Source organism: Allobosea sp. FG18, from assembly GCF_057809495.1.
The window spans coordinates 1-57,531 of record NZ_JBMDKB010000005.1 but is presented as its reverse complement, the minus strand read 5'-3'; the positions used below and the strand labels follow the sequence as shown (position 1 = coordinate 57,531).

Annotated in this window: 47 protein-coding genes and 1 riboswitch (1 of these 48 only partly in view); of the genes, 21 read left to right on the top strand and 26 right to left on the bottom strand. The window is 66.9% G+C overall.

Annotation, left to right across the window (positions count from 1 at the left end):
• The 3 genes from ACODTJ_RS07370 to ACODTJ_RS07360 all read right to left on the bottom strand — a co-directional run.
• Window positions 1-841 carry the 5' portion of a dihydrodipicolinate synthase family protein gene (locus tag ACODTJ_RS07370; RefSeq protein ID WP_454654871.1) on the bottom strand. Its footprint begins 119 nt before the window's first position, so 841 of the gene's 960 nt are visible here — the first part of the coding sequence; the start codon lies at window positions 839-841; the stop codon falls past the left edge of the window.
• Between the two features lie 115 nt (window positions 842-956).
• Window positions 957-1,667, bottom strand: a complete 711-nt coding sequence (locus tag ACODTJ_RS07365; protein WP_454654873.1) for a GntR family transcriptional regulator — start codon at window positions 1,665-1,667, stop codon at window positions 957-959.
• 130 nt (window positions 1,668-1,797) lie between these two features.
• Window positions 1,798-2,580, bottom strand: a complete 783-nt coding sequence (locus ACODTJ_RS07360; protein WP_454654875.1) for a transporter substrate-binding domain-containing protein — start codon at window positions 2,578-2,580, stop codon at window positions 1,798-1,800.
• Window positions 2,581-2,784: 204 nt separating this feature from the next.
• Here ACODTJ_RS07360 and ACODTJ_RS07355 point away from each other — a divergent pair, with 204 nt between their 5' ends.
• Complete coding sequence (locus ACODTJ_RS07355; RefSeq protein ID WP_454654876.1) at window positions 2,785-3,699, top strand: GntR family transcriptional regulator; 915 nt, start codon at window positions 2,785-2,787, stop codon at window positions 3,697-3,699.
• Here ACODTJ_RS07355 and ACODTJ_RS07350 read toward each other — a convergent pair.
• Window positions 3,687-3,941 (bottom strand): hypothetical protein, encoded by a 255-nt coding sequence (locus ACODTJ_RS07350; RefSeq protein WP_488848029.1) that lies wholly within the window; start codon window positions 3,939-3,941, stop codon window positions 3,687-3,689. The two genes, ACODTJ_RS07355 and ACODTJ_RS07350, sit on opposite strands and share 13 nt — an antisense overlap.
• Here ACODTJ_RS07350 and acnA point away from each other — a divergent pair.
• Window positions 3,925-6,543: an aconitate hydratase AcnA gene (gene acnA / locus ACODTJ_RS07345; protein ID WP_488848026.1), complete on the top strand. Its 2,619-nt coding sequence runs from the start codon at window positions 3,925-3,927 to the stop codon at window positions 6,541-6,543. The two genes, ACODTJ_RS07350 and acnA, sit on opposite strands and share 17 nt — an antisense overlap.
• Here acnA and ACODTJ_RS07340 read toward each other — a convergent pair.
• A complete protein-coding gene (locus tag ACODTJ_RS07340; RefSeq protein WP_454654879.1) occupies window positions 6,524-7,705 on the bottom strand; it encodes an OmpA family protein in 1,182 nt (393 codons plus the stop codon). The two genes, acnA and ACODTJ_RS07340, sit on opposite strands and share 20 nt — an antisense overlap.
• Before the next feature lie 49 nt (window positions 7,706-7,754).
• A complete protein-coding gene (locus ACODTJ_RS07335) occupies window positions 7,755-9,212 on the bottom strand; it encodes a caspase family protein (RefSeq protein ID WP_454654880.1) in 1,458 nt (485 codons plus the stop codon).
• A gap of 169 nt (window positions 9,213-9,381) precedes the next feature.
• Between ACODTJ_RS07335 and ACODTJ_RS07330 the strand changes: the two genes are divergently transcribed.
• The 4 genes from ACODTJ_RS07330 to ACODTJ_RS07315 all read left to right on the top strand — a co-directional run bounded on the left by ACODTJ_RS07330 (window position 9,382) and on the right by ACODTJ_RS07315 (window position 13,668).
• Window positions 9,382-10,641: a DUF4399 domain-containing protein gene (locus ACODTJ_RS07330; RefSeq protein ID WP_454654881.1), complete on the top strand. Its 1,260-nt coding sequence runs from the start codon at window positions 9,382-9,384 to the stop codon at window positions 10,639-10,641.
• Window positions 10,641-11,084 carry a DUF4399 domain-containing protein gene (locus tag ACODTJ_RS07325; RefSeq protein ID WP_454654882.1) on the top strand — a complete coding sequence of 148 codons (444 nt, stop codon included), beginning with the start codon at window positions 10,641-10,643 and terminating at the stop codon, window positions 11,082-11,084. The genes ACODTJ_RS07330 and ACODTJ_RS07325 overlap by 1 nt, the downstream gene beginning before the upstream one ends.
• A 21-nt stretch (window positions 11,085-11,105) precedes the next feature.
• Window positions 11,106-12,806, top strand: a complete 1,701-nt coding sequence (locus ACODTJ_RS07320) for an SUMF1/EgtB/PvdO family nonheme iron enzyme (protein WP_488848023.1) — start codon at window positions 11,106-11,108, stop codon at window positions 12,804-12,806.
• A 112-nt stretch (window positions 12,807-12,918) separates the two neighbouring features.
• The gene (locus tag ACODTJ_RS07315; protein WP_454654885.1) at window positions 12,919-13,668 is read left to right on the top strand and encodes an SDR family NAD(P)-dependent oxidoreductase; all 750 of its coding nucleotides are present in this window, start codon (window positions 12,919-12,921) and stop codon (window positions 13,666-13,668) included.
• Between the two features lie 36 nt (window positions 13,669-13,704).
• Here the strand turns inward: ACODTJ_RS07315 and ACODTJ_RS07310 are convergent, their stop codons facing one another.
• Window positions 13,705-14,922 carry a pyridoxal-phosphate-dependent aminotransferase family protein gene (locus ACODTJ_RS07310; protein ID WP_488848020.1) on the bottom strand — a complete coding sequence of 406 codons (1,218 nt, stop codon included), beginning with the start codon at window positions 14,920-14,922 and terminating at the stop codon, window positions 13,705-13,707.
• Between the two features lie 222 nt (window positions 14,923-15,144).
• Here ACODTJ_RS07310 and ACODTJ_RS07305 point away from each other — a divergent pair, with 222 nt between their 5' ends.
• On the top strand, window positions 15,145-18,063 hold the full coding sequence (locus tag ACODTJ_RS07305; protein ID WP_454654887.1) for an FAD-binding and (Fe-S)-binding domain-containing protein: 2,919 nt from the start codon (window positions 15,145-15,147) through the stop codon (window positions 18,061-18,063).
• Here the strand turns inward: ACODTJ_RS07305 and ACODTJ_RS07300 are convergent.
• A complete protein-coding gene (locus tag ACODTJ_RS07300; RefSeq protein WP_454654889.1) occupies window positions 18,053-18,799 on the bottom strand; it encodes a sulfite exporter TauE/SafE family protein in 747 nt (248 codons plus the stop codon). The two genes, ACODTJ_RS07305 and ACODTJ_RS07300, sit on opposite strands and share 11 nt — an antisense overlap.
• A gap of 86 nt (window positions 18,800-18,885) precedes the next feature.
• On the opposite strand from ACODTJ_RS07300, the gene ACODTJ_RS07295 reads away from it, so the two are divergent.
• A complete protein-coding gene (locus ACODTJ_RS07295; protein ID WP_454654890.1) occupies window positions 18,886-19,572 on the top strand; it encodes a FadR/GntR family transcriptional regulator in 687 nt (228 codons plus the stop codon).
• 74 nt (window positions 19,573-19,646) lie between these two features.
• Complete coding sequence (locus ACODTJ_RS07290; protein WP_488848018.1) at window positions 19,647-20,033, top strand: DUF6455 family protein; 387 nt, start codon at window positions 19,647-19,649, stop codon at window positions 20,031-20,033.
• A 30-nt stretch (window positions 20,034-20,063) separates the two neighbouring features.
• Here ACODTJ_RS07290 and ACODTJ_RS07285 read toward each other — a convergent pair whose 3' ends face one another.
• The 3 genes from ACODTJ_RS07285 to ACODTJ_RS07275 form a co-directional block, all read right to left on the bottom strand.
• On the bottom strand, window positions 20,064-21,473 hold the full coding sequence (locus tag ACODTJ_RS07285; protein WP_454654894.1) for an amidohydrolase family protein: 1,410 nt from the start codon (window positions 21,471-21,473) through the stop codon (window positions 20,064-20,066).
• A 110-nt stretch (window positions 21,474-21,583) separates the two neighbouring features.
• Window positions 21,584-22,441: a LysR family transcriptional regulator gene (locus tag ACODTJ_RS07280; RefSeq protein ID WP_454654895.1), complete on the bottom strand. Its 858-nt coding sequence runs from the start codon at window positions 22,439-22,441 to the stop codon at window positions 21,584-21,586.
• 107 nt (window positions 22,442-22,548) lie between these two features.
• Window positions 22,549-23,160 (bottom strand): IMPACT family protein, encoded by a 612-nt coding sequence (locus tag ACODTJ_RS07275; RefSeq protein ID WP_454654896.1) that lies wholly within the window; start codon window positions 23,158-23,160, stop codon window positions 22,549-22,551.
• A gap of 146 nt (window positions 23,161-23,306) precedes the next feature.
• Here ACODTJ_RS07275 and ACODTJ_RS07270 point away from each other — a divergent pair, with 146 nt between their 5' ends.
• On the top strand, window positions 23,307-25,883 hold the full coding sequence (locus ACODTJ_RS07270) for a bifunctional acetate--CoA ligase family protein/GNAT family N-acetyltransferase (RefSeq protein ID WP_488848014.1): 2,577 nt from the start codon (window positions 23,307-23,309) through the stop codon (window positions 25,881-25,883).
• A gap of 64 nt (window positions 25,884-25,947) precedes the next feature.
• On the opposite strand, the gene ACODTJ_RS07265 is transcribed toward ACODTJ_RS07270, so the two are convergent.
• Together ACODTJ_RS07265 and ACODTJ_RS07260 are read right to left on the bottom strand one after the other, a co-directional pair.
• On the bottom strand, window positions 25,948-27,207 hold the full coding sequence (locus ACODTJ_RS07265; RefSeq protein WP_454654898.1) for a D-amino acid dehydrogenase: 1,260 nt from the start codon (window positions 27,205-27,207) through the stop codon (window positions 25,948-25,950).
• A gap of 134 nt (window positions 27,208-27,341) precedes the next feature.
• A riboswitch (glycine riboswitch) is annotated at window positions 27,342-27,438 on the bottom strand.
• 116 nt (window positions 27,439-27,554) lie between these two features.
• Window positions 27,555-28,535 carry an alpha/beta hydrolase family protein gene (locus ACODTJ_RS07260; protein ID WP_454654899.1) on the bottom strand — a complete coding sequence of 327 codons (981 nt, stop codon included), beginning with the start codon at window positions 28,533-28,535 and terminating at the stop codon, window positions 27,555-27,557.
• Between the two features lie 249 nt (window positions 28,536-28,784).
• Here ACODTJ_RS07260 and ACODTJ_RS07255 point away from each other — a divergent pair, with 249 nt between their 5' ends.
• From ACODTJ_RS07255 to ACODTJ_RS07230, 6 genes are all read left to right on the top strand, one after another.
• Window positions 28,785-30,380: an ABC transporter substrate-binding protein gene (locus ACODTJ_RS07255; protein ID WP_488848012.1), complete on the top strand. Its 1,596-nt coding sequence runs from the start codon at window positions 28,785-28,787 to the stop codon at window positions 30,378-30,380.
• A gap of 3 nt (window positions 30,381-30,383) precedes the next feature.
• A complete protein-coding gene (locus tag ACODTJ_RS07250; RefSeq protein ID WP_488848011.1) occupies window positions 30,384-31,445 on the top strand; it encodes an ABC transporter permease in 1,062 nt (353 codons plus the stop codon).
• Entirely contained in the window at window positions 31,442-32,359 is a 918-nt protein-coding gene (gene nikC / locus ACODTJ_RS07245) for a nickel transporter permease (protein WP_454654902.1), read from the top strand. The genes ACODTJ_RS07250 and nikC overlap by 4 nt, the downstream gene beginning before the upstream one ends.
• A gap of 11 nt (window positions 32,360-32,370) precedes the next feature.
• Window positions 32,371-33,234: an ABC transporter ATP-binding protein gene (locus ACODTJ_RS07240; RefSeq protein ID WP_454654903.1), complete on the top strand. Its 864-nt coding sequence runs from the start codon at window positions 32,371-32,373 to the stop codon at window positions 33,232-33,234.
• Window positions 33,231-34,001 (top strand): ABC transporter ATP-binding protein, encoded by a 771-nt coding sequence (locus ACODTJ_RS07235; protein WP_454654904.1) that lies wholly within the window; start codon window positions 33,231-33,233, stop codon window positions 33,999-34,001. The genes ACODTJ_RS07240 and ACODTJ_RS07235 overlap by 4 nt, the downstream gene beginning before the upstream one ends.
• Window positions 34,002-34,211: 210 nt before the next feature.
• Complete coding sequence (locus ACODTJ_RS07230; RefSeq protein WP_488848008.1) at window positions 34,212-35,135, top strand: LysR family transcriptional regulator; 924 nt, start codon at window positions 34,212-34,214, stop codon at window positions 35,133-35,135.
• A gap of 62 nt (window positions 35,136-35,197) precedes the next feature.
• Here the strand turns inward: ACODTJ_RS07230 and ACODTJ_RS07225 are convergent, their stop codons facing one another.
• From ACODTJ_RS07225 to ACODTJ_RS07210, 4 genes are read right to left on the bottom strand one after another with little or no spacing between them, the layout of a single operon-like run.
• Window positions 35,198-36,547, bottom strand: a complete 1,350-nt coding sequence (locus tag ACODTJ_RS07225) for a porin (RefSeq protein WP_488848006.1) — start codon at window positions 36,545-36,547, stop codon at window positions 35,198-35,200.
• A gap of 12 nt (window positions 36,548-36,559) precedes the next feature.
• The gene (locus tag ACODTJ_RS07220) at window positions 36,560-37,585 is read right to left on the bottom strand and encodes an amino acid ABC transporter substrate-binding protein (protein WP_454654907.1); all 1,026 of its coding nucleotides are present in this window, start codon (window positions 37,583-37,585) and stop codon (window positions 36,560-36,562) included.
• Window positions 37,586-37,629: 44 nt separating this feature from the next.
• Window positions 37,630-38,265 (bottom strand): L,D-transpeptidase, encoded by a 636-nt coding sequence (locus ACODTJ_RS07215; protein ID WP_454654908.1) that lies wholly within the window; start codon window positions 38,263-38,265, stop codon window positions 37,630-37,632.
• A gap of 16 nt (window positions 38,266-38,281) precedes the next feature.
• Window positions 38,282-38,788, bottom strand: coding sequence for a hypothetical protein (locus ACODTJ_RS07210; RefSeq protein ID WP_454654910.1), 507 nt, complete (start codon window positions 38,786-38,788; stop codon window positions 38,282-38,284).
• Between the two features lie 989 nt (window positions 38,789-39,777).
• On the opposite strand from ACODTJ_RS07210, the gene ACODTJ_RS07205 reads away from it, so the two are divergent.
• The 4 genes from ACODTJ_RS07205 (at window position 39,778) to ACODTJ_RS07190 (ending at window position 46,141) form a co-directional block, all read left to right on the top strand.
• A complete protein-coding gene (locus ACODTJ_RS07205) occupies window positions 39,778-41,040 on the top strand; it encodes a ShlB/FhaC/HecB family hemolysin secretion/activation protein (protein WP_454658933.1) in 1,263 nt (420 codons plus the stop codon).
• 109 nt (window positions 41,041-41,149) lie between these two features.
• Window positions 41,150-41,338 (top strand): hypothetical protein, encoded by a 189-nt coding sequence (locus ACODTJ_RS07200; protein ID WP_454654911.1) that lies wholly within the window; start codon window positions 41,150-41,152, stop codon window positions 41,336-41,338.
• 112 nt (window positions 41,339-41,450) lie between these two features.
• On the top strand, window positions 41,451-45,737 hold the full coding sequence (locus ACODTJ_RS07195) for a beta strand repeat-containing protein (RefSeq protein WP_454654912.1): 4,287 nt from the start codon (window positions 41,451-41,453) through the stop codon (window positions 45,735-45,737).
• Window positions 45,734-46,141, top strand: coding sequence for an MBG domain-containing protein (locus tag ACODTJ_RS07190; RefSeq protein ID WP_488848001.1), 408 nt, complete (start codon window positions 45,734-45,736; stop codon window positions 46,139-46,141). The genes ACODTJ_RS07195 and ACODTJ_RS07190 overlap by 4 nt, the downstream gene beginning before the upstream one ends.
• Window positions 46,142-46,756: 615 nt before the next feature.
• Here the strand turns inward: ACODTJ_RS07190 and ACODTJ_RS07185 are convergent.
• The 3 genes from ACODTJ_RS07185 to ACODTJ_RS07175 are packed head-to-tail and all read right to left on the bottom strand — an operon-like array spanning window position 46,757 to window position 50,020.
• On the bottom strand, window positions 46,757-47,377 hold the full coding sequence (locus tag ACODTJ_RS07185) for a cupin domain-containing protein (RefSeq protein ID WP_454654914.1): 621 nt from the start codon (window positions 47,375-47,377) through the stop codon (window positions 46,757-46,759).
• A 34-nt stretch (window positions 47,378-47,411) separates the two neighbouring features.
• Entirely contained in the window at window positions 47,412-48,287 is an 876-nt protein-coding gene (locus ACODTJ_RS07180; RefSeq protein ID WP_488847999.1) for an alpha/beta hydrolase, read from the bottom strand.
• 32 nt (window positions 48,288-48,319) lie between these two features.
• Entirely contained in the window at window positions 48,320-50,020 is a 1,701-nt protein-coding gene (locus ACODTJ_RS07175; RefSeq protein ID WP_454654918.1) for a thiamine pyrophosphate-binding protein, read from the bottom strand.
• Between the two features lie 166 nt (window positions 50,021-50,186).
• On the opposite strand from ACODTJ_RS07175, the gene ACODTJ_RS07170 reads away from it, so the two are divergent.
• Window positions 50,187-50,906 (top strand): FadR/GntR family transcriptional regulator, encoded by a 720-nt coding sequence (locus ACODTJ_RS07170; RefSeq protein WP_488847996.1) that lies wholly within the window; start codon window positions 50,187-50,189, stop codon window positions 50,904-50,906.
• Window positions 50,907-51,020: 114 nt separating this feature from the next.
• Here ACODTJ_RS07170 and ACODTJ_RS07165 read toward each other — a convergent pair whose 3' ends face one another.
• From ACODTJ_RS07165 to ACODTJ_RS07140, 6 genes are all read right to left on the bottom strand, one after another.
• A complete protein-coding gene (locus ACODTJ_RS07165; protein ID WP_454654921.1) occupies window positions 51,021-51,800 on the bottom strand; it encodes an ABC transporter permease in 780 nt (259 codons plus the stop codon).
• Window positions 51,801-51,888: 88 nt separating this feature from the next.
• The gene (locus tag ACODTJ_RS07160) at window positions 51,889-52,833 is read right to left on the bottom strand and encodes an ABC transporter permease (RefSeq protein ID WP_454654922.1); all 945 of its coding nucleotides are present in this window, start codon (window positions 52,831-52,833) and stop codon (window positions 51,889-51,891) included.
• A 90-nt stretch (window positions 52,834-52,923) separates the two neighbouring features.
• Entirely contained in the window at window positions 52,924-54,516 is a 1,593-nt protein-coding gene (locus tag ACODTJ_RS07155) for an ABC transporter substrate-binding protein (protein ID WP_454654924.1), read from the bottom strand.
• Window positions 54,517-54,604: 88 nt separating this feature from the next.
• Complete coding sequence (locus ACODTJ_RS07150) at window positions 54,605-55,063, bottom strand: RidA family protein (protein ID WP_454654926.1); 459 nt, start codon at window positions 55,061-55,063, stop codon at window positions 54,605-54,607.
• Entirely contained in the window at window positions 55,060-56,049 is a 990-nt protein-coding gene (locus ACODTJ_RS07145) for an NAD-dependent epimerase/dehydratase family protein (protein ID WP_488847990.1), read from the bottom strand. The genes ACODTJ_RS07150 and ACODTJ_RS07145 overlap by 4 nt, the downstream gene beginning before the upstream one ends.
• 16 nt (window positions 56,050-56,065) lie before the next feature.
• The gene (locus ACODTJ_RS07140; protein WP_488847988.1) at window positions 56,066-57,199 is read right to left on the bottom strand and encodes a mandelate racemase/muconate lactonizing enzyme family protein; all 1,134 of its coding nucleotides are present in this window, start codon (window positions 57,197-57,199) and stop codon (window positions 56,066-56,068) included.
• Window positions 57,200-57,531 lie beyond the last annotated feature (332 nt).

The window sequence follows — 57,531 nt, the reverse complement described above, 5'->3', positions numbered from 1 at the left end:
TGAAGTGCAGCGCGTATTCCGCGTCGCCCTTCAGGACCATCATGTGCTTGAAGAACAGGACGAGGTCCGGGCCGGCATCGAAGGAGGAGAGCACGGCCAGCGCCTGCTCCAGCTCCTGCGCCTGGCGGCGCGCTGTGGCATCGCCGGCGGCCGCGGCCACCGAGAGCTGGCAGAGGTGGAGCACTTCCTTCGGCAGGACATTGCCGATGCCGGTGATCGCGCCGGTCGCGCCACAATTGACGTAGCCATGGACGACGGTGGTGTCGATGCCAATCATCAGCGAGACGTCGTCATCACGGCTGGTGATGTTCTCGGCCGCATAGCGCATGTCGTCGGCGCCGCCGAATTCCTTGAAGCCGATGAGGTTCGGGTGTTCGGAGCGCAACGCGAAGAACAGGTCGGCGCGGGTGGCGAAGCCGTAATAGGGGCTGTTGTAGATCACGGCCGGCAGGTCCGGCGCGGCGGTCAGGATCGCCTTGAAATGGGCCTTCTGGGCGGCGATGACCGAGCCGCGGGAGAGGACGCGCGGGATCACCATCAGGCCCTTCGCGCCGACCTTCTGGGCATGGGCGGCATGAGCGACGGCAGACGCCGTATTGACCGCGCCGGTGCCGACGATGACCGGGATGCCGGCCTTCACCAGCCGCTCGACGCCTTCCATGCGCTGGGCATCGGTGAGAAGCGGCCAGTCACCCATCGAGCCGCAATAGACCACGGCGGACATGCCGGTGGCGATCAGCTCCTTGGCCTTGCGCACCAGCCCGTCGAAATCGGGCGTGCGGTCCGGCTTGCAAGGGGTCATCAGCGCGGGGATCACGCCGGAGAAAATCTTGGCCTTCATCTCGCTCTCCTTCTGGCTGTCGTTCTTGCGGAGACGCCGCCCTGGCGGCGCGTCCCTCCCGAGCCCTGTATAGAGATTTGCATATTATTTGTCGACAAGAATTCGGCAGTGGCGCTCAGAGGGAGATGTCCAGCCTCTCCTCTCCGATCATAAGCTTTTGAATCTGCAGGACGATCTGCTCGGCATGCGCCTTGCCGAGGCGCTCGGACAGGGCGGTGTCGCGCGCCACGATCGCGGCGATCATCGCTTCGTGCTCGTCGACGAATTGCTGCGGCAGCCGGTCGTCATAAGACTGGTAGTAGAGCCGCAAGAAACGCCGACCCTCGTCGAGAAGGCGGCTGAACAGGTTGTTGAAATAGGGGTTGCGCCCGGCATCCGCGATCGCGGCATGGAAGGCGGCGTTGGTCGCGATCATCGCCAGCGCATCCTGCGCCTTCACGGCGGCGGCGAATTCCGCCTGCCGGGCGCGGATCGCCACGAGGTCTTCCGACCGGCGGTTCTGGGCGGCGAGCTGGGTCGTCACCCGGTACATCAGGGTCAACGCATCGAAGAACGGCGACATGTTGAGGAAGTCGAGATTAGCCACCATGGTCGAGCGGTTCGGCAGCGTATCGATCAACCCTTCGCCAGCCAGCCGCACCAGTGCCTCGCGGATCGGCGTGCGCGACATGCTGAAGCGCTCGGCGAGCTGCACCTCGTCGATCGGGCTGCCGGGCGGCAGGACGAGATCGAGGATTTCGTCGCGCAGCAGGTCGTAGACGAACTTCACGCCCGAGCCGCGCTTGCGTTCCGGGGCAGGCGCTGCCTTGGTCTTGGTGGCTTTCATGGGGAATCCTCTTGTCGACAAGAGGAGTACGGGCGGCGCAGCGCTTGATCAATCGATTACCGGACGACGGCGACGATGGTCTTATGCCCGTTCCCACCCGTGCCGGTGTCCAGGCCCACGCTCGACCGGATCAGCGGCCGGAATCCACCCCGGCGACGGAGAGGCCGGTGACGCCATGCCTGGCGATCAATTGCGTGACGATGCCGCTGCCGATGGCGGCCGCGACGAAGCTCGTGAGATATTCGAGAGCGATACCGGACGCCTTGGGCGTGCCCAGCGCCTGCTGGACCGCCATGAAGCGGCCGGGAAGCATGCGCGAGCCCGGCAGCGTCCTCTCATCTTCGATCAATTTGGGCCGCAGGCCGGCAAGCGCATCCAGTTTCCCGTCGACGAACTGCCGATAGGCTCCGTCGAAGCCCTCTCCGGCGACAAGTTCGGCCGCCTGGATGTTGCGTTCGAGCCAGAGGCCATAGGCGGTGCGGGCGGCAACCGCGATGCGCCGGCCCTTCCGGTCGACCTCCGCCACGGATTGCAGGTCCGAGCCCGCAGGCACCAGATAGGTCGCCTCGATCTCGGTATAGGCGGGCGTGAAGGCGATCACGGCGGCGCGCTGCGGCTCCGCGCCGACCAAGGCGACATCCCATTCGTCGCGCTCGGCCGCATCCGAGAGCGGGCCGGGCGATTCATAGGGGACGTATCGGAGCGGCAGGTCGAGACATTGAGCCAGGATCGCCGCCATGTCGGGCGAGACGCCGGCCGGGCCGCCATCGGCCGTGCGGCTGGAGACCAGCAGGAAGTTCGAAAGGTTGATGCCGGCCCGCAGCACGCCATGGCGCGAGAGCGCCTGGCGAACCGCCTGCGGCGGCTCCCCGATGATCGCGCGGATCCGTCGTGCGTCCTCGCCCATCGTCATGCCGTCCGCGGAGTCTTGGCGACCAGCTCGGGGCCGATACCGTTGCAGGGGAGGGCGAGGATTTCCATATCGGCTCTGCTCCGGCGCCAGCAATTTCGGTATTGGCTATTGCATGGTGTAAGACCAATGATCGGTCAAGGTGCCCTGTTGATCCGCTATCATGGCCCTGCTTGCGACCACTCGCGCGATTGAACGGCGTCAGACATGCCCCACAGCCCTCTCGCTCTGCGCATCGCCAATGACATCATCACGCGCATCGGCATGGGAGAATTCGGCGCGGGCTCGCATCTGGCGACGGAAGCTTTGGCCAAACGCTTCGAGGTTTCGCGCTCGCCGGTCCGTGAGGCGCTGGCCATTCTCTTGGGCCAAGGCGTCATCGAGAACCGCCGGAATCGCGGCTTCTTCGTATTGCCGAGCGCGGGACGAAAAGCGGGAGAGGCCGGGCTGGAGCCTGTGGGCCAGCGCGAGAGCGACCCCTATTACGAACTGGCGGAGGATTGGCTCGAGGACCGGATCGGCGCCGACCAGACCGAGCAGGCGATCCGGGATCGCTACAACCTGACGCGTTCGCAGGCTCAGGACCTCTTGTCCCGCGCCTCTCGCGAGGGCTGGGCAGAGCCGAAGCCGGGCTATGGCTGGAAATTGCGTCAGGTCGCCAAGACGGCCGAGGCTTTCGAGGACATCTACCGTTTCCGCGCGGTCATCGAACCCGCGGCCCTGCTCGAGCCTGGCTTCCGGTTGGACCGGGCGGTCGCTGCGTCGCTGCGCCGGACACAGGAGCGACTGGCCTCGGGCGAACTCGACGGGCTGGCGCCGGCAGCGATGGCGGCAGCCGGTGTGGAATTCCATGAGGGCATCATCAAGATGTCCGGCAATCCGATGTTCCTTCATGCGCTGGAGCGCGCCAATCAGCTGCGGCGGCTGGCGGAGTACCGGCTCAAGCTGAACCCGCAGCGCATTGCGGTGCAGAGTCGCGAGCATCTGGAGATTCTCGACCTCCTCGCCAAGGGCGACAATCTGGAGGCGGCGCATCTGATGCGCCGGCATCTCAGCGGAGCGCTCGCCTCGAAATCGCCGGTCGTGCACCCGCGAACCGACGGCACCGGTCACGCCATCTGACTGCGTCGGCAAGCCTTGCGGCAGCGCCGCTCACCGGCGAGGCGATCCATATCCGGGCTTTTGTGGTTTTCTGGATTGATAAAACCAATCTTGGTCTCTAGGTTTTGGGCGGCAGCGACAAGCTCGATGCCGCGGTCGGAAAGCCACGGCGCCCGCTTGTGCTGACCGAAAGCGATGGTCGGGCCGTCATTCCGAACAGGGCGGGCTTCAGACCCGGATGAGACCGTGACGTTGAACGACAAGGTTGAATGGGCATCCTTCGGCGCAGCGGGCGAGAGCTTTCTCCGCCTCGATGTCGCGTCGCTTCTGGGGCAGGACTTCCGGCGCCTGCCGCATGTGCTGCGGATCCTGTTCGAGAATGCGATGCGCTCGGCGCACGCGGAGGAGACGGGATATCTGCCGCAGGCGTTTCGCGAGTGGCTGCGCGAGGGGGCGAGCCTCGTCGAGATCCCGTTCCTGCCGAACCGGATCATGATGCATGACACGACCTGCGGCCCGGCGCTGGTCGATATCGCGGCGATGCGCGACGTGCTGGCCGAGAACGGCCGCGACCCCGACCTGCTGATGCCGCGCATTCCCGTCGACGTCTCGACGGACCATTCCTCCGGCGTCGATGTCTTCGGCCGACCGGATGCCTTCCAGCGCAATCTGGAGAAGGAATTCGCGCGCAATGCCGAGCGCTACCGCCTGATGAAATGGGCGGCCGCGGCGATGCCGGGCATCCGGGTGCATCCGCCGGGATCGGGCATCATGCACACGATCAACCTGGAGAGGCTGTCGCGGGTGGTCATCAGCGAGATGCATCAGGGCGAGCGCAGAGCCTTCCCGGATGCCATGCTGGGAACCGACAGCCATACACCGATGGTCAACGGACTCGGCGTGCTCGGCTGGGGCGTCGGCGGGCTGGAGGCGGAAGGAGCGCTGTTCGGCGTCCCCGTCGTCCTGCGCATTCCCGATGTGATCGGGGTGAAGCTCACGGGCCGGTTGCGCGATGGCGTATTGGCGACCGATCTCGCCCTGGAAGTGACCCGCGCGTTGCGCGCCATTGGCGTCAGCGGCGATTTCGTCGAATTCTTCGGGCCGGGGGTGTCAACGTTGTCCGTCGGCGAGCGCGCGGCGATCGCCAACATGGCGCCGGAATACGGGGCGTCGACCGGGTATTTCCCGATTGACGACAAGGCGCCGGCCTATCTCGCGCGGATCGGCCGGTCATCGGCGGACTGCGCTCTGGTCGAGGCCTATGCCAGGGCGAGCGGGCTCTGGTTCGATCCCGGGGCGCAGCCGCGCTTTACGCGCGTGATCACCGTCGATCTCGACGCCATCGAACCCGGTGTCGCCGGGCCTCGTCGCCCGCAGGATCGGCTTGCCGCCGGTACGACCCGTTCGGCCTTTACGCCGGCTCTGGCAACTGCGCGTGAAGAAGTTCTTCCCGATGGCGCGGTCGTCATCGCGGCGATCACGAGCTGCACGAACACATCCGATGCCAGCATGCTCGCTGCTGCCGGGGTGCTCGCCCGCAAGGCCCGCGCCCGCGGCCTGCGGCCGCCGGACTACGTCAAGACCTCGCTGGCGCCGGGATCGCCGACGGCCGAGCGCTTTCTGCGCCGTGCCGGTCTGCTCGATGACCTCGAAGGGCTCGGTTTCGGCATCGTCGGCTATGGCTGTACGACCTGCATCGGCAATTCCGGGGCCCTGCTCGACAGCGTCAGGGCCGAGCTTGGCCGGGACGGTTTTCGCCCGGTCGCGGTCCTCTCCGGCAATCGCAACTTTCCGGGCCGCGTCCACCCCGATCTCGAGAACGGTTTCCTGGCCTCGCCGCCACTGGTCATCGCCTTCGCGCTTGCCGGTACGGTCAATATCGACATCACGCGGGAACCGATCGGATTCGATAAGGTGGGACAGCCCGTGATGCTCGAAGAGATCTGGCCGACGGGCGCCGAGATCGACGCGGCCGTGGCGAGCGGCTGGGACGTCACCGATTTCGACGCCGCCTATCAGGAGGCCGCGACCCGCCCGCTCTGGGTCGATCTCGACGCACCGGATGGCGCGCGCTTTCCGTGGGATCAGGCCTCGACCTATCTGCGCAGGCCGCCCTTCGTCCAACCGCAGGGACAGCCATCGATGGCGGGGCATGCCCGGCCGCTGATCGTCTTGGGCGATGACGTGACCACGGACCATATCTCGCCGGCGAACCAGATCCGCCCGGACAGCGCGGCCGGCCGGCACATCATCGCCCAGGGTGGCGATCCCGCCGATCTCAACGTCTTCGCCTCGCGGCGCGGTAATTTCGAGGTGATGATCCGGGGCGCCTTCACCAACCGGATGGCGGTCAACCGTCTGCTGCCGGCGGGTGCGCCGGCCGGCTTCACACGGCACGAACCTTCAGCGGAAATCGTTTCCCTGACCGAGGCGGCCGAACGCTATACCAGCGAGAACACGACGCTCGTGCTCGTGGCAGGCGAGCGCTACGGCATGGGCTCGTCGCGCGACTGGGCGGCCAAGGCCGTGGCGCTGCTCGGCGTCCGCGCCGTGATCGCCGCGAGCATCGAGCGCATTCATCGCACCAACCTGATCGGGATGGGCATCCTGCCGCTGCTGCTGCCGGCGGGCGTCCATCCCGATACGCTCGATATCGGCTCAGCCGACCTGTTCGCGATCGATCTCGAACCCGGTCGCCTGGCGCCGCGCTGCGCGGTTCCGCTGACGATCATCCGTCCCTCCGGCGAAGCCGTCGCCATCACCTTGCGCGCCGCGATCGAGACCTCGCTGGAGATCACCCTGCTGAAATCGGGTGGGCTGATCCCGCATGTTCTCGGTGGGCTTCTCAGCAGCCGATCACCTTGAACTCGACCCGCCGGTCGAGCGCGTCGCTGGCATCGTCCTTGCCGGTCCCGACGAGGTTCTCGCGGAAGCCGCGGCCGGTCGCGATCAAGCGGCCGCGATTGTCGGGCGCGCCGGTCAGCAGCAGGTCCATGACAAACTGTGCCCGCAGGGCCGAGAGCCGATCATTCACCTGCGGCAGGCCGGTATGCGAGGTATGGCCGACGACCTCGAGGCAGGCGCCCTTCTGGCGCGAGCGCGTCGCGATCTGGCTCAGCCACATCGGGTAGGGATCGGTGATCTGGCGATCGTCGATGAATTGCGTGGTGCCGGGCTTGAACAGCAGCTTGACCATCAGCCGGTCGGTAGCGAGGCCGTAATCGACCAGGTCGCCGAAGGCGTCGACCATGTCCTCGCGCCGGGCGAGCTTGCTTGCGGCGAGATAGGTCCCGATCCTGACGCGATGCTGCTCGCCGCCGGGCAGCTTGCGCGCTGTCCGGTAGAAGGCGAGCGCCTCGCGGAAATGCTGGGTTTCATAGGCGAGGATGCCGTCATTGATCAGCGCATTGGCGGTCAGCTTTTCGACATAGCCGGGATCGATGGGGTCCCCCAGCTTCGTGCCCTGGCAAACCTTGATGTAGGACTCCGTCGCCTGGTCCTTCGCCCAGAGCGGCGAGTCCCGGTAATAGGGCGTAGGCGTCGTGTCGACGCCTTCCGTGCGGGCGCGCGAGACACCTTTGGAAACGACGCTGTTGGATTTGAGATCGGCCAGCGTCAGGCAGATCCGGTAGGCATCGCGCGGCCCGTCCGCCACGCCCTGGTTGTTCACGGCGGTGAAGGTGCCGACCAGCACGACCGGCTTGCTCGCCAAAGCCTCGCTGGCGAAGGGCAGGACGGTGAAGCGCGGGTAGCTCGTCCGGACGAGCTCCATCAGGGTCGCCTGCATCGAGCGCGTCGCGGTCGATTGCGCGCCCGAGGCGGCATCGATCAGCGGGTCGATGACGAGGTTGATCTTGTCCCCGGAAACAGCCGCCTTGCTGAACAGGTCGTCGGCCGCCTTGCGCAGCGCCTCGGCGAAGGGCGTGGGCGTCGGAGGGGGCGGCGCGGTCTGGGCGCCGGCGGATGTGGCGCCCGCCAGCAAGGCCAGGCCGATGATGGCGATCTTGAAACGGGTCAGGTCCGTCATGCCTCACCTTTCCAGCTTCGGCCGGGCTTGCCGCCACGACCACCCTGCATCAGCGGCACTGCCGCAATTGCTCGCGTCCCGCGGGCGTCAGCTCGCCGAGCTGCGCCCGCATCAGGAGTTCGGCACATTCGCCGGAGGTCCGTCCTCTCGACGCTGCTCCGGGAGCCACTTCCACCGGACGGGGGGCTGCGCCTGGCAGTGCGATGGGCTGCGTCGATCGATTGGGCGATAGCGCCCCCGGGGCGCCGAGCCGGGCCGCCAGCGCCTGCTCGACCGTCCGGCGCTCGTCGGCGAGGCGCTGCTTTTCCGTTTCGATCGCTGCGAGTTCGGATTCCCGGCGGGCGAGCTCGTCGGCGAGGCGCGCCCGTTCCGCCTTGTCCTGGGCGCGCGGCGGGGGTGGGGCGGGAGCGATCGCGACAGGCGCGGAGCCTGGAGCCGGCGCGGGCGGCGGGACGCCCACCGCATTGCCGGTATCCTTGCGGGCGAGATCGTCGGCCGCCTGCTTCCGCCCCTGTTCCGCCCGTTCGAGGCGCTGGAGCAGGGCGCGCTCGCGCTCGGCGAATTCGCGCACGAGCCTGTCGCGCTCGCTCGAGACGGAGGAGCGGCGTTCGAGCAGGTCGAGCCGCGTGCGGGCGTCAATGACGAAGAAGCTCTGGGGATAGCGCTGGATGAAGGCCTGCAGCGCCAGGGCGTCGTCGCTGGCGCGGATGCGGCGCCAGACATCGGCATCCGTCTCCTCGCGGTTGAGGTAGAAATCGCCGAGCAGGGACAGCGAGAGTTCCGGCGTCTGCCGGCCGGCGGTCGTGTCGTAGACGCTCTTCTGCACGCGGCGGAACAGCGTCGCGACTTCCAGTCCGGGCTGGTCGATCTCGCGCACCAGAGCGGCGGTGAAGGGGCTGTTGCGGCCCGCACCGTCGGCGGCGACGTCATTCGCCTGCGTGGCATAGGCGATGACCATGCCCTGCGCGCGCTGGACCGGGGCGAGGCCGGAGCCGACCGAGAAGCCGCGCGTCGCCTGCCGCTTGGCGAGCAGGCCGACGAAGGGGTTGTTGCGGCAGGCGTCGAGCACCATGATCTTGACGCCCTTCGCGTAGTTCAGGGCGGTGACGACATCGTTGAGCCGCGTCGTCTCGTACTGGACGCCGACCTCGTCCTCGATCTTCGCCTCGACCGGAACGAGATAATTCTCGCCGTTGAACTGGAAGCCGTGGCCGGCGAAATAGAACATCGCAGCGTCCGCATCCTGCGCGATCCGGGCGAAGCGCGTCAGCGCCGCATCCATGCCGCGCTTGTCGAGATCGATGCCGTCGACCACTTCGAAGCCGACCTTGCGCAGGGCGACGACCATGTCACGGGCGTCGTTCACCGTGTTCGGCAGGACCGGGGCGTTGCGGTAGCTGGAATTGCCGATGACCAGCGCGACGCGGCGCTCGGGCGGTGTCTCGGCCAGGGCAAGGCCGGACAGCAGCACGAGGAACAGGCCGCAGAGGCGCGCGACGAGGGTCATGGCTCACGTTCCTAAAGGCTGCCGGCAGCCTCTGCGTCATGCTAATGCATGATCCCGGCCACCTCCAGAACAATGCATGATCCTCACCGAAACGGGATGGCGTTCTGCTTGAAGGCGCCAGTCGGCGCTGGTAGCCTTCGCCTCATCTTCTCGCGGAAGGAAGATGCTGATGCTTCGCCTTACGCAGGCGTTTCTGCTGGCGGTTCTTGCCGTGGCGATCCCATTCGCCGAGGCCTCGGCACAGGAGCGCGCCCGGCAGCGCAGCCCGGCCCCGGCAACCGCCCGTCTTTCCTTCGTCGGGCTCGCCGACAAGGCGCAGGTCCCCGCCAAGCTCACGGTGCGTTTCGCGATCTCCGGCATGGAGGTCCTTCCCGCCGGCCAAGCGGCACGCAATGCCGGGCATCACCACCTGCTGATCGATACCGAATTGCCGCCGCTCGACCAGCCGATCCCCAGCGACTTCAACCATATCCATTTCGGCGGCGGCCAGACCGAGGCCGAAATTGCGCTGACACCGGGCAGGCACACGCTGCAACTGCTCTTCGCCGACCACAATCATGTGCCGCATGATCCGCCGATCGTGTCGGAGCGCATCACGGTCGAGGTTCCGGCGACGGCGGCCGAGAAGCCGCGTTCCGCCGCGGCGCCCGGCGCGCGCGTCTTCTTCATCGACCTGCAAGATGGCGCCACCATCCCGAGCCGCGCCAAGATCCGCTTCGGCACGGAGGGCATCACCGTGACGCCGGCCGGGACGACCAGCGCGAATGGCGGCCACCACCATCTCCTCGTCGATACCGAGCTGCCGGCGCTCGACCGCGAGATTCCCAGCGACTTCAACCACCTGCATTTCGGGCGCGGGCAGACCGAGGTCGAGCTCTCGCTGCCGCCAGGCGAGCACACGCTGCAATTGCTGCTGGGCGATCACGAGCATGTGCCGCACGATCCGCCTGTGGTCTCGCCGCGCATCCGGGTCCGCGTCGTCGCCGATGCACAAGCCTCGGTCGCAGCCCCCCCGCCGGCGCACACCCACGCCGCCGGCCGTGCCCGCACGGCGTCGCCCAACGATGCCGCCGTCTATTTCGTCTATCCTCGGGACGGCGACCGGATCTATCCGACCTCGACGATCCGTTTCGGCCTGCGCAACATGGGCGTGGCGCCGGCTGGCGTCGCCAAGCCGAATACCGGGCATCACCATCTGCTGGTCGATACCGAGCCGCCCTCTTTCGGCGAGCCGATCCCGGCCGATCTCAACCATATCCATCTCGGCGGCGGCCAGACCGAATACAAGCTGACGCTTCCGAATGGGCGACACACGCTGCAACTCCTGCTCGCCGACGAGAACCATGTGCCACATGATCCGCCGGTGATTTCGGAGCGCATCACGGTGATCGTGGCGCCGGGCGGTCCGCATGCGAGGAGGCGCCGGTGATGTCGCAAGCCCGCATCGCAGCAGCCGGTCTTTTCGCTCTGATGGCCTGGCAGGGCACCGCCCCGGAGGCTGCGGCGCAGGCGCCGACGCGCCAGCCGGCGCCAGCTGGAGCGCAGGTCTATTTCCACTATCCGATCGATGGCCTGAGCGTGCCTGAGCGCTTCACCGTGCGCATCGGCCTGCGCGGCATGGGCGTCGCGCCGGCCGGCATCAACCATGCGCGGACCGGGCATCACCACCTGCTGATCGATACCGATCCCGGCCCGCCGGACCAGCCGATTCCATCCGACTACAACAACATTCATCTCGGCAACGGTCAGACCGAGGTGGTGGTGACGCTGCCCAAGGGCCGGCATACGCTGCAATTGCTGCTCGGCGACCACATGCATATCCCGCACAATCCGCCTGTGATGTCGCCGAAGATCACGGTCAATGTCCGCTAGTCGCGAGGGGTGTGTCTGTCGATGATCTGGTTGCGCGTCCTGTTTGCCGCTCTCCTGCTGCCGATGCTGGCTGCTTCCGGCTTCGCCCAGCAGCCGGGGGACGCTGCGCGTGTCGCCCTCGTCATCGCCAACGAGGCCTACCCGGAGGCGCCGATCGGTGGCGCCGCCCAGCAGGGGCGCGCTGTCGCCGAAGCCCTGAGCGCCGGGGGCTTCGATGTCGTCGCCGTTGAGAATGCCGACCGCAACGCGATGCGACAGGCGATCGCCGGCTTCGCGAGCAAGCTCAGGCGCGGCGCGCAGGTCGTGGTGTTCTTTAGCGGCCACGCCATCCAGCAGCGAAACCGCAATTTCCTGCTGTCGACGCAGAACGGCACAGAGGGGGCTGTCGATCTCGACGAGATTATCGATCCGCTGATCGTCGCTCGGCCGGCTGGCGCCTTGCTGTTCCTCAATGCCGGGCGCGACAATCCCTGGCAGGGCAAGGCGAGGGGGCTGCTCCCGCTCGAACCGATGGAAGGCATCGCCGTGCTGTTCCCGTCGGCGCCGGGCAAGGCTCTGCCAAATGGCCCCGACCGCGCCGTCGATGCCTGGCTGAAGGCGATCCGGACGCCGGGGCTGGAAATGGAGCAGGCGCTGAAGCAGGTGCGGGACACGGTCGCGCGCGAGAGCCGGCGCAGCCAGCAGGTCTGGCTCTCGGCGGAGCCATTGAAAGGGCTCGTCGTCACACCCGTCGTCCGGCCGGTCGCCGTGGCGCAGGGCAGCCGCGCCGTCATTCCGCCACCCCAGACGCCGGGCGTGACTCAGGACGCCGCCTATGATCTCGCCTTCTGGGAATCGATCCGCAACAGCCGCAATGCCGCGGAGTACCGGGCCTATCTCGACGCTTATCCGAATGGGCGTTTCGCCTCGCTCGCCCGCACGCGCGAGCAGGAGTACCGCGCCAGCCCGGCCGCGCCTGCCCCCACTGCTGTCGCGGTCGCGACGCCGCCGGCAGCGTCCCAGCCGGCCGCCGGTGTGCCGCAGCGGGATTGCGCGGGCTGCCCCGAGCAGGTCGCGATCCCCGCCGGCAGCTTCCAGATGGGCTCGAACGATCTCTACGAGTTCGAGAAGCCGGTGCATCCGGTGAGCGTCCGCGGCTTCTATCTGGGCGTGCGCGAGGTGACCTTCGAGGAATGGGATCTCTGCATCGATCAGGGCGGCTGCAATTACCGGCCTGACGATCGCGGGCTCGGCCGCGGCAAGCGGCCGGTCACCGACATCCACTGGAACGATGCCAACGCCTATCTCGTCTGGCTTTCGGCGCGTAGCGGCAAGCCCTATCGCCTGCCGACCGAGAGTGAGTGGGAATACGCGGCGCGCGCCGGCACGGTGACGACCTATCCCTGGGGCCAGACCCTGGTGAAGGAGCGGGCCAACTGCCTCGGCTGCAACGACCAGGAGCGCGGCAGCGCTGTCGCGGCCGGCCAGTTCCCGGCCAATGCCTTCGGGCTCTACGACATGGCCGGCAATGCCGCCGAATGGGTCGCCGATTGCTGGAGCGAGAATTATCGCAGCGCGCCCCGCGACGGTAGCGCCTATACCGTTGGAGGCTGCCGCGAGCGCGTGCTGCGCGGCGGCTCCTTCAACAACGATCCGCGCTATCTGCGCTCGGCCGCGCGTTTCAAATACGAGGCCGATGTGCGCTTCTACACCAACGGATTCCGCGTCGCGCGCGATCGCTAGATTCTAAGTTCCTCCTGAAATCGCAGGGGCGGCATGCGTGCCGCCCGCCTTGAAGCTCGGCCCTTCCCACCGGCAATAAGGACCGGGAATCAATCAGGAAGGGGAGGCCCGCATGGCCAAGGAATTCACCGGCAAGCGCGTGATTGTGATGGGCGGCAGCCGTGGCATCGGCCGCTCGATCGCGCTCGGCTTCGCCGCGGGCGGGGCGGCGGTCTCGATCTGCGCACGAGGCGCGGGGCCGCTCGAGGCCACGCGCAAGGAGATCGAGGCGCTGGGCGTCACGGCGCATGCGGCCAGTGTCGATCTTGCCGATGCCGACCAGATCGCAACCTATGTGCCGGAGGCCGTGAAGGCACTGGGCGGGCTCGATATCCTCGTCAACAACGCTTCCGGCTTTGGCCAGACCGATGACGAGGATGGCTGGGCCGCCTCGCTCAGCGTCGACATGATGGCCGTGGTGCGCGGCAGCCATGCGGCCATTCCGCATCTCCAGCCGGGGTCGTCGATCGTCAACATCTCGTCGATCTCGGCGTTGCGGGCGTCCTCGCGCTCGGCGCCCTACGGCGCGATCAAGGCGGCGGTGATGCATTACACGGGCAGCCAGGCGAAGATGCTGGCGCGCAAGGGCATCCGGGTGAACTGCGTCGCGCCGGGCTCGATCGAGTTCCCCGGCGGCTCCTGGGAGAACCGCAAGACCTCCAATCCCGAGCTCTACAACGCGACGCTGGCGTCCATCGCTTTCGGGCGGATGGGGAGGCCTGAGGAGGTCGCCGAGGTCGTGCTCTTCCTCGCCTCGGCCAAGGCGAGCTGGGTCACCGGCCAGAGCATCGTCGTCGATGGCGGGCAGCTCGTCGGGCCGTAAGCCTGATCGGAGCCGCCGGGCCTCGGCTGGAACAGCTCAGGCGCCGGCGGCGGCCGCCTTCTCGTTGGCGTGATCCTGCACTTCGAAGCTCGCCATCGCGGCGGCGACGCCGCCGCTGCGATGCGGCACGCCGGCCGCCGACAGGCCGAGCTCGACCCCGGAGAGCGCGCCGAGCAGGCTGAGCTCGTTGCATTCGCCGAGATGGCCGATGCGGAAGACCTTGCCGGCGACCTTGCCGAGGCCCGAGCCGAGCGAGATGTTGTATCTCTCCAGCGCGATCTTGCGGAAGCGGTCGGCATCATGGCTCGGCGGCATCAGAACGGCGGTGAGGACCGGTGATTGCTCGGCCGGGTTCTGGCAGAGCACCTCGAGCCCCCACGCCTTGACCGCGGCGCGGCAGGCCGTGGCAAGACGGTTGTGCCGGGCGAAGACGTGGTCGAGCCCTTCCTCTTGCAGCATCGCGAGCGCTTCCTTGAGCCCGTAGAGCAGGTTCGTCGCGGGCGTATAGGGGAAGAAGCCGTTGGCGTTGATCTTCACCATCTCCTGCCAGTCCCAATAGGAGCGCGGTAGTGCGTTGGTCTTCGACGCCGCGAGTGCTTTCTCCGAGATGGCGTTGAAGCCGAGGCCGGGCGGCAGCATCAGGCCCTTCTGCGAGCCGGAGACGGTGACGTCGACCTGCCATTCGTCGTGGCGGTAGTCGACCGAGGCGAGCGAGGAGATGGTGTCGACCATGAACAGGGTCGGATGGCCGGCGGCATCGATCGCCTTGCGGATCTCGGGGATGCGGCTGGTCGCGCCGGTCGAGGTCTCGTTATGGACGACCATGACGGCCTTGATCTTGCGCCCCTTGTCCTCGGCGAGCTTCGCTTCGATCGCGGCCGGGTCGGCGCCATGGCGCCAGTCGCCGGGGATGAACTCGACTTCGATGCCGAAGCGCGTGGCAATCTGCTTCCAGAGCGTGGCGAAATGGCCAGTCTCGGCCATCAGCACGGTATCGCCGGGGGAGAGCGTGTTGACGATCGCCGCCTCCCAGGCACCGGTGCCCGAGGAGGGATAGATCACGACCGGCTGCTTCGTCTTGAAGATCGCCTTGCTGCCTTCCAGGACGTGCCTGCCCAGCGCGGCGAATTCGGCGCTGCGGTGGTCGATGATCGGCATCGCGATCGCGCGCAGGATGCGGTCCGGGATCGGACTCGGGCCGGGAATGTGGAGGAAATGACGGCCCTGCATGATGCTGTTGTCCTCGTTCGGCATTCGGCCTGCGGCAAGCGATGCGCCGTCGCCGGCTTCATCTTGCCTTCGCTTTTTTGAAGATCAAACCCCGGAATCCTCCCCGGCCGTGCCGGGGTGCCATGCGTGAATGGTCACGCGGGGACCCTTGTCGAGCTGGCTCTGTTCCTGCTCTTCTTGGGGCGGTGTGCGCCCTGATCGCGGCTCTGCTTGGGCGCGTCCCCCCGAAACGGCCGAGGCTGCGGAATGAACCAGACGGCACTGTCCCGATCGCATAGCCGCAATCTCGGCTTCGAGCGCCGGCTTGCCGGGGCGTTGGAAGGCGAGGTTCGCTTCGATGCCTTCACGCGCGGCCGCTACGCCACCGATGCCTCGATCTACCAGATCCTGCCGCAGGGCGTGGCCTTCCCGAAGAGCGAGGCTGATATCGCTGCGGCGCTGACGATCGCGGCCGAGCATGGCGTGCCGGTGATCGCACGCGGCGGCGGCACCTCGCAGAACGGCCAGCCGATCGGCGACGGGCTGGTGCTCGACCTGAGCCGGCATTTCAACGGGATCCGCGATTATGACCCGCAGGCGCGCACCGTCTCGGTTGCGCCTGGCCTCGTGCTGGAGGCGCTGAACACGCGGCTGAGGAAGGAGGGGCTGTTCTTCCCGGTCGAGCCTTCGACGGCGAGCCGTTGCACGATCGGCGGCATGGCCGGCAACAACTCGTCCGGGGCACGCTCGCTGCGCTACGGCAAGATGGTCGACAATGTCGTCGCGCTGAAGGCGATGTTCCATGATGGCGAGCCCTTCGCGCTGGGCGAGGGCGCCATCAGGGACAATGCCTCGCCGCGCGCCCGCGACCTGATGATGGGGATGCTGGCGCTGGCCGGGCAGCATCGCGAGGCGATCGAGGCGATCTTTCCCAAGGTGCAGCGGCGCGTCGGCGGCTACAATCTCGATGAGCTGATCGTGCCGCGGCCGAACCTGTCGCATCTGCTCGTCGGCTCGGAAGGCACGCTCGCGATCACCACGGAAGCGACGTTGAAGCTCTCGCCGCTGCCGCAGCATCGCGTCATGGGCGTCTGCCATTTCCCGAATTTCCGCGCCGCGATGGAGACGACCCGGCATATCGTCGCGCTCGGCCCGGTCGCGGTCGAGCTCGTCGACAACAATGTGCTGGTACTCGGCGCCGATATTCCGCTCTTCGTGCGCACGCTTGCCGATATCACCAAAGGCCAGCCGAACTGCCTGCTGCTGGTCGAGTTCGCCGGCGATGACCTCGCCGATCTCAAGCGCGATCTGAAGCGACTCGACCAGTGCATGGCCGATTTCGGTTTCGCCGATGCAGTGGTGGAGGTGATCGAGCCCGCCCGGCAGAAGCCGGTCTGGGATGTCCGCGAGGCCTGCCTCAACATCATGATGTCGATGAAGGGCGACGGGAAACCGGTCTCGTTCATCGAGGATTGCGCGGTGCCGCTGGAGCATCTCGCGGATTACACCGATGCGGTGACGGCGGTGTTCGAGAAGCACGGCACGCGCGGCACCTGGTATGCCCATGCCTCGGTCGGCTGCCTGCATGTGCGGCCGATCCTGAACATGAAGACCGAAGCCGGCGTCAAGGCGATGCGCCGCATCGCCGAGGAGGCCAGCGAGCTCGTCCGCCGCTTCAAGGGCTCGTTCTCGGGCGAGCATGGCGACGGCATTTCGCGCTCGGATTTCATCGAGCCGATGTTCGGCGCGCCGCTGACCCGCGCCTTCGAGGCGGTCAAGGACGGTTTCGATCCCGACAACAGGTTGAACCCCGGCAAGGTCGTCCGCTCCTACCACATGGATGATCGCAGCCTGATGCGCTTCGCACCGGGCTATGCCACGCCGGTCCCCGCGCAGACCGCGCTCGACTGGTCCGACTGGGGCGGCTTCGGTGGCGCGGTCGAGATGTGCAACAACAACGGCACCTGCCGGAAGATGGCCGGCGGGACGATGTGTCCGTCCTGGCGCGCGACGCAGGACGAGCAGCATGTGACGCGTGGCCGGGCCAATACGCTCCGGCTCGCGATCTCCGGGCAGCTCGGCCCCGATGCCTTCACCTCGCCGGAGATGAAGGAGACGCTCGATCTCTGCGTCTCCTGCAAGGGCTGCAAGCGCGACTGCCCGACCGGCGTCGACATGGCCCGGATGAAGGTCGAGTTCCTGCATCACTACCATGCGAAGCATGGCCTGCCGCTGAAGGAGCGCCTGATTGCCTTCCTGCCGCGCTATGCGCCTTTTGCTGCCAAGCTCGCGCCGCTGATGAATTTGCGCGACCGCATTCCGGCGCTGGCAAAGCTGAGCGAACGCTGGCTTGGCTTCTCGGCGCGGCGCTCGCTACCGGTCTGGCGCAAGCCCTGGCGGGAGGCGGCTGCGCCATCGGATGTCTCGGCCGTGCGGGGCGATGGCCGTGACATCGTGCTCTTCGGCGATACCTTCAATCGCTATTTCGAGCGCGAGAACCTTGAGGCGGCGCAGCGCGTGCTGGAGGCGGGCGGCTACCGCCTGCACCGTGTCGTCGCGAAGGACGGAGGCCGGCCGCTGTGCTGCGGACGCACCTTCCTCTCAGCCGGGCAGATCGCGGAGGCGCGGGCCGAGGCAAGGCGGACGGTCGATGCGTTCGCGCCCTTCGTCGCGAAGGGGGCGCGGATCGTCGGGCTCGAACCTTCCTGCCTAATGAGTTTTCGTGACGAGTTCGCGGCGCTGCTTCCGAAGGCCGAGGTCGAGCCTCTGGCGAAAGCTGCACTGCTGATCGAGGAGCTGCTGGCGGCCGACATGGCGGCTGGCAAGACCAGCTTGCCGCTGCAGGATCAGGGCGGGCGCGTCGCGCATCTGCACGGGCACTGCCATCAGAAGGCGTTCGACGCGATGGGGGCAGTCGAGAAGACGCTGCGGGCGGTGCCGGGCCTGGAGGTCAAGCCGATCGAGTCGAGCTGCTGCGGCATGTCCGGCGCCTTCGGCTATGGCGCGGCGACGATCGACGTCTCGCTGGCGATGGGCGAGCTTTCGCTGCTGCCGGCCGTGCGCAAGGCCGGCCCGAGCGATCTCGTCGTTGCCGATGGCACGAGCTGCCGCCACCAGATCCATGACGGCGCGCAGCGCGAGGCTTTGCATGTCGTGCGGGTGCTGGATTCGGCGCTCAGGCCATGAAGAAGGCGGCTGCCATCCCGAGCCCGATCAGCGTGATAAAGATGCGCAGCGCCAGCATATTGGAGATACGCCGCGCCAGATGGGCTCCGACGAAGCCGCCAAGTGCGCAGGACACGCCAAGCACAAGCGCCGAGCGCCAGTCGATCAGCCCTGCGACGGAATAGGTCGCGACGGAGACCGCCGAGAGGATCGCCGACATCAGGCTCTTCAGCCCGTTCATCTCATGCAGGTTGGTGAGGCCGACGAAACCGAAGGCCGCGAGCAGCATGATGCCGAGGCCGCCGTTGAAATAGCCGCCATAGATCGAGACGGCCAATAGCAGCAGCAGGGCCGGCAACTTCGGCAGGCCACCGCCATTGCGCAGCACGCGGCGCACCAGGGCAGGGCCGGCGGCGAAGATCGAGGTCGCGGCAAGCAGCAGCCAGGGCACCAGCGTCGAGAAGGTCTCCTTCGGTGTGACCAGCAGAAGCAACGCCCCCAGCAATCCGCCGAGAGCGGCCATCGCGATCGTCCAGCCGAGGCTGATCGGCCCGCTCGCTCGGATATCCTTCCGGAAGCCCCAGGCGCCGCCAACATAGCCGGGAAGTGCGGCCAGGGTCGCCGTGGCGTTCGCCATGATCGGCGGCACGCCGATCCAGACCAGGGCGGGGAAGGACAGGAACGTGCCGCCGCCGGCGACGGCGTTCAGCGCTCCGGCAGCCAGGCCGGCGACGACCAGAACGATGTTCGATTCCATGAGATCTCCTTCGGACCGCGGCTGGATTGCCGAAATCGGAAAGGTCTGCAAATTGGTCTGTTCGACAGCGGCGGACCGATCACCCCATGCCAAGACAGAACAAGGCCGCGATCCTCGCGCGTCTCCGGGCGATGCTCGAAGCGCGGGACATGACACCCGGCCGGCAGTTGCCCGACGAGCGCGCACTGTCGGCTGCGCTGGGATGTTCGCGCCAGACGCTGCGGCAGGCGCTGTTCACGCTCGAAAGCGAAGGGGCGATCTGGCGCCATGTCGGGCAGGGGACTTTCGTTGGGCCCCGACCGGACGGCCACCCGATCCGGGAGGCGGTGCTGCTGCAGGCGACATCGCCTTTGCAGCTCATGCAGGCGCGCCTGATCATCGAGCCGCCGATCGCGGCCGAGGCGGCGCGGGTGGCGACGCCGGCTGATCTCGATCGCCTGAGGCATATCGTGGCTGAGGGACGGCGCGCCCGCTCGCGCGCCGAATGCGAACGGCACGACGCTGCCTTCCATCGCGCGGTCGCGGAGATCGCCCGCAATCCGATCCTGCTCGGCCTGCTCGACTATCTCGCGGGCGCGCGCCGTCGCGCGGCCTGGCAGCAGCAATGGGACCGGACCTATCGCCGGATCGGGGCGTCGGAATTCACCGGCCTTCACTGCGACCAGCACGCGGCCGTCGTCGAAGCGATGGCCGGTCGGAACCATGCCCGGAGCGAAGACGCCATGCGCCGCCATCTTCAGGTCATCGCGCAAGCGATCGAGGCGAGCGTCTAGCTCCGTAATTTGAGCTGCCGCAACGACAATCTCCGGCGGTTGGCTAATCGTCGCGCGAGAATGCGGAGGTGGCCATGCATATTGCCGAAGCCGTTCGCCAATGGTGGCGAGATCAATCTCTCCTGAGGGCGTTCGAGGACCTCGACCAAACGACGGTCGCCGAACTGGCGCGGGACAATGCCCTCCCGGAGGCCGATCTTCGCCGGCTTGCCTCCCGCATCGACACCGATTCCGCACTGGTTCGCCGGCTGCTCCAGCGGGTCGGCGTCGATCCGGACGGCCTGGCCCGCAATCAGGCGGGTGTCATGCGGGACATGGCGGTCGTCTGCGCGGGATGCGCGATGACGCGCCGCTGCCGGCGCGATCTGGATCGGCATGAGGGGCCGCTGCCGCATGGGCGCTATTGCCCCAACGGGGAAACCATAGAGGCCCTGCATCAGGGCTCGCGGCCGGCGTCGTGATGCCGGCCGCCTCGCAAAGGTCCGACAGCGTCAGGCCGCGCCGACGCCGCCGAAGACCATGCGGCCGCGATGGAAGGTCGCGCTGCGCTCCGGCAGACGGGCCACCGCCTCGGCCGAGCAGCTCACTGGCACCAGCGTGAAATCGGCGGCATCGCCCGCCTTGGGCCAGACCCGCTCACCCTTGTCGGTGAGCGGCAGCACGCCGCCGGTCGCGATCGCCAGCGCGCGGGACAGGCGGAACTCGTCGCTGCCACGATAGAGCTGCGCGTAGAGATTGGCCTTCTCGAGCATGTCGGCGCGGCCGAAGGGCGACCAGTGATCGGTGACGCTGTCGGTGCCGGTCATCACGAACACGCCCTTGGCGCTGAGCTGCGGCAGCGGCATCGTCGAGGCGCCGAGCGGCACCGTCGAGGCGACGCTGATGCCCTGGGCGGCCATGCGCGTGGCGGCTTCATCGAGGGCGCCCGGCGACATCGTGGCGAGCGCGAAGCCGTGGCTGATCGTGACCTTGCCGCGCAGCGCCGGGTTCTTCTCGACGGTGGTGATCATGTACTGGATCGCGGCGACGCCGGCCGGGCTCGACTCGTGCAGGTGGATGTCGACGCCGGTGCCGGTGTCGAGCGCGATCTGGAACATCGCGTCGAGCGACTTCTCCATGGCGCCGTCGACATTGGTCGGGTCGAGCCCGCCGACATAGGCGACGCCCATGCTCATCGCCTCGCGCATCAACTTGTCGACCTTCGAGAGCAGCAGGCCGTGCTGCGGGAAGGCGACGATCTCGCAGTCGAAATCGGCGCGGTGCTTCTCCAGCGCGCGCTTCAGGTTTTCGAGGCTCTTCAACCCGCTGACCGGATCGATATTGCAGTGGCTGCGGGCGACCGTGGTGCCCTTGGAATGCAGCAGCGCGATGAGCTGCTCGGCATGCTGTTGCGAATCCGGCAGCAATTGCGGGATCAGCTTCTCCTCGCGGGCGATCATGTCGAGGATGGTCTTGCCCTGACGCGGCAGCGGCGCCTGCCAGGGGCGGCCATAGAAGGTCTTGTCGAGATGGATGTGCATGTCGCGCATCGCGGGCAGGGCGAGCTGGCCATGGGCCTGGTAGCTCGGCAGGCCCGCCGGCAGCGCGGCGCCGGCGGCATGGATCGCGGCGATCCTGCCGGCCTTGATCTCCAGGGTGTGGAGCCCCGAGCGCGTGCCCGTGACGACATCGCCGTCGCGGACGAAACCCTCTTCGAGCCGGACATTGGTCAGGAGATAGTGCGGCTCGGTCGGGATGCGCTTGCTCGCCTCGGCCGCAGGCTTGGCGGAAGCGGACTTGGCTGCGGCCGGCTGGGCCTGCGCGGCTCCGCCCGGCAATCCCGCCATCACGGCGCAGGCGGTGGCGAGGCCACCCGTCCGGCCGATGAACGAACGCCTGCTCTGATGATGTGCCAGTTCCATGGTCGCCGCCTCCTTGTGATTGTTGCGGACGCCATAAGCGTGATGCCGGCGATTTGGCAGCGATATTTGGCAATGCCGGCGATTGCGGCCGGCAATGCTGCCGCCACGGCCTAGGTTTCCAGCCGGCAGAAAGCGGCGAGCCGCTCGGCCAGGATCGCGGTCGAGACCGGTGCATCGTCGCGGTGATAGAGCGCGAGCTCGAAATCGGTGATCTCGGCAAGTCCTTCGGCGGCGCCGAGGACCCTGTGACCGGGCAGGCGGCACCCGGCGGGCAGGAGGGTCATGCCGAGCCCGGCCGCGGAGGCTGCGGCCAACGCCGCCAGGCTGCCGCTGCAATAGCCGATGCGCCAGCGCATGCCGAGCCCGTCGACGGCCTGGCACAGCTCGTCGCGATAGAGCCCGCCGAGCGGGAACATCGCCAGCGAGACCGGGGCGCGCTCGATCGCCGGATGCGCCAGGCTGTCGAGCCAGAGCAGGGGTTCGCGCCGGGCGGCGCGCGGCGGCTGGCCGCGCCGCTGCTTGACCAGCACGAGGTCGAGCTCCTCGCGCTCATAGGCCGTGCGCAGATCGGCGCTCAACCCGCTGCTGACGTCGAGCCTGAGATGCGGGTGCTCCCGGCTGAATTCGGCGAGCAGATCGATGGTCGGCACCGCGAAATCCTCGGGCATGCCCAGCCGCAGCACGCCGTCCCGCCAGGCGCCGGTCAGGGCATCATGGGCCTCTTCGTTGAGGGCGATGATGCGCCGCGCATAGCTCAGCAGCCGCTCGCCCTCCTCGGTGAGCTGGACCTGATGCGAGGAGCGCTCCAGCAGCGGGCAGCCCAGCAGGTCCTCAAGGCGCTTGACCTGCAGGCTGACGGTGGATTGGGAGAGCGAGACCCGATCGGCCCCGCGCGTGAAGCTCAGGGTCTCGCAGACCGCGACGAAGCTGATCAGCACCTGCGGATTGAACATCGGATAGCGATTCATGCGCTCGTCGCTCCGGGATGCACGTGTCGCGATCCCCGTGATTATCGCGACATGCGTCGCCGCCGCAATGAACGCGTGTGGCGACACATCTGAAGCGGACCTCGCGGCTAGGTGTTCCAATCGATCGTGGCGCGCCCGCTGGTGAGATCGGTCACCAGCCGTGCGACGTCATCGGCTTCGGCCTTCGAAACGGAGACCGACAGCACCGCGCCTGCATCGGTGAAGGCCTGATCGCTGATCGTTACGCCGGGCAGGGCGCCAAGCCGCGCGCCGACAAGAGCCAGATCGCTGAAGCCGCAGGTGATGGCTGCCGGAACCGTCTCGATGAGCTGCGTCTTCGCCGCTTCGCGCAGGCACTGGGCGGCGCTGCCGCCATAGGCCCGGACCAAGCCGCCGCTGCCCAGCAGGACGCCGCCGAACCAGCGCGTGACGACGACGACGACGCGATCGAGCCCTTGCCCGTCTATGGCCGCGAGGATCGGCTTGCCGGCGGTGCCGCTCGGCTCGCCGTCATCGTTGAAACGATAGCTCTGGCCGAAGCGCCAGGCCCAGCAATTGTGATTGGCCGCAGCATCCGACTGCGCGGCGACGAAGTCCCTGGCCGCCGCCTCGTCGGCAACGGGCCCGGCAACCGCGATGAAGCGGCTCTTCTTGATTTCCTGCCGGATTGACGAGACCCCGACGAGGGTAAGGCGCGCGACCATGCGTCCCTGTAACATGCTCTGCTCGAAGAGGAACCGGGTTAAAAGCTCAAGGAAACGTCCGGGATGACTGGCAGCGCAGGCCGGGCGCCCATAGAACATGTCTGGCCTGACCGCGGAGAATCGCGTCTGCTGGTCTGACGCCAGACGGAAACGGCCGACCCATGACGCTCGCCCTGCTCAGACGCGCGCTTGAACCGATGACGGTGACGGCCATCGCCGGCTCGCCTGAAACGGATGTGCTGGTGGCACAGATCCGTTCGGAGCCGTATCGTGGCGCGCTCACGGTGCTTTCGGATGGGGATGTTCCCGCAGCGCTGCCGCCCTCCGATCTCCTCATCGCTCCGGCAGCGGCTGCGGAGCAGGTGCTGGCGGCTGCGGCCGGGCAGGATTGTGCCGGGCTGCTCGTGCCGGACGGGACGGCCGCCGATGCCGGGCGCCTGCGGCGCGCGGCGCGAGCCGCCGGCGTGCGCCTGCTCGGACCGTCCTCGCTCGGCCTCGCCGCGCCGCGCCTCGGCCTCAATGCGACCGCCGTCCCCGTGCATCTCGCTGCCGGTTCGCTCGCTCTCGTCGCACAGTCCAATTCCGTGGCGGCCGGCATCCTGGCCTGGGCTGGCAGGCGCGGGATCGGCTTCGCCGGTGCCGTGGTCCTCGGCGAAGGGGCCGATGTCGATATCGCCGATTGCCTGGATCATTTCGGCGCCGATCCATCGACCCGGACGATCCTGCTCGCGATCGACGACGTCACGGACGCCGCGCGCTTTCTCTCGTCGGCACGCGCTGCGGCGCGGCTGAAGCCGGTGCTGGTCCTGAAGCCGCCGCATTACGAGCCGCCCTGGCCGGCCCTGACGCATTCGGCCCTGATCGTCACCGGCGACGCCGCGCATGATGCCGCCTTCCACCGGGCCGGGCTGCTGCGGGTCAGCGATCTCGACGAGCTCTTCGCGGCGGCCGAGACGCTGGGGCGTGCACGCGCGGCCGATGCCGGCCGGCTGGCGATCGTCAGTAATGGCGAAGGGCTTGCGGCATTGGCCGCGGCGCGGCTGCGGCAGGCGGGCGGTATGGATCGGCAGCTCCGGGAGCCGGCGATCGTCCGGACGGCGCAGGATTATCGCGAAGCGGTCGCTCGCCTGCTGGGCGAGAGCGATGTCGATGCCGTCCTGGCGCTCAATGCCCCGCTCGCGCCGGACGATGCCGCCGATTGCGCGCGCGCCCTGGCCGAGGCCCGCGCGGCCTCGCCGGGACCCAAGCCGGTGCTCGCGGTCTGGGTCGGCGGCGGTGAGGAGATGGCGGGGATTTTCGCGGCGGCCGGCATTCCGTCTTTCGTGACGGAGCAGGATGCGATTGTCGGTTTCCAGCACCTGACGCGGCATGCCCGCCTGCTCAAGGAGCTGATGGCGACGCCGTCCGTGCTCGACGAAGGCGATCAGCCGGACATCGCGGCTGCCGCCGTTCTGGTCGAGCGGGCGATCGCGCAAGGCCGAGCCTGGCTCGAGCCCGACGAGGTTGCACAGCTGCTCGCCCTGTTCCGGATTCCGGCGCTCGGCCTCGTCATCGCGGGAAACGCCGCCGAAGCCGCCACTGCCGCCAGGGCACAGTTCGCGGCCGGCCGCACCGTCGCCCTCAAGATCGTCTCGCCCGATGTCGCGCATAAATCGGATGTAGGCGGCGTCGAGCTCGATCTCGCCAATGAGGAGGCCGTGCGGGAAGCCGCCGGCCGGATGACCGAGCGCCTGCGGCAGCAGCGTCCCGAGGCGCGGTTGACGGGTTTCATGGTGCAGCCGATGGCGCATCGCGCCAAGGCTCGCGAACTGATCGCCGGCTTTTCCGTCGACCCGCGCTTCGGCCCGGTCATCGTCTTCGGCCGCGGGGGGACGGCGGCCGAACTCATCGCCGACACGCATGTGGCGCTGCCGCCGCTCGATCTCGCCTCGGCCGAGAGCCTGATCGCCCGGACGCGGGTTTCCCGCCTCCTTGCCGCCTATCGTGACGTCCCAGCCGCCGACCGGCGTGCCATCGCCGCCGTCCTGGTGGCGCTCGGCAACATCGCCTCGGCGCTGCCGCAGATCCGCGCGATGGATCTCAATCCGATCCTCGCCGATGCGAACGGCGTCGTCACGGTCGATGCGCGCGTCGTGCTGGAACCGGACCCGGCACGGCGGCGCCGGCCGGCGATCCGGCCCTATCCCGGCAGCTGGAGCTCGCAGCTCGTGCTCGGTGAGCGGCGCTTCTTCATCCGCCCGATGAAGCCGGAGGATGAGCTGCTGATCGGCGCGATGCTGGCCCGGGTCACGGCGGAAGACCTGCGCTTGCGCTTCTTCGCGCCGCTGAAATCGTTCAGCCACGCCTTTCTCGCCCGCCTGACCCAGCTCGACTATGCGCGGGAGATGGCCTTCATCGCCATCGAGGAGGGCAGCGGGGACGCGGCGGGCGCCGTTCGCCTGCATGCCGATCCCGGCCATGTCGAGGCCGAATATGCGATCCTGCTGCGCTCCGACCTGAAAGGCATCGGGCTTGGCCGTGCGCTCATGGAGCTGATCATCGACTGGGCCAAGGCCGAGGAGCTGCAGCGCGTCCATAGCCAGGTCCTGGCCGAGAACGGGCCGATGCTCGCGCTCTGCCGCGATCTCGGCTTCGAGATCACGCTCGATCCCGACGATGTTTCCGTCAAGCGCGTCGCGCTCGATCTGAGCGCGGCCGGCGGCAAGAGGCGACCCAAACGCCGGTCGCGACGCGGATAGCGTGACGACCGTAGCGGCGCGGGCCAGCCGGAGGTGCCGGCCGGCCCGCGCGGATAGCTCGTTTCTATGCCAGGCTGTTGGGGCGCTGCGTGATCAGCGCGCCGACGGCGTCGGCGGTGGCCGCCGACAAGGTCCAGCCGAGATGGCCGTGGCCGGTGTTGTAGAACACCCGCGGATTTCGGCCGTGCATGACGCGTGGAACCATATCCGGCATCATCGGCCTCAAGCCGGCCCAGGGGATGACCTGGCGCGTGCTCATCTTCGGGAAATGCTGGCGACACCAGGCGATCAAGGGTTCGACGCGCGCGGCCCGGATATCCTTGTTGTAGCCGTTGAACTCCGCCGTTCCGGCGACGCGGAAGCGCGACGCTCCCAGGCGGCTGGTGACGATCTTGGCCTGATCGTCGAGCAGGCTCGTCCAGGGAGCGGCGTCCTGGTCGGCCTTTTCCGGCAGTTCCACCGTGATGGAATAGCCCTTCACCGGATAGACGTTCATCCGATCGCCGGCCTTCGCGGCGAGCTGGCGCGAGCCGACACCGCCGCAGATCACGATCGAATCGAAGGTCGCGACCTGCGCCTCCTGCGCGCGCGGTTCCGCTGCGGACAGGCTGAAGCCGATCTCGACCGAGCGCGTCCCGGGCGTGATCGAGAGGACATCGACGCCGAACCGCATCTCGGCGCCCAGCTTTTCACAGGCGCGCGACAGGCCGGCCGTGAATTTGTGGATGTCGCCGGTGAAGTCCGAAGGGGTATAGAACCCGCCATGAAAGTCGCCATGCAGGGCGGGCTCGATCGACCGGATATCCTGCGGAGTCACCGCCTTCCGCTCCAGCCCGGCCTTGGCGAGGAGCGAGGTCACCCGCGCGGCGGCCTCGAAATCCTTCCTGCCGCGATAGACGTGCAGGATTCCGCGCTCCTCGCAGTCGAAGGCGATGCCTTCCGCCGCCGCGATCGTTCGCAGGTGGTGCCGTGCCTCCATCGCCAGGCGGGCGGTCGTGATGGTGTTTTCCTCGTAGCGCGGGATGGCGGCAACGAATTCGGCCATCCAGGAGAGCTTGTGCCATCCCGGCCGCGGGCTGACGAGCAGCGGCGCGCCCGGCGTGAACATCCATTTTATGCCCTTCAGCATCGTCGCCCAGCTGTTCCAGACCTCGGCATTCGAGGCGGAGAGCTGGCCGCCATTGGCGAAGGAGGTCTCCATCGCGGCATAGGGATGCCGCTCGAACACGGTGACATGGCAGCCGCGTTTGAGAAGGTTGTAGGCGGTGGTGATGCCGGTGATCCCGGCGCCGATCACGGCGATGTTGAGGTTTTCTATCGACAAGAAGGCGCTCCTTCCGCAGTCCCTGCGGAGATGGCGCCCCCTCTGTCATTGGCCTGAGAGCTTCGCCTGCGCTCATCATCGAGCGGCAGACTTACACCGTCGGCGGGAGCGACTGCTCCGCTTTTCAGAGTTTCAATTCGGGTGCGGTTCTTTTGCCTGAGAGTTTCCGGGGCGGTTGCTCCGTCGGCGCCTTCCCGGATGACCCGAGACGATCTCTCCCGCGAATTTTCGTGATCGTGACACTGTTCCGGTATGCCGGCTCCGGGAGCGCATCTTTCCCGCAGCTGGCCGTTTCCCTCCTCGGCCGGGTCAGATGCCAGGCGATGCTGGCGCTGCGCGCTTCGGCGTCAAGGCTTTGCGCCCGGTCCCGCAAGGCGATCGAGGAACCGATCGGCATGAGGTTGCCAGAACGCGCGGCCTTCCGCCGTCGGGAACAATCTGTGCCCGTCTTCGCCGAAGGAGTCCAGAAGGTGATATTCGGCATCGCCGCCGGCCGAGCGATAGGCCTGCGCCATGCGCGACGTCAGGGTGCTGTCGAAGAAGCGATCGTTCCGAGTGTAGATCCACAAGGTCGGGACCTTCGACGAGCGCCCGAACGTCGCCGCTGCATCGATCAGGCTGTCCGGCGAACAATTCTGGTTCGGCTTGCCTCCGGCATAACCGCCGCGACCGCCGGCGAAATTGATGACAGCTCGTACGCCCGTTGGACTCCGGCTCGCCGCGGCCAGCGAACCCCAGCCGCCGGCCGACTGGCCCACCAGCAGGATGTCGTCAGCCCGGACCGTATCGAGGCCCGCGAAATAGCGGGCGACGTTCTGGATGTCGTCCGCTGTCGCCAGCCCGCCGCCGACGTAGTCGGGCTTGCTGCAGGGGCCATAGGCCTCGGCCCAGACGCCGCCGCGCGGACCGTAGCCACGGCGCAGCGGCAGCACGACCATGTAGCCGCGGGACAGCAGCCAGTCCGCGCCCGCCCGATATTCGGGAGGCGCCATCGTCTTGCGCGCGGCAGCGTTTGCAGGCGAGCCGTGGCTGACGATCGCAAGCGGGAACGGACCGGGCCCCGATGGAACGAGGACGCGCGTCGGCAGCAGGATGTCGACACCCTGCGCGTCCTTGCCCACGGGAACGAACCAGGCCTGTTCGCCGGAGCGCTCGGCGTCGGCGGAGAGACGCCCTGGCCGCGGATATTCGACGATCTCCCAGGGATTGGTGGGCGCTGCCTGCGCCGATGGAACCAGACCCAGCGCCAGCACCGAGGCGGCAGCGGCATATTTCAACGGAACGATCCAATCAGCAGCGGAGGCGATGCCCGATGCGAAGAGAGACATATTCGTATTCCACCTCTGTTGATTTTCTTTAAGGAAGTAGTTTGACGATTTCGAGTCAAGTGATATTGCATTGCATCAAGGTAATTTTGACCGTATCTGCGATGTTTTCAAAAAAGTATTTTGATTATGCATTTAAAGCATAATCTTGTGCTTGATGATCTCGGCGATTAACAACATTCTTCTCCCAACAATATCGCGGTCGAAGCGACCTTGATGTCGATTTCGATCCGCTTGGGAGGGATATCCGACATGTTGATCCGATTTGCCTGCGCCGCTCTGGCGGGCTCGCTCCTGCTCGGCTGTGCCGCGACATCGGGGCAGGCTGCGACGCCCAAGGACGTGTTCGTCATGGCGAGCGACCTTACGACCTTCATCACCTTCGACCCGGCCGCGGCCAACGAGTCGTTCCCCAATGAATTGCTGCGGCAGATGTGCACGCCGCTGCTGTCGCTCGACCATCAGGACCCGTCGAAGGTGGTCGCAGGCGTCGCCGAGACATGGTCGAGCTCCCCGGACGGGAAGACGTGGACCTTCTCCATCCGGCGCGGCATGGTCTTCGCCTCGGGCAAGCCGGTGACGTCGTCGAGCGTCGCCTGGTCGATGCGCCGGTCGCTGAAGCTGAACCTCGTCACCGCCAGCCTGATGCGCGACTGGGGGCTGAATTCGCCGGACCAGATCGCGACGCCGGACGACCATACGCTCGTCATCACCCTGACGAAGGATCTCGCGCCGTCGATCACGCCTTTCGCCTTCACCAACCACCGCCTGGGCGCGGCGCTCGACCGCGACACGGTGATGGCGAATGAGAAGGAGGGCGATCTCGGCGCCGGCTGGCTGAACACCAATGTCGCCTGCTACGGCCCCTACCGCCTGAACACCCTGCGCGCCCAGGAAGTCGTGATCCTGGAAGCCTATCCGAAGTACTGGAGCGGGGCGCCAGCGATGAAGCGGATCATCGTGCGGCATGTGCCGGAGCCGGGCGCGCAGCGGCTGCTGCTCGAGAAGAACGACATCGACTACGCCAAGTCGGTCGAGGCCTCGTCGCTTGCCGCCATGGTCGCCAACCCCGACCTGCGCTTCCAGTTCAAGCCGCGGCTCGACAGCGTCTATCTCGCGCTCAACCAGAAGGACCCGGTCCTCACCAATCCGAAGGTGATCGAGGCCTTCCGCTACCTGATCGACTATCAGGGCCTGAGCGAGACGGTGCAGAAGGGGCGCGCCGAAATCCGGCAGAGCTTCGTGCCCGCCGGCGTGTTCGGGGCGCTGCCGAAAGGCGAGAACCCCTATCGGCTCGACATCGCCAAGGCGAAGTCCCTGCTCGCCGAAGCCGGTTATGGCGACGGGTTCAAGAAGACGATCCTGACGATGACGAACTACCCCTTCCCGGATCTGGCGCAGAACCTGCAGCAGAATGCCGCGAAGGCCGGCGTCACGCTGGAGGTCCGGACCATGGCGACGGCGCAGCTCTACACGCTGATGCGCAGCCGCGACTTCCAGATGCTGATGGCAGTCTACGACTACGACTATCCGGACGCCAACGATATGGCGCTGCGGATGGCCTACAACCCCGACAACAGCGATGCCGCGAAGGCCACCAACTTCCTCGCCTGGCGCGCGGCCTGGGCACCGAGTGCCTGGTTCAAGGAACAGGTCGAAACCGCCCAGCGCGAGCGCGATCCGGTCAAGCGCGCGGCGCTCTATGCCGAGCTGCAGCGCCGCCACATGCAGGAATCGCCGATCATCGGCATCTTCCAGCGGCTGGGCGCGATGGCCCTGCACAAGCGGGTCAAGCGCTTCGACTACAACGGCGCCGAGATCTTCTACGACACGATCCAGAAGGACTGAGCCGTGAGCTCCCTGACCGATCTCGCGCCGCCGCGGCCTGTCCGCTCGCGCCGGCCGCGCTGGGTGCTTCCCGCCCTGCGCGGCAGCTTCTCCATCGCGCTCACCCTGCTCGGCCTGCTGGCGCTGACCTTCTTCATCGGCCGCGTGCTGCCCTTCGATCCGATCGCCGCCGTGGTCGGTGAGAAGGCCGACGCCAGCGTCTACGAGACCGTCCGCGCCAAACTGGGGCTCGACCAGCCGCTCTATGTCCAGTTCGGCCTGTTCCTGCGCGACATGCTGAGCGGGAATTTCGGGCGGGCGATTTTCACCGGCAATGCCGTCGCCGACGATCTCAGGCACGTCATCCCGGCAACGGTCGAGCTCGCCACCGTCGCCATCATCATCGGCTGCGGTTTCGGCATCCCGCTCGGCGTCGCGGCGGCGGTCTATCGAGGACGGCCGATCGACCATGCCGTGCGGCTGCTATCGCTCGTCGGCCACTCGGTTCCGATCTTCTGGCTCGGCCTGATGGGGCTGATCATCTTCTACGCCTGGCTCGGCTGGGTCGGCGGCTCCGGGCGGGTCGACATCTTCTATCTCGACGCCGTGCCGCGGCGGACGGGCATGCTGCTGGTCGATTCCCTGCTGGCCGGCGACTGGGACGTCTTCGTCAGTGCGTTCAGGCACATCATCCTGCCGGCGCTCCTGCTCGGCTATTCCTCGATGGCCTATATCAGCCGCATGACCCGCAGCTTCATGCTCGACCAGCTCGGGCAGGAATATGTCACCACGGCGCGGGTCAAGGGGCTGTCGCGGCGGCGCGTGGTCTGGGGCCATGCCTTCCGCAACGTGCTGGTCCAGCTCGCGACCATCGTCGCGATTTCCTATGGCGGGCTGCTCGAAGGGGCGGTGCTCACCGAGACGGTCTTCGCCTGGCCCGGCTTTGGCCAGTACCTGACCACCGCGCTGATGATCGGCGACATGAACGCTGTGCTCGCCTGCACGCTCATCGTCGGGCTGGTCTTCATCTGCCTGAACCTGATCACCGACCTCCTCTATCGCTTCCTGGACCCGCGCACCCGATGACGGTTCAATCTTTCGAGCGCAGCGCCCCGTTGCGATCCTGGCTTCTCGCCGAAGCGCCGGAATCCGGCTTCCAGGCCTGGTCGCAGAGCTTCTATCTCGCCTGGCTGCGCCTGGCCGGGAACCCCCTGGCGGTTCTCGGCGTGATCGTCCTGCTGGCGGTCGGGCTAGTCGCGCTGATGGCGCCGTGGATCGCCACCCACTCGCCCTTCGAGCAGGTCCTGGCCGAGCGGCTCCAGCGCCCGAGCGCGGCGCATTGGCTGGGAACCGACGAGCTTGGCCGGGATGTCTTCAGCCGCATCGTCTACGGCGCCCGGACCACGCTTTACATCGTCGGCCTCGTCGCCGTGATCGTCGGGCCGATCGGCCTGTGCATCGGCGCGACCGCCGGTTATCTCGGCGGCTGGGTCGAAGCCCTGCTGATGCGGATCACGGATATCTTCCTGTCCTTCCCGAGCCTAATCCTGGCTCTGGCCTTCGTCTCGGCGCTCGGCCCCAGTCTCGACAATGCGATCATTGCGATCGCGCTCTCGTCCTGGCCGGGCATCGCCCGCCTCGCCCGGGCGGAAACGCTGACGATCCGCTCCAGCGACTATGTCGACGCGGTGCGCGTCATGGGCGCCTCGACGCCGCGGATCATCTTCAAGCACGTCATGCCGATGTGCCTGCCCTCGGTTGTCGTGCGGGTGACGCTGAGCATGGCCAGTGTCGCGCTGACGGCGGCGGGGCTCGGCTTCCTCGGCCTGGGCGCGCAGCCACCGACACCGGAATGGGGCGCGATGCTCTCGACCGCTCGGCAATATCTGCTCGAGCATTGGTATCTCGCCGCCATGCCGGGCCTCGCCATCCTGACCGTCAGCCTCGCCTTCAACCTGTTCGGCGACGGGTTGCGCGACATGCTGAACCCGCGCAGCTGAGGGAGATGGTGATGACCCCGAACAGTCCCATCCTCACGGTCGAGGATCTGCGCGTCGGCTTCCCGACGCCGCGCGGCACGGTGGAAGCCGTGCGCGGTATCAGCTTCGCGATCGGCCGCAACAAGGTCGGCATCGTCGGCGAATCCGGCTCCGGCAAGTCGATGACCGGCCGCGCCATCCTCAAGCTGCTGCCGGGCGGCGCGACGTCGACCGTCAAGTCGATGAAGCTCGGAGACACCGATCTCGCGGAGTTGAGCGAAAACGAGATGCTGGGCATCCGCGGCAAGCGCATCTCGATGATCCTGCAAGACCCGAAATATTCGCTCAATCCGGTCATACGGGTCGGGCACCAGATCGCCGAGGCTTTTCGCGTGCATCATCGCGCTTCCAGGGCCGAGGCGGAGGAGCGGGCGCTGGAAATGCTCGCCGCGGTCCGCATCCGCGAGCCCAGGCGCGTCTTCTCGCTCTATCCGCACGAGGTCTCCGGCGGCATGGGACAGCGCATCATGATCGCGATGATGCTGATCCCCGAACCCGAGCTGATCATCGCGGACGAGCCGACCTCGGCGCTCGACGTCACCGTCCGGCTTCAGGTCCTGGCCATTCTCGACGATCTCGTGACCACGCGCGGCATCGGCCTGATGTTCATCAGCCATGACCTCAACCTCGTCTCGAGCTTCTGCGACGAGGTGCTGATCATGTATGCGGGGCGCATCGTCGAGCGCTGCCCCGCCGCGGAGCTTCACCGGGCGAAGCATCCCTATACGCGCGGCCTGCTGGCCTCGCTGCCCCGGCTCGAAGACGGCCACAAGCGCCTGCGGGTGCTGGAGCGCGACCCTTCCTGGCGCGATGAACCCATTCCGGCGGAAACATGATCGAAGTCAGCCAGTTGCGCGTCGCCTTCGGCGCGGATGAAAACCAGACCATCGCCGTCGACGACGTCTCCTTCATGATCCCGGAAGCGACCGTCTATGGGCTGGTCGGAGAATCCGGCTGCGGCAAGACGACGATCCTGCGCTGCCTCTGCGGCCTCAACCGGCAGTGGTCGGGCGCGATCAGGGTCAACGGGAAGGCTGTCGGGCCGGTGCGCGATCTCGCCTTCTACCGGATGGCCCAGATCGTGTTCCAGGACCCTTACGGCTCGCTGCATCCCCGGCACACGGTCAACACCATCCTGTCTGAGCCGTTGCTGGTGCACGGCATCGCCGATATCGGCATGCGCGTCTCCCGCGTCCTCGCGCAGGTCGGACTCGGCGAAAGTTTCCGCTTCCGTTACCCGCACCAGCTCTCGGGCGGCCAGCGCCAGCGTGTGGCGATCGCACGGGCGCTGATCCTCGAGCCGCGTATCCTCTTCTTGGACGAGCCGACCTCGGCGCTCGATGTCTCCGTCCAGGCGGAGGTCCTCAACCTGCTGCGCGACATCCAGGTCGAGCAGGGCCTCACCTGCGTCCTCGTCAGCCACGACCTTGCCGTGGTCGCGAATCTCTGCAACCGGCTCGCCGTGATGAACCAGGGCAAGCTGGTCGAGGAGCTGAGTGTCGCGGACCTGATGTCGGGCCGGGCCCATAGCGGCTACACGCAGAGGCTGATCGCAGCCAGCACGGGCTATGATCGCGCGCTGGTCAGCCTCGATTCGGATTAACCCGCCTTGTGTTGGCGGAAGAGGGCGATGCCGGCGGGGCACTGTCACCGGACGTTGCCGCGTGCTGCCATCCTGACGAGCTAGTGCAAATCCGCAATTCTTCGGATTGCAGAATTGCTCTAGGCCTTTGTTTTATCGCATTTTCTTCACGCGAACCGGTGCCCACTTCGCTCGAAAATGCTCTGGGGGGAAGCGATGGAGGTCAAATGGTTGGAGGATTTCCTCAGCCTGGCGAGCACGGCCAGCTTCTCGCGCTCCGCAGCCGAGCGTCATGTGACCCAGTCGGCCTTCAGCCGCCGTATCCGGCAGCTTGAGGATTGGGTCGGCCTGCCCCTGATCGACCGGGCTACCTATCCGGTCCGCTTGACCACGGCGGGAGAGAGTTTTCGCGGGACGGCGCAGGATTTGCTGCAGGATCTGCTGCGCGCCAGGGACAGCCTGCGCGAGAAACAGGGCCTGCGCGCCAATACCTTGAGCTTCGCCGCGCTCCACACCTTGTCGCTGACCTTCTTCCCACAATGGCTGCGACGGATCGAGCCGCGCTGCGGCGGGCTCAGGACGCGGGTGAGCGCCGACAATAACGGGATCGACTCCCTCGTGACGTTGCTGCGGGAGGGCGGCAGCGATTTCCTGCTGATGTATTCGCACAGCGCCGTGCCCGTCTTCATCGGCGACAGCGACATCACGCATGCGCGCCTGGGCGACGAGCGGGTCATTCCGGTCTCGGCTCCCGATGCGAACGGCCGCCCCATCCACCGGATCGAGCCGGGAGCGGCGCCGGCCCGCCATCTTGCCTATGGAACCGGGTCGTTCTTCAGCCACGCGCTGGCGGATCTGTTCGCGAGCAGGTCGCTCGAGCGCGTCACGATCCACGAGAACACGATGTCCGAGGGCCTGAAGGCGATGGCGCTGGCCGGCTGGGGACTGGCCTGGATACCGGAGAGCATCGTGCGGCTCGACCTTGCCGGCGGGCAACTCGTGCGCGCAGCCGACCCCAGCTGGGATCTGACGGTCGACATCAGGCTTTATCGCTCTCTGTCGAATGCTCGCCCCGTGGTGGAGCAATTCTGGAACATCGTCAGCACAGAGGAACACGGGTCGGCAGGCGTCAAACCGCAACTGGCCCGCTGCTGACGGTCTGTCGGGATCCGGGAAGGGCGCTGCGAAAGGGCCGCATTGGCGCTGCAACGCGGCGGCTAGAAGGTCCGCTCCACGAAGAGCTGCGCCGAGCTCTGCCGGCCGGAGAGGCTCGTTGCACGTGCGTTGCCGGCGAGTTCGAGCTTCTGCCACGCCAGTGAACCCTCGAGACCGAGGCGCAACCCGTCGATCGGTGTCCAGATCAGGTTGGCCGCCACGCGGTCGATCTGGATCCGGCCCGTCAACCCGGACGGATTCGGAACCGAAAGCCGGTATCGGCTGACATAGGCGTTGGTCGACCATTCATCGGTCCATTCGCGCCCGAGCGCGACCACGCCGGACCAGCCGCGTGTCGTCGGATCACCGGCCAGGACCGAAAAGGCCGTGCGCTGGTCGAGCTTCGAGCCGAGATAGGGAGCTGCGTTCACGGCACCTGCGATCTGGGCCGTCAGGGTCAGCGGCCGGTCGAGGACCTTCCTCTCCCAGGTCGCGCCGAGAATCGCAGCGCGGCCGACGCGATACGAGCCGCTGGCGCCCTGCACATCCCGCACGGCGACGCCCCCGTGCAGCGTCAGCCCGTCCTGCTTATAGAGAAGACGTATGACGCCGTCGGGGAGGCGCTTTCCCGTCGGCGGCAGCACCGTGCGCCGGTCCGCGTCGACGTCTTCGAGCGAAAGCGACAGACCGAGCTCATCGGTCAATTGCCGCTCGTAGCCGATCAGCGCGACGGTGCGGTTCGGAATCCGCCCGAGGAAGGCGAAATCGTCGCCGGTCCAGAAGTCGAAGCGCGAGCTCGCAAGCCCGAAGGCGAATGCCCCGAACGTCACGCTGGCCTCACTCATCGTGAGTTCGCTGCTTTCGCTGGTCGCGTCCACCGAGAACTCGAAGGCGGTCGCGAGGTACCGGCCTTCCGCCAGCATTTGCCCGGTCTCGATCCGGAAGGTCGTGCTCAGAGGGGAGCTCAGGGCATTTTGCGGCACCAGCCCGGTCAACCGCGCGGGATCACTCGCCCTGTAGCCGTCGTGCTGGAGGCCGACATTGACCGTGCCGGATACCGCGATGCAGGTGCCGGTGCCCGGCGAGATGAAGCCGCGGGGGCTTTCATCATCCTCATCGTCGTCCTCATCCTCGTCGTCGTCCTCGTCGTCGCTTGCCGCTGCGGGTTTCGGGGCGGCTGGCCGGGAAAAAAACGGTGCTGGATCGGGTGGGGTGATCGTGCAGCTGCGCAGGAACTGTGGAGGCTTGCTCGCGGCTTGCGCGGAAGGGCATGCGAGCGCGGCGATGCAGAGGGCGGTCAGCGCGACGGAGCCACGCGCACCGATGACGGGGGCCGGAACGGACATCCGGGCCAGCATCGAGGCCGGCGATATGCCATGGTCGTCGAGCGCTGTGCGTTTCCCGATGGCCATGGCGTCCGCGGTTTAGCGCAGGGGCGGTGCGTAGAGGACGCCGCCCATGTTCCAGAGCTGGTTCAGGCCGCGAGGGATGCCGAGCTTCGAGCCGGTGCCGAGGTTGCGCTCGTAGATCTCGGCATAGTTGCCGCCGGCCTTGACGGCGCGGACCGCCCAGTCGGCATCGAGGCCGAGCGCCTTGCCGAAGCCGCCCTCCGCCCCCGTGAAGCGGCGCACGTCCGGCTTTGCCGATTTCATGGCCTCGTCGAGATTGGCCCTGGCGATGCCGAGCTCCTCGGCATTCACCAGCGCGAAGTTCACCCATTTCATCACGGTAAACCAGGCGAAGTCGTCGCTGCGCACGACCGGGCCGAGCGGCTCCTTCGAGATCACGTCCGGCAGCACGGTCGCCTCGGCCGGCTTCGCCAGCTTGAGACGTTCGCCGTGCAGCGCCGACTGATCGCGGGTCAGCACGTCGCATTGCCCGGACTGGAAGGCGGACAGACTCTCCGCTGCGCTCGGAAAAGCCTTCTCCTCATAGGTCATGGAATTGGCCCGGAAGAAATCGGCGAGATTGAGCTGGGTCGTGGTGCCGGCCTCGACGCAGATCTTCGCCTTGTCGAGTGCGAGCGCGTTGTCGACGCCGAGCGAGCGCTTCACCAGGAACCCTTGCCCGTCGTGATAGGTGATGCCGGCGAAGGCGAGCCCGAGCTCCGCTTCGCGCCCGAGCGTCCAGGTCGAGTTGCGCGCGAGGAGATCGACCTTGCCGCCCTTCAGCGCTTCGAAGCGCTGGCTGGCCGAGAGTGGGGTGAAGGCGACCTTGTCCGCGTCGCCGAGGATCGCTGCGGCGGCGGCACGGCAGAAATCGACATCGAAGCCGCTCCACCTGCCCTGAGCGTCCTTGTCCGAGAAGCCCACCACGCCCTCGCTGACGCCGCATTGGAGGGCGCCGCGCTGCTTCACGGCGTCAAGTGTTCCGGCGCCCGCCGGAAAGGCGAAGCCGAAGACGGCGGCTAGGCCGAGACCACCAAGGCGAATCCAGGAGGCTTTAGACATGTCTGTCAGTCCCTTTTGCAGATCGTCGGGGGCGGTCGGGCGAGTTACAGCGTGGCCTTGTGGCGGATGATCACCTTGGTCCCGAGCGGAACGCGCTCGTAGAGATCGGCGATGTCACCGTTTGCGAGCCGGAAGCAACCCGACGAGATCGCCTCGCCGATCGTCTCGGGCTGGTTGGTCCCGTGGATACGGAAGACGGTGGAGCCGAGATAGAGCGCGCGCGCGCCCATCGGATTTCCGGGGCCGCCCGCCATGAAGCGGGGCAGATAAGGCTGGCGCTGCAGCATCTCCGGCGGCGGGCGCCAATCCGGCCATTCCGCCTTGCGGCTGACCGTGACCTGCCCGGACCAGGTGAAGCCTTCGCGCCCGACGCCGATGCCATAGCGCAGCGCGCGACCATTGCCCTGGACCACATAGAGGAAGCGCTCGGCCGAATGGATCACCACAGTGCCCGGCGCCTCGCTCGAACGGAACAGCACCATCTGGCGGGCATAGGGGCCTTCGGTAATGCTGACCTCTTCCGTCGAGACGCGGCCGGGTTCGTCGCCGACCTCCATCGTCTCCTGGGTCGCCGCCGGCGGGCGCGGTTGGGCCATGGTCGCTCCCGGCGCGGCGAGCAGCGGCAGCAGGCCGAGACCAGAGAGCAGGAGGCCGCGCAGGGTGTGATCGATGGTGCTCATGTCCCGTTCACTCCGGTCAGCCGCAGCGGATGTAGATGAAGGTGCCGTAGCGCCGATGCGCATCGGCATCGACGAACCGCATCACGAGTTCCCTCGGCTTCACCGAAAGCAGTTCGCGATCCTGCGGGTCGCCGGCCGGTGCTTCGAAGCCGACATAGGTCTTGCCGCCGGCTCCCGCCTTCAACCGGAGCTCGTAGGCCTTGGGGTCGTCAGCGACATGCATCATGACGCCGTCGCCGGGACCCTTGGCGATCGTATAGGGCTGGCCGCATTGCGCCTTCGCTTCCGTTTCGGTGCGCTTGCGGTCCTTCTCCGTGTGGAAGGAGGCGATGCCCCAGCGCCCGATCAGGGCATCGCGCGAGAGACCTGCCGGGGCGGGCGCGCTCGGCGCGACGGCTGCCGATGACGGTAAGCTCTCGCCACCGCCGCAAGCGGCTAAAATCAGGGGCAGCACAAGGCCGCAAGCCAGGACGCCGGACGAAAAGTCTTTCCCATGCCGGGGGCTGCCGGGTCTCTGTCTCATCTTCCATCCTCGCAAGTTCCGGCATCGTTGCCGACCGTGAAGCCTCGGGAGCGCCAGACCGTGTCCGTCTGGCCTCGAAGGCGCGATCGGAACCCCCGTAGGACATCCGCAAATGAGATCGTGATCAAGCCCCTTCGTTCAGATGGTTCGGCGGCGTCTCAGTCGCGCCGGAAGCGGGAAGGTGCAGCGAAAGACACGGGGCCCCTCGGAAGCCGGACGGTGTCCGCGCACAGCAGCGCGCTTCGAAGGTACTGAAATGTGTGCCGCAAGCCAGCCGGACCTCGCTGGATCCTATCGCCGCGGCAAAGGATAGGGGCGGCTAGCTGGCTATGGAACGCCGGGGCTGGCGCGCCTTTCTCGGAGAGGATGGACAGCGCCTGCACGAGGCCCGCGCAGGCGCATCGTCGGCGGACCGGGCGCACAGCACGGCGCGAGCTGCTCGATTGCGACCGGCGGCGGAATTCGGATGACAGTCTTCGGCGGTATTGGGAAGATCTCATAATCTATCTTGCCGTAATTTGATGATGAAATATAATGTATGTCGATCTAATATTAAATGCTGCGCCGTAGCGTGCTTGCTATTTTTATGACATGGAGTTTTGTGAAATATAACTACTTTCTGCCCCATGCTGTTGAGCGTTAATACGACGTTTCTATCGGAATAGACTCGGTGGATACATTTTATTATGTCAGATTTTTATCTGGCGTCGTTAGGGTAGCTTTGGCGGGTCGATTCGAATCACTATGGCTTTGGGGGCCGGTTGATGAGATTCGCCACTTCCGGCTGGCCGGAGGCATGTACAGTTTTGGGTCGGGGCGTTCGCGGCCGCGGCTTCTTCAGTCGTAAGCATTTCGCCTCGGCCCTCATCGTGCTCCTGCCGATGACCCTGCCGTCATTGGTTGTTGCGCAGATTGCTCCGAGTCAGGTCACGCCGGAGACTTTGCGCCCTTCGACGCTGGGTGCAGGAGGCGGCATTGCTTTGCCGGCAATGCCGGAGCTGCGGGCGCCGACAGGTGCGGAGCGGCTTCATGTCAGGGTCGGACGCGTCGCTGTCGAGGGGGGCTTCCCCGGCCTCGCGGAGGCGACGCGGGCCTTGCTGCCGCGTGTCGAGGGGCGGCGGGTCAGCGTCGCGGACATCTATGCTTTCGCCAATGCGGTCGAGCAGGTCTATGCGGCTGCGGGCTATGTCCTGGCCCGCGTCGTCCTGCCGCCGCAGCATCTGCGCGACGGCGGCCCGATCCGCCTGCTGGTGATCGACGGCCAGATCGAAGCCGTGGACGTTTCGGGTGTTCCCGAGCGGGTTCGTGCTGTCGTCGCGGGCCGAACGGCGAGCCTCGTCGGGGTGCCGCGCCTGACGCTCGCCGAGATCGAGCGCCGCCTGCTGATCGCCGGCGACACACCGGGCGTCCGGCTGAAGAGCACGCTGATGCGCGGCCAGCGTGACGGTGGAACGCGGCTCGTGCTGGAAGGCACGCACCGCCTGCTGAGCGGCAGCATCGGTCTCGACAACCGGCTCGATGCCAGTTTCGGCCGCTGGCAGCTCAACGGCAATTTCGCGCTGAACAGCCCCTTCGGCTTCGGCGAGCAGTTTTACGGTGCGGTCGGTTCCGGCACCGATCTCGGGCAGGCTTTCGGCGCCGAGGCCAGGCTCCGGCTGTTCGGTGGCGGTGCCGTCATTCCGCTGGGCTCCGATGGCTGGACCATCAACCCGGAATACACCCATAGCCAGACGCAGCCGACCCCGCTGCCGGGAGCTCCCGCGACCCGGGGGACATTCGAGCGCCTGGCCCTGCGCAGTTCCTATCCGCTGATCCGCACGCGCACGCAGGCCTTGAATGTCGACGTTTCGCTGGAAGCCATTCGGCAGCGCACCGAGGCTCTGGGTTTCGGGGTCGACCTGAGCCGCTATCGCTACGCGGTGCTGAGAGCCGGGGCGACCTATGGGGCGGCATTCCCCTGGGGCATGACGACCCAGGCGAATGCGACCTATTCGCAAGGTCTCGGCGGACGCGACCGGGCCGATGTGGCGGCATCCCTTGTTCCGCTGTCGCGTTTCGGTGGCGACCCTGATTTCTCCAAGCTCGCGGCAAGTGTGCGCGTCGTCCAGTCGCTGCCTTGGGAGATGCAGTTCGATCTGACCGCCAGGGCGCAGTGGGCGTTCAACCAGCCGATGCTGAGCTCGGAGCAGTTCTCTCTCGACGGCCTCGATCAGGTTTCCGCTTTCGCGGCCGGGACGTTCAACGTTGATTAAGGCGCGACATTGCGGGGCGAATTGGGGCGCTCGTTCGGTGTCTCCCAGGACGGCTGGGGCGCGACGCTGACGCCTTACCTCTTCGCCAGCGGTGGGCGGCGAGATCTTGATGCCGACCGCTGTCGAGCGTGCCTGGATCAGCGCGGCGGCGTTGGGTGTCGGCCTGCGCATCGCCGGGGACGTCGCCGACGGCGCAGTGAAGCCGATCATCAGCGCGGAGGTTGGGCGCAGCTTCTCCACCGTCGCAGGCGAGCGCGAAGGCTGGCGCGGCAATCTGGCGGTGTCGGTGCGGTTCTGAGCGCAGCGCCCGATCGGGCGCCGCGACAAGGTTTTCGGGAATAGGCGTCCGGCGGGGCGTGGGGGAGATCGTGGTGGGTGTCTCGGGCATTCGTCGCGTGGGGGCAGGACAGATGACGATCAAGACTGCGAATCGGTGCAACAGGCTGAGGCTGGCTCCGGCGACGACGGCCGCCCTGCTGGCCTCGACGGCTCTGGTCTCCGCGCAAACCGCCCTGCCGACGGGTGGCCAGGTCGCCGCCGGTTCGGTCACGATCAGCGCATCCGGCCCCGCGATGACGGTGACCCAGGGGTCCCAGCGGGCGATCGTCAACTGGCAGGGCTTCTCCGTCGGCCAGCCGAACAGCGTGCATTTCGCCCAGCCCTCGGCGTCCTCGGCGATCCTGAACCGCGTGACCGGATCGGCGTCCTCCACGATCGCCGGGCAGATCACAGGCAATGGTCAGGTTTTCCTCGTCAATCCGAACGGCATCGCCATCACCGCAACCGGGACGGTCAAGGTCGGCGGCGGCTTCGTCGCCTCGACGCTGGGTATCGAGGACCGGGATTTCATGGCCGGGCGCCTGCAATTCAATGGCGGATCGGCCCCGGCAGCGGTGTCGAATGACGGTGCGATCACCGCTGGTTCGGGCGGCTTCGTCGGGTTGCTCGGCGGCGTGGTCTCCAACGGTGGCACGATCAGCGTCCCGCTTGGCCGCGTCGGCCTCGGTGCGGCGGCACAGGCGACGCTCGATCCGACCGGCGACGGTTTTCTGCAGGTCGCCGTGCCATCAGGCACGACCACTGCCGACGGCAAGGCGTTGATCGATGTGTCCGGCAAGGTCTCCGCTTATGGCGGCCGGGTCGAGATCAAGGCGGCGACCGCGCAGGCCGCGGTGCGCGACGCGATCAACGTGTCCGGCAAGGTTTCGGCCAGCTCGATTTCCGGCCGCAACGGCTCCGTCGTGTTGGGCGGCGGCGATGGCGGCACCGTGCGCATCGCGGGCCGCGTTTCCGCCTCGGGACGTGACGGCGCCGGCCGGGTCGCAATCTCCGGCCGCGTCGTCGAGGTCGCCAAGGGAGCCTCCGTCAAGGCGCGCAGTGAGCAGGGCCAGGGCGGATCGCTCGCGCTCAAGGGCGATATCGTCAACAACAGCGGCACGGTCGACGCCTCCGGCGCGAGCGGCGGCGCGATCGACGTCGCCGGGATCAGCATCGGCAGCTACGGCGTCTGGAACCTCCAGGGCGCGTCCGGTGCGGGCGGCGCCTTCACGGCCCGTGGCGCCCAGAGCTATGTCGAGACGACGTCCGGCATGGTCCTGGCGTCGGGCGCGACCGGCGGCGGCAGCATCGCCATCGATGCGCCCAATCTCTTCTCCTCCGGCCGCCAGGATGCCTCGTCCTCGGCCGGGCGCGGCGGCAAGGTCACCCTGACCGGCCAGCGCCTCGCGCTGGTGGCCGCGAGCATCGACGCCAGCGGCGCGACCGGCGGCGGCGCCGTGCGCATCGGCGGCGACTATCAGGGCGGCGGCACGCTGGCGCATGCCGCGACGACGACGATCAGCCCCGCGACGACGATCCGGGCTGACGCGACCCAGGCCGGCAACGGCGGCAGCGTCGTTGTCTGGTCCAGCGCAAAGACTGATTTCTACGGCGCGATCAGCGCGCGCGGCGGACAGGCCGGCGGCAATGGCGGGCTGGTCGAGGTCTCCTCGAAGGGCGATCTGGTGTTCGGCGGCTCGGCCGCGGTCAATGCGCCGCTGGGCACGAGCGGCACCGTCCTGCTCGACCCCAAGAACATCGTCATCGACGACGCGACGGGGAAATATCCGCAGTATCAGCTCATTGATCCCTTACAGGGTGCCGGCAACAACCAGTTCGGTTCGAACGTCGCCCAGCTTCAGGGCGTCGGCAAGACCGTCGTCACGGCCCACGGCACCGCGATCGGCGGGCAGAACGGGGCCGGAGCGGTCTATCTCTACGACACCGTCACGGGCGCGCTGATCTCGACGCTGACCGGAACGTCTGCGAACAATTTCGTCGGCAATGGCGGCATCACGACTCTGAGCAACGGCAATTACGTCATCCGCTCGGCCAATTGGACCGGCAACACGGGCGCGGTGACCTGGGGGAGCGGGGCGACGGGCGTATCGGGGGCGGTCTCGTCGTCGAACAGCCTCGTCGGCTCGACGGCAGGCGACAATGTCGGCATTCAACCCGTTATCGCGCTGAGCAATGGCAACTATGTCGTCCGCACCCCAACATGGGGCGGCAACAAGGGCGCGGTGACCTGGGGCAATGGCGCGACGGGCGCCACTGTCGGAGTGGTCTCGTCATCGAACAGCCTCATCGCTTCGACCAACGGCAGCTCCCTCGGCTTCAGGACGGCCGGCGACACGAACGACGTCTTCATCGCAAGCTCCGCGAACGATTCGACATCCGGCCGTGTCTATGTCGGCCTCGGTGATCTCAACGCGCTGACCTTCGACCGCGTCATGGCGCAGGACGTGACGATCCGCAGCGATGCGATCACGCGCCAGCTCAATGCGGGCTCGGCCCTGACCCTGCAAGCCTCCAACGACATCACCGTCAACAGCGCGATCACCGCGAATAATCCGGCGGGCAATGGCGGCCATCTCACTTTGCAGGCCGGACGCAGCATTCTCGTCAACGCGGCGATCACCACAGACAACGGCAACCTGACGCTGATCGGCAACGACCGCCTCGCCAATGGCGTCGTCGATGCCCAGCGCGATGCCGGGGCAGCCGTGATCACGCTGGGAGCGGCAGTCGATGCGGGCACCGGAACGGTCGATGTCCAGCTGCGGGACGGCGCCGGCAAGACCAACACGGCTGCGGGCGCCATCACGCTCGGCACGGTCACGGCCGGCAAGGTCAGCGCCGTGAACAGCTCGGCCAGCGGCGGCCTGACGCTCGACGGAACCGTGACCGCCAGCGGCACCGGCGATGCCGTCGTCCTCGCCTCCAACGGCGCCTTCACCAACAATGCCGGCGCCGGGGCCTTGTCGCTCACCGGCGGCGGGCGCTGGCTGGTCTATTCCGACGCTCCGGCTACGGCGAGCTTCGGCAATCTCGACAGCGGCCAACGGGCGATCTGGAACGCCTCCTATGCCACCCTGGCGCCCGGCAGCGTGGCGCAGACCGGCAACCGCTATCTCTTCGCCTACCGGCCGACGCTGACCTATACCTCGACGGATCTCGCCAAGACCTATGGCGACGACGCCGCCGCTTCCCTCGCTTCGGCCTATACCGTGTCGGGCCTCAACGCCGGTGTCGCTAATGCGTATCTCGGCGATACGCTCGGCAGCGTCGTTTCCGGTTCGGCGAGCGTGATCTCGACCGGCGCATCCGCCGCGGCGGGCGTGGCCGGATCATCCTATGCGATCACGGTCGCGCAAGGGTCGCTGAGTGCGAGCACGGGTTATGCTCTCGCCTTCAACAGCGCGGGCCTGCTGACGGTGACGCCGCGCGCGGTCACGGTGACGGCCTCTTCCGGGCAGGGCAAAGTCTACGGCAATGTCGATCCGACCCTGACCTATGCGGTCACGGCCGGCAGTCTGGTCGGAGCCGATACGCTCTCCGGTTCGCTCGGCCGCGCGGCCGGTGAGAATGTCGGCAACTACGCGATCAATCGGGGTACGCTGGCGAACCCCAACTATGCGGTGAGCTTTGTCGGCTCGAATTTCGGGATCACGCCGCGGGCTGTGACGGTCTCCGCGACGGCCGGCCAGAGCAAGGTCTACGGCAATGTCGATCCCGCGCTGGCCTACACGGTGACGGCGGGCAGCCTGCTGGGCGGCGACAGCCTCTCCGGTTCGCTCGGCCGCGCGGCCGGCGAGAATGTCGGCAATTACGCGATCAACCAGGGCACGCTGGCAAACCCGAACTATGCGGTGAGCTTTGTCGGCTCGAATTTCGGGATCACGCCGCGCGCGGTGACGGTCTCTGCGACGGCCGGCCAGAGCAAGACCTATGGCGATGCCGATCCGACGCTGGCCTATACGGTGACGGCCGGCAGCCTGGCCTTCGCCGACAGCTTCTCCGGTTCGCTCAGCCGTGCAGCCGGTGAGAATGTCGGCAATTATGCGATCAACCAGGGCTCGTTGGCTCTGAATGCGAACTACACGCTGAGCTATGCCGGTTCGAATTTCGGGATCACACCGCGCGCTGTGACGGTCTCCGCGACGGCCGGACAGGGCAAGGTCTATGGCAATGCCGACGCCGCGCTGGCCTATACGGTAACGGCCGGTAACCTCGTTGGAGCGGATGCTTTCTCCGGTGCATTGAGCCGCGCGGCCGGCGAAAACGTCGGTAACTACGCGATCAACCAGGGCTCGCTGGCGCTGAACGCGAACTATACGCTGAGCTATGCCGGTTCGAATTTCGGGATCACGCCATGATCGGTGACGGTCTCGGCGACGGCTGGCACGGCAAGACCTATGGTGATGTTGATACGGCGCTGACCTATTCGATGACGGCTGGCAGCCTTGTCGGAGCGGATACCTTCTCCGGCGCGCTGAGCCGTGCGGCCGGCGAGAACGTCGGCACTTATGCGATCGGTCAGGGCTCGCTCACGCTTGGCGCGAACTATGCGGTGAGCTTTGTCGGCTCGAATTTCGGGATCACGCCGCGGGCGGTGACGGTCTCCGCGGCGGCCAGCCAGGGCAAGGTCTATGGTGATGCCGATGCCGCGCTGGCCTACAGCCTCACTGCTGGCAACCTGGTGGGAGCGGATACGCGATGCGATCGTCGAACGCCTGCGCTCTCTCGGCGCATTCGAGGTCATCGTGATCAAGGCGAATGAAGAGCGCGTTATGGCGCTGCAGGCGCTCATATGCCTCGCTGCGGAGGGACAGGGGCGATAGCCGTCAGGTCCGTCGTCAGAATGATTGGTACAGGTCGCGGCGTTGATTGGCGGAGTGTGGGCCTCATCTTTTGAGGGATGCTATTCGGCAAGCTTACGGTGCTGCAGGCGCCGTGGCTGCGCTGGTGAATGATGCGAGGCCTCGGCCTAACTGTCGTTTCCAAGAAGGTTGTTCAGTCTTTGCCAGGGGCTGATGTGGCCGATGCCGGCGTGAGGTCTGCAGAGATTGTAGCGGTCGATCCAGGGCTGGATGCCTGTCCAAGGCTCGGCAGGATTTCGGTGTAGGCCAGGCGCGAGCACCTCCCGCGCCTTCGCCCGCGGCAGACCATAGGCCAATGCCGGGTCTTTCTCGGGAATTCGCGTGCCCGGGCTGAGGGCGGGCGAGGAAATCCGCTTGCGCATGTCGGCGATGGCACCCTCGACAGTCGCCGCCTTTCGCGGCGATGGCGCGCGGAGTGGGGCGGCAACGGGCTTGGAGATGGCGCATCCCCGGCCTTGCCCGACGATGGTCCCGCCATCACTATTTGGCCCGGTCACCGCACCGTGTTCCCGCCGTCAGATTTTCCGTTCTCCCAGGATCTGGATTCGCGCGGCCCGAGGCTTTGCCGCATCGACGGGCGAAGCCGCCACGAACGAACTCACCCCGCCGGCCAGCTCCGACGGCAGCAACATCACCCGCACGAAGGAATTGTCGCCACCGCTGACATTGGTGCCGACGACGTCCTCGCGGCCACTTTCGAACCAGGCCTGGCCCGGCCCGATCCGATCGAAATGCCCACCGACCTCGGCGTGAAGCAACCCGCTCACGAGCCGGCGGATTCCTGGGCCGCGATGCCGGTGTGCCGGCGTCTGGGCACCTGCTGCCGAGCCGACCCGGTCGATGCGCAGAATGAGCTCGCCCTCGGGCGCGGTAGCGATGCGGGACAGGATCGGCTGCAGGCCCTCCTCGCGGCGCAACCTCGCTTCCGCGGGGCCGAGCTCGAAAAGCCAGGCACAGCCGGAGGTCGAAAGCGCCTCCCCGGCGAGGGCAAAGGCCGCGCCGTCCTCGGCAACGCGTTCATCCACCACGACGGCCTCGCCCTGCCGGGCGAAGATGGCCGACACGGTGTCCGGTTGCATCCGGATGACGGCGTCGGAGCAAAGTTCATAGGCGGTCATTCTGAAGAGACGGCTCATGGTCTGCAGTTCCTCCCGTGCCTCGCCAAGTACCTCAGTCCCGTCTGCGCAGGGCCTGGCCAAGGATCGCATTCGAGATCGGTCCCTCGCCTTCGACGAGGTCGTTCAGAATGTCGAAATGCCCCCAGCGCGGCAGGACATGAACCTCAGGGTTCGCGCCGCTGCGGTGCAGGTGATGGGCGTAGCGATAGGTCTGGTCGATCCAGAGCCAGGGCTCGAGGCCTCCGACGAACAGGTTCGCGGGGCAACCGACCTGCACTGGACGGCGCTCGACATCGCGGCGCCGCGCCACGTCCTCGGTCAGGCGAACCTCGGCGTTGACGCTGGTGCCAATGACGGGGCGGGGGTCGTAGATGCCGCTGATGAGCACCGCGCCAACGATCGAGCCCGGATCGACGCCCTCTGCCGACCAGTCATGCGCAAGGCATTCGGCAACAAGGTGGGCGCCGGCGGAATGGCCGGACAGGCTGATGCGGCCCGGATCGCCGCCGAACCGCGCGATCTCGCGGCTCACCCAACCCAGCGCCGCGAGCGCGGACTCGGCGACGCCATTAAGGGTCGATCCTGGGCAGAGCTCGTAATTGACGACGACGGTCGTGACCCCTGCCGCGACGAGCGGTGCGGCAACGCAGGCAAAATTCTGCTTGTCCTGTGCGCGCCAATAACCGCCGTGGAAGAAGACATGGGCAGGGGCCTTGCCGTCCCCCGCCGCAGGATAGATGTCGAGCTTTCGCAGGGGATGATCGCCATAGGGCAGATCGGCATGGCGCAGCAGCTTCGACAGCGCCGCAGCGTTGATCGGGGCGCGCGCGGCCTGCGCATCCTTGAAGTTCGGAAATGCGGCCTGCGGATTGTACTGGAACTCGTGTTCCTCGGGGCTGAGCCCAGCCCAAATCGGATCGTTCGACATGTTTCCCTCAAAACCGGACCGGGTCGATCGCCTCACGCGACCGGCGCCAGGCGCTCCAAGGACGCGCTGCGCAGCTTCGACAACGTGCTGCGCACCGACAATGCCTCGGGGTCGGTCACCAGCTCGATCAGCGCACTGCTCGCAGCCTGGCGCGCGCGCTCCAGCGCCGCCTCGAAATCCGCGGTCTGCTCGACCCGCTCGGCGTGCAGGCCATAGGCGCGCGCCAATGTCACGAAATCCGGATTGACCAGCGCCGTGCCGCTGACCCGGGTCGGGTAATGACGCTCCTGATGCATGCGGATCGTGCCGTACATGCCGTTATTGACCACGATGAAGAGGATCTTCAGGTCGTATTGCACGGCCGTCGCCAGCTCCTGCCCATTCATCATGAAGCAACCGTCGCCGGCCACCGACACCACCTCGCGTTCCGGGAAGGCGAGCTTCGCCGCGACGGCCGCCGGCACGCCGTAGCCCATCGCGCCGGAGGTCGGCGCCAGCTGTGTCCGATAGCTGTCGAACGGCCAGTGGCGGTGGAGCCAGCCGGTGTAGTTCCCGGCGCCCGAACACATGATCGTCTCGTTCGGCAGCGCCGCCCTGAGCTGCGCGACGACCTCGCCCAGATTCACCGCACCCGGCTGCGGTGACGGCGCGAGGCTGGCCTCGTAGTCTGCCCGGCAGGCGGCGGTCCAGGCGGCCCAGGCCGGCTCCGCCGTCGGTTCGCAGGCGGCGAGCGCCGCCACCACGCTGCCCGCGGCCGCATGGATCGGCAGGTCGGCCTGGTAGACGCGGCCGAGCTCGTTCGCATCGGAATGGGCGTGGACGAGGACCTTGCCCAGCGGGCGCGGCGGTACCAGCAGCGTGTATCCCGCCGTCGTCATCTCGCCGAGACGCGGCCCGAGGACGAGAAGCAGGTCCGCTTCGGCGAGACGCCTGGCAAGGCTCGGCTCGGCGCCGATGCCGAAATGACCGACGAAGCACGGCTCCCGGTTCGGGAGATAGTCCTGGCAGCGCAGCGATACCGCCACCGGCAGCTGGTTGCGGCTGGCGAAGCTGACCAGATCCCGGCCCGCCTGCTCGGTCCAGCCACCGCCGCCGGCGATCACCATCGGCTTCCGCGCCTTCGCGAGCAGCGACATCACCTGCTCGATCTGGTCCGGATGGGCCGCGGATGCGACGGCATCGGCGCGGCGGCCGAGATCGAGATCGGCCTCGACGACCTCGGCGAGCATATCCTCCGGAAGGGCGAGCACCACCGGGCCGGGCCTCCCGGCCATCGCCGTCTGAAAGGCGCGATGAAGGTATTCGGGAATGCGGGACGCGTCCTCGATCTGCGCGGCCCATTTGGCCAAGGGTGCGAACATGGCCCGGAAGTCGACCTCCTGGAAGCCTTCCCGGTCCGAGAAGTCCCGGCCGACCTGGCCGATGAACAGGATCATCGGTGTCGAATCCTGGAAGGCGGTGTGGACGCCGATCGAGGCGTTGGTCGCGCCGGGCCCGCGCGTGACGAAGCAGATGCCCGGGCGCCCCGTCAGCTTGCCATGCGCCTCCGCCATATTGGCCGCGCCGCCCTCCTGCCGGCACACGACGAGGTCGATCTCGTCGCGGACATCGTGGAGGGCATCGAGGACCGAGATGTAGCTCTCACCGGGGACGCAGAAGACCCGGTCGGCGGCCTGCAACCTCAGACAGTCGACCAGGATCTGCGCTCCTGTCCGTCCCTCTGGCTGACCCATGGCAGAATCCTCACGTTCATATCGGCTGCATTGGTTTAAACCAATCTTACCCAAATGCAACCAATGATCCGCCGGAGCGTGCAAGCCGCTGCCGTTCAGGACTTTTGAACATCGAGTTCGAATGATGTATCGATAATCTCATTGGCGGAACCAAATCAGACCAAACATGATCGACAATCTGGCGAGACAACCGGATCAGACCAGCCCGCGGCTCAAATCGGACTCCGATAGCGATGCCATCTACCAGAGCCTGAGAAGCTCGATCGTCGAGGGGCAGCTGCGCACCGGCACGCGCCTGCCGACGGAGCGCGCCCTGGCGACGCGCTTCGGCGCGGCGCGCAACACCGTGCGCAAGACCATGAACCAGCTGGCCGACGAAGGGTTGATCATCCGGCATGTCGGGCGCGGCACCTTCGTCGCGCGCAGCAAGGAGAAGGAAGCCGGGGAGCGCTCCGCGCAGCCCGAATTCAGCCTGGGCGAATTGCTCGAGGCCCGTCTCATGTTCGAACCGACGCTGGCGGAGCTGGTCGCGGAACGGGCCAGCGAGCAGGATCTTGCCGCGCTCTCCGCCTATCTCGAGGCACTGCGCAACGCCGTCAGCTGGAACGAGTTCAAGGAAGCCAAGTACGCGCTGCATCTGGCAATAGTCCGCGCCTCCCATAACGGCTTCCTGATTTCGGTGTTCGAGCGGATCATCGAATCGCGGCGCAGGTCCGGCTGGGGCCGCCCGGGCGGGCATCCGCTGCCGATCAGCGCCGTCCGCGAAGCGGCGGCGCGGGACAACGCGCGGATCGTCGAGGCGCTGCAGAAGCGCGACGCGGCCAAGGCACGCGAGCTGATCAGCACCTATCTGCTGCGGACCCTGATGTCGGTCAGCGAAAGCTGAGCGGGACCGGCCCTGGATCGTCGGACTGAGCATCGTGTTCGGTCCGACGATCCAGGTCCTTGGTCTTGCATCGGCTCTTCGCGAAAACCGCGCTCGGCTTTTCGGTCCGATGTCCTAGCGCCGGTCCATCCGCCGCTGCAGGCCGCGGCCGACGAGCATCAGCGCGAGCGCCGTGATTAGGATCGCCAGCCCGGGAAAGGCCGACATCCAGGGTGCCAGCAGGATGTAGTCCTTGCCCTGCTGCAGGATGGCGCCCCAGTCCGGTGTTGGCGGCTGCACGCCGAGCCCGAGGAAGCCCAGTGCCGACTGGATCTGCAGCACCAGCGGGAACAGGACCATGCACTGGACGAGGATCACCGGCAGCACGTTCCGGGCGATGTGCCGCAGGAGGATGCGTCCTTGCGACAACCCCATGCTGCGGGCCGCCTCAACATAGATCATTCCGGCTTCGGCCATGGCGCCCGAGCGGGCGATCCGGAAGAACAGCGGCACATAGACCACGGTGAGCGCGAAGATCAGATTCGTGGTCTTCGGCCCCAATATGCCGGTGACCATCACGCCGAAGATGATCGGCGGGAAGCTGAGAACCACATCGATCAGCCGGCCGAACAGCATGTCGATCCGCCCGCCGACGAAGCCGGACAGCAGGCCGAGTGCACCGCCGATCAAGGCCGCCAGGACCAGCGCGGAAGCGCATATCGAAAGCGTGATGCGGGCGCCGTAAACGACCCGCGCGAGGACGTCGCGACCGACATCGTCGGTGCCGAAGAGATGCGTCGCGGACGGCGCCTCCATGGCCCGGTCGACATTCACCGCCAAGGGCGAATGACCGGCGAACAGGCCCGGGAACAAGACGACGAGCAACACGAAGCCCGAGAGAACCAGTCCGATCAACAGGTCCGGTTCATGCCGCAGCCGGCGTGCATGCTTCGCGACACGCTGGCGAAAGGTGGGATCGACAGATGAGGCGTTCATCGGAGACCTAACTCAGCCGGACCCGCGGATCGATGATCCGGTAGGAGAGATCGACTACGAGATTGACGAGCATGGCGATGACGACGACGACGAGAAGCCCTGCCTGCAGCACGGGATAGTCGCGGGTCTCGATCGAGGACAGCAGAAGCCGGCCTAGCCCGGGCAAGGCGAACAGGCTTTCGATGATCACCGCGCCGCCGAGGATCTGAATCAGGATCAGGCCCATGAAGGTGACGAGCGGAATGCCGATATTGCGGAGCAGGTGCCGGAAGAAGACCGTCCGGGTCGACAGGCCCTTGGCGACGGCGGTGCGGACATAGTCCTGTCCCAGCGCCGAAACGATGCTCTGTCGAACGAACTGGCTGTAGGCGGCCGCCTGCAGCAGGGCCAGGCTCAGCACCGGCAAGGCGATGATCGACAGGTTTTCGCTGACCGATTCATGCAGCGGCACATACATCAGCGGCGGCGACCAATCGAAGCTCGAGGACATGCCGACGAGCAGCATCAGCCCGATCCAGAAGACCGGAGCCGCGAGCCCGAGCAGGTTGAAGGCCTGCACGATCCGGTCGGGCGCTCGCCCCTCGTAGATCGCCGCGAGAATCCCGAGCGGCACCCCGATCGCCGTGGCGAGGACGAGCGTGGCGGCGGCCAGCTGGATCGTGACGCCGAGCGCCGAGCCGACCATGCCCATGACCGGTTGGCCGCGCGTCCAGCTCGTGCCGAAATCGCCTGCGAGAACCCGCCCGAGCCAGCTGGCATATTGCCGCCAGACCGGCTGGTCGAGGCCGAAGAACTCACGCAGGGCCTTCGCGGCGACGGGATCGCTCGTCTGACCGAGCATCTGTCCGACGACGTCACCGGGGACGGATCGCACCAGGAGAAAGACCACGATCGAAGCGAGCAGCGCCGTCACCGCCGACGCGGCTAATCGTTTTGCAATGTAGACGCCCATAGAAATCCGCGTTTCTTGGATCTGGCGGCGCGGCCGACCGGCAGCCGCGCCAAGAATGGCCCCCGAGCGCTCGGGGGCCGTGTGGGTGGTTCAGGAGATCCAGGTGCGGGCCAGGCCGTAATACCAGCCCGTCGGATGCTGGTCGTAGTTCTGCACCTTCTGGCCGCGGACCACGACGTGATCGGCCGAGAACAGCATGATGGTCGGTACGCTTTCGGCCATGACCTGCTGGTAGCGCACATAGATGTCGCGCCGCTTGGCCGGGTCGCTCTCGACCCGCCCCTCGTCGAGCAGCTTGCTCGCCGCGTCGTTCTTCCAGTTCCGGAAGTCCGCGCCCTCCGGCGCCTTGTGGAAGTGCCGGTAGAACAGCAGGTTCGGATCGGGGACCGTGGCCCAGTCGTTGAACGTGAACCCCATCTGCTTCGACTGGAAGTTCTTCACCCAGACGCCGAGCTCGACGCGCTGGATAGCCAGCCGGATCCCGATCTTTCCGAGCTGCTCGCGCAGGATCACGCCGGCGGCGTCCATCCAGTCATAGCCGATGATCGTCGTCAGGGTGAGATCGAAGCCGTCCGGATGCCCGGCTTCGGCCAGCAGCTTTTTGGCGGCGGCAATGTCGACCTTCTGGTTCGCCAGCTTGTCGGCCGGCGCCCCCCAGCTGTCCTGCATGCCGGCGACCATCGTCCCGATCACGTTACCGAGGCCGCCGATCGAGGCTCGCATGATCTCGTCCTTGTCGACCGCGAGCGCGATGGCGCGCCGGACCCGTTCGTCGTCGAGCGGCTTCAGCTCGGCGCCGAGGTCGATCGCCTTCTGGTTGAAGGAAGGCTTCCTCTCGACGGTCAGCCCCGCGACGCCCTCGACCTGCTTCACATCCTGAGGCCGGGCTAGGGTCGCGATGTCGATCCGTTTGTTGCGCAGGCCGACCAGCAGGCTCGCGGCATTCGGCACGAAGATGAAGTTGATCCGGTCCAGATAGGGCACTCCGGGTTCCCAGTAATCCGGATTGCGCACCAGCGTCGCATTGCTGTTCGGCTTGAACTCCGAGAGTTTGAACGGCCCGGTTCCGACGCTCGCCTGGTTCAGCTTGGTCTTGGCTTCGGGATCGTCGAAATACCCGGCCGGAACGACGCCGCCATATTTGTTGCCGAGCGTCATCGGCAGAGCCGCGTTCGGCGCCGAGATCGTGATCCTGACGGTGGCATCATCCACCGCCTCGACGGCCGTGATCATCGCGAAGTCGCCGGCACCCGGCGAGCCGTTCTTCGGGTTCCTGATGTAGTTGTAGCTATAGGCGACGTCCTTTGCCGTCATCGGCTGGCCGGTGTGAAACTTGACGCCCTTGCGCAACCGCACCGTGTAAATGAGCCGGTCGCCGGAGAGATCGAAGCCCTCGGCCAGGAGCGGCATCGCCGTGCCGTCGGGGCTCTCGTAGAACAGGCCTTGGTAAATCAGTACGGTCAGGCGGATGCGGGCGTCCGCCGCCTGATGGAACGGATCGAGGCCGGGCGGCTCGACGAGCAGGCCCATATTCAGCGTGCCACCGGTCTTGGCGCCCGTCGGCTTCGGCCCGTAGAGCTCGGCCGCACCGGCGGGGCCGATCACGGCAGCGGCGACGGCCAGACCGCCAAAGGCCAGGAAGGTCCGGCGGTCGACCGCGCCTGGGATGTCGAAACGCGTCACTGTTGTTCTCCCTCACCGGGCTCCGGTTCGGATCGTTGAATCCAGGGGAAGGCCGGGCGCCCGTTGGCCGGCTCCCCCTTCCGCAAGATCAGTCGCGGTAGGCGACGACCAGTTCGATCTCGACGCTCGCATCGCGCGGCAACTCCGCCACGCCGACGGCGGAACGCGCATGGCGGCCAGCTTCGCCCAGAATCTCGCCCAGCAGATCCGAAGCTGCGTCGAGGACTTTCGGCTGGTCGTTGAAGCCGGCGGCCGATGCGACGAAGCCAGTGACCTTGAGCACGCGCTCGATTCGGTCGAGCGATCCCAGAGCCTGCCTGAGGCAGGCCAATCCCTGGAGGATGCAGATGCGGGCCTCGCCCCGCGCGGCCTCCAGGGAGATCTCCCCTCCCGCCTTGCCGCGGACCCGGATCTCGCCGTCGACTTTGGGCAGCTGGCCGGCGACATAGGCGACACCCCGATGCAGGGTGACCGGCACATAGTTGAAGGAAGGGGACGCCGCCTCGGGCAATGCGATGCCGAGTTCGACGAGACGCTGTTCGATCATCGTGCTGCTCCCGAATGTCCAGCGAGAAGGTCGTCCACGAGCCCGCCGAGATCATAGCGGGGTGCAAACCCGGTCTCGGCGACGAACCGGCGGCCGTCCATCAACGGCAGCAGCAGGGCGGGCTCGATCCGCTCGACCGCGATATCCGCCTCCGGATGACGCACCCTGACGGCCGCGACGAGATCGCTGATGCTCGCCTCAAAGCCCTTCACATTATACGCCACAGGCACGGGGCCACGGTGCATCAGCGCCGCCAGCATCGCCTCGGCGGCATCGACGACATGCATCAGATCGACGGCGTGATCATGGAAGGTGACGCGCGCCGGCCGGCCTTCGCGCGCCGCGGCGAAGACTTCGGCGATGGCGCTGGCTGCGCCCTGATACCAGAGCCCCGGGCCAAGGATGAGCGGCAGCCGCATGCTGACGACCTCGACCCCATAGCGCCGCGTCATGAAGGCCGAGAGTTCCTCGGCGAGATGCTTGGTCAGGCCGTAGACGGTGGTCGGCGCCGAGGCGTCGGTCTCGTCGACATGGCTGCGCGCATAGGCCGATGTCGGTCCGTAGACGACGCTGGATCCGGCCCAGACGACGCGCGTCACGCCAGCACGGCAGGCTGCCTCGACGAGCTTTCCGTGCCCCGCGACATTGACCTCGAAAGCAGCGTCGGACTCGGCCTCGCCGGCGCGCATCAATCCCTGCCTGCCGACGCTGTGCGCAACGCATGAGATCGCCTGCGAGGGCTTGAACGCCGCAAACGCAGCCTCGAGCGCATCGCGATCGCTGATCGAGCCCTCGAAAACGGCGTAACGCCCCGCGATATCGGCCAGCCGGTCCTCAGCCATCGCCGGGCCGAACAGCACTGGCCGGTATCCGTCCCGGACCAGCGCCCGGACGATGTGCGACCCCACGAAGCCCTGCCCACCGGCGACCAGAACATTCTGCGCGGGTTCTGCAGCTAAGCGCTCTGCGGACAGGCCTTCCTCCATCACAGCGCTCCCCGATTCAGCCGACGACATGGCGTTCCACCGCGTTCCAGTCGATCGTGATGCCGAGACCCGGCTCGTCAGGCACGGCGATGGTCCCGCCGCTCTGCCGGAGCGGGTTGACCAGGATGGCATCGCGCAATGGATTGTCGCCGAGATCGTATTCGACCAGCGTCGGCCGTGGAATGTTGCTGGCGTGCGGATAGACAGGGAGGGAGGCAACGAAATGGACCGCGGCGGCGAGGCCGACGCCCGTTCCCCAGACATGGGGCGACAGGCGGATATGCTCCATCGAGGCCAGCTGGGCGATCTGCTTGCCCTGCCAGAAGCCACCGCAGAGCGACAGATCGGGCTGGACGACGTCGACGGCGTGCCGATCGATCAATCGCTTGAAGTCGAATGCGGTGTAGAGCGCCTCGCCGGTCGCGATCGGAACCGGACTCCAGCGCTGCAGCAGCTCGTAGCCGGCCAGATCCTGTGGCGCCAGCGGCTCCTCGATCCAGCCGATCTTGTAGGGCGCGAGCCGCGCGATGCTTTCCCGGGCCAAGTCCAGCGTATAGTTGGAGTTGATGTCAACCATGATTTCGACGTCCGGCCCGAGAACGCGCCGGGCGATCGAGACCCGCTCCTCATCATTGTCGGGCGAAACGCCGATCTTGATCTTGACCGCGCGATGGCCAGCCTTCGCCATCGCTTCGATCTGCGGCTCGAAATCGCGCGCGCTGTTCTCGGTCAGATAGCCACCGGAAGCGTAGATCTGGACCGTCGCTGACTGCTTGCCGCCGATCAGCCGATGAACCGGGAGGCCAAGCAACTTTCCGGCGGCGTCCTTTGCCGCCATGTCGATGCCGGAAATGCTCCAGGTCATCGGCCCCTGCACCCCGAAATGATAGTGCCTGGCCAGCATCGAGGCGAAGGCATGCTCGATGTCGTGCACATTTGTGCCGACCAGATAGCTCTTCAGCAAGGGCAGCATCGCGATGTTGACCTGCGGCATGCCCCAGCACTCGCCGACACCTTCGATTCCGTTTGCAAGCTTGAGCTGAACCAATGTCGTCGCGCGGGCCGTCGCCAGCGACTTCGACATGCCATAGGCTTTTCCCGACGGGATGGGCGCCTGCAGCGGGATGAACGTGACATCGTCGATTAACATGCAGGTCCTCGTCAGCGCTCAGCCAATGCCGATCAATTCGATCCAATGTTGAACCAATTAAGTTGGAAGCGCAACCGTTCTCGGCCGAGCCAATCGGCGAACATTCTCTGATTTTTGCACGCCTCCCGGCCTGCCGATATCTAGCTTCGTCGATTGCGCGTCGCCGCAAAACATCGCCCGTGCGGGCCCGTTCGCCATACGGCGCAGGCTGACTCGCGGGCTGATTGTGTTTCGGCGTGCAAGTTTGACCCCATGAGGCGGGGGATCGGCGTCCAAGTTTGACCCCCTTGAGCCGGTTTCGGTGAGACTGTCCGTCCTGGTTTCGGATGGGC

Coding starts and splice junctions, on each gene's coding strand:
- ACODTJ_RS07365 (WP_454654873.1), bottom strand. CDS start 1,667: ATGAAAGCCACCAAGACCAAGGCAGCGCCTGCCCCGGAACGCAAGCGC.
- ACODTJ_RS07360 (WP_454654875.1), bottom strand. CDS start 2,580: ATGACGATGGGCGAGGACGCACGACGGATCCGCGCGATCATCGGGGAG.
- ACODTJ_RS07355 (WP_454654876.1), top strand. CDS start 2,785: ATGCCCCACAGCCCTCTCGCTCTGCGCATCGCCAATGACATCATCACG.
- ACODTJ_RS07340 (WP_454654879.1), bottom strand. CDS start 7,705: ATGACGGACCTGACCCGTTTCAAGATCGCCATCATCGGCCTGGCCTTG.
- ACODTJ_RS07335 (WP_454654880.1), bottom strand. CDS start 9,212: ATGACCCTCGTCGCGCGCCTCTGCGGCCTGTTCCTCGTGCTGCTGTCC.
- ACODTJ_RS07330 (WP_454654881.1), top strand. CDS start 9,382: ATGCTTCGCCTTACGCAGGCGTTTCTGCTGGCGGTTCTTGCCGTGGCG.
- ACODTJ_RS07325 (WP_454654882.1), top strand. CDS start 10,641: ATGTCGCAAGCCCGCATCGCAGCAGCCGGTCTTTTCGCTCTGATGGCC.
- ACODTJ_RS07320 (WP_488848023.1), top strand. CDS start 11,106: ATGATCTGGTTGCGCGTCCTGTTTGCCGCTCTCCTGCTGCCGATGCTG.
- ACODTJ_RS07315 (WP_454654885.1), top strand. CDS start 12,919: ATGGCCAAGGAATTCACCGGCAAGCGCGTGATTGTGATGGGCGGCAGC.
- ACODTJ_RS07310 (WP_488848020.1), bottom strand. CDS start 14,922: ATGCCGAACGAGGACAACAGCATCATGCAGGGCCGTCATTTCCTCCAC.
- ACODTJ_RS07305 (WP_454654887.1), top strand. CDS start 15,145: ATGAACCAGACGGCACTGTCCCGATCGCATAGCCGCAATCTCGGCTTC.
- ACODTJ_RS07300 (WP_454654889.1), bottom strand. CDS start 18,799: ATGGAATCGAACATCGTTCTGGTCGTCGCCGGCCTGGCTGCCGGAGCG.
- ACODTJ_RS07295 (WP_454654890.1), top strand. CDS start 18,886: ATGCCAAGACAGAACAAGGCCGCGATCCTCGCGCGTCTCCGGGCGATG.
- ACODTJ_RS07290 (WP_488848018.1), top strand. CDS start 19,647: ATGCATATTGCCGAAGCCGTTCGCCAATGGTGGCGAGATCAATCTCTC.
- ACODTJ_RS07285 (WP_454654894.1), bottom strand. CDS start 21,473: ATGGAACTGGCACATCATCAGAGCAGGCGTTCGTTCATCGGCCGGACG.
- ACODTJ_RS07280 (WP_454654895.1), bottom strand. CDS start 22,441: ATGAATCGCTATCCGATGTTCAATCCGCAGGTGCTGATCAGCTTCGTC.
- ACODTJ_RS07275 (WP_454654896.1), bottom strand. CDS start 23,160: ATGTTACAGGGACGCATGGTCGCGCGCCTTACCCTCGTCGGGGTCTCG.
- ACODTJ_RS07270 (WP_488848014.1), top strand. CDS start 23,307: ATGACGCTCGCCCTGCTCAGACGCGCGCTTGAACCGATGACGGTGACG.
- ACODTJ_RS07260 (WP_454654899.1), bottom strand. CDS start 28,535: ATGTCTCTCTTCGCATCGGGCATCGCCTCCGCTGCTGATTGGATCGTT.
- ACODTJ_RS07255 (WP_488848012.1), top strand. CDS start 28,785: ATGTTGATCCGATTTGCCTGCGCCGCTCTGGCGGGCTCGCTCCTGCTC.
- nikC (WP_454654902.1), top strand. CDS start 31,442: ATGACGGTTCAATCTTTCGAGCGCAGCGCCCCGTTGCGATCCTGGCTT.
- ACODTJ_RS07240 (WP_454654903.1), top strand. CDS start 32,371: ATGACCCCGAACAGTCCCATCCTCACGGTCGAGGATCTGCGCGTCGGC.
- ACODTJ_RS07235 (WP_454654904.1), top strand. CDS start 33,231: ATGATCGAAGTCAGCCAGTTGCGCGTCGCCTTCGGCGCGGATGAAAAC.
- ACODTJ_RS07225 (WP_488848006.1), bottom strand. CDS start 36,547: ATGGCCATCGGGAAACGCACAGCGCTCGACGACCATGGCATATCGCCG.
- ACODTJ_RS07220 (WP_454654907.1), bottom strand. CDS start 37,585: ATGTCTAAAGCCTCCTGGATTCGCCTTGGTGGTCTCGGCCTAGCCGCC.
- ACODTJ_RS07215 (WP_454654908.1), bottom strand. CDS start 38,265: ATGAGCACCATCGATCACACCCTGCGCGGCCTCCTGCTCTCTGGTCTC.
- ACODTJ_RS07210 (WP_454654910.1), bottom strand. CDS start 38,788: ATGAGACAGAGACCCGGCAGCCCCCGGCATGGGAAAGACTTTTCGTCC.
- ACODTJ_RS07205 (WP_454658933.1), top strand. CDS start 39,778: ATGCCGGAGCTGCGGGCGCCGACAGGTGCGGAGCGGCTTCATGTCAGG.
- ACODTJ_RS07200 (WP_454654911.1), top strand. CDS start 41,150: ATGCCGACCGCTGTCGAGCGTGCCTGGATCAGCGCGGCGGCGTTGGGT.
- ACODTJ_RS07195 (WP_454654912.1), top strand. CDS start 41,451: ATGACGATCAAGACTGCGAATCGGTGCAACAGGCTGAGGCTGGCTCCG.
- ACODTJ_RS07190 (WP_488848001.1), top strand. CDS start 45,734: ATGATCGGTGACGGTCTCGGCGACGGCTGGCACGGCAAGACCTATGGT.
- ACODTJ_RS07185 (WP_454654914.1), bottom strand. CDS start 47,377: ATGAGCCGTCTCTTCAGAATGACCGCCTATGAACTTTGCTCCGACGCC.
- ACODTJ_RS07180 (WP_488847999.1), bottom strand. CDS start 48,287: ATGTCGAACGATCCGATTTGGGCTGGGCTCAGCCCCGAGGAACACGAG.
- ACODTJ_RS07175 (WP_454654918.1), bottom strand. CDS start 50,020: ATGGGTCAGCCAGAGGGACGGACAGGAGCGCAGATCCTGGTCGACTGT.
- ACODTJ_RS07170 (WP_488847996.1), top strand. CDS start 50,187: ATGATCGACAATCTGGCGAGACAACCGGATCAGACCAGCCCGCGGCTC.
- ACODTJ_RS07160 (WP_454654922.1), bottom strand. CDS start 52,833: ATGGGCGTCTACATTGCAAAACGATTAGCCGCGTCGGCGGTGACGGCG.
- ACODTJ_RS07150 (WP_454654926.1), bottom strand. CDS start 55,063: ATGATCGAACAGCGTCTCGTCGAACTCGGCATCGCATTGCCCGAGGCG.
- ACODTJ_RS07145 (WP_488847990.1), bottom strand. CDS start 56,049: ATGGAGGAAGGCCTGTCCGCAGAGCGCTTAGCTGCAGAACCCGCGCAG.
- ACODTJ_RS07140 (WP_488847988.1), bottom strand. CDS start 57,199: ATGTTAATCGACGATGTCACGTTCATCCCGCTGCAGGCGCCCATCCCG.